The following is a 57671-nucleotide window of genomic DNA, read 5'->3' on the forward strand; positions in this document are numbered from 1 at the left end:
AATCAACATTCAACCCGAAGTTAAGCACTGGCACGGTGCTTCTCCAAAAAGTGAATTCACACATATTGCCATAAGTACGAATACAAAAACCGGAATTGTCGACTGGCTTGAGCCCGTAACCGACGAGCAGTACAATAGTTTTAAATAAACCAACTAAACCAATTTATATGTCAACAACTTACACTACCGTTATCGAAGAAGGGAAAGTTCCCAATACTTATATGACTGGCGAAGTTTCATATAAGAAACAAACCAGCGATATTCATCCCGAAAATACAGTTATTAAAGAAGTAACCTGCGAACCAGGCGCGAGATGCAATTGGCATATCAATCCGAGTTTGCAATTGCTAATTGCAACAAATGGAAGCGGCTATTTTCAGGAAAAAGGCAGCGCAATACGATTACTTCATAAAGACGAAGTTGTTACGATATTACCAGGCGTAGAACATTGGTACGGAGCAACACCTTTCAGCAAATTCTCCTATATAGCCATTATCACAGAAATTGATAAAGGTGCAGGAATGTGGCTGCAAAGCGTTACTGATGAGGAGTATTTTAATCTTTAAACTAAGGTTCTAAGTTGCTAAGATTCTGAGGTTCTAAGTTTTTCTATTGAAGTTTTTTATGTGTAGATTTTTAGTCTCGGATAGACACAAAGTTTATAAAACCTTAGAACCTTAGCAACTCAGTATCTCAGAACCTTTTAAAAAAAAATAAACCCCTTAAGCAATTCAACTCTTAAGGGGTTTCTCAAAAAAAAATACCAGTACCAATTTTACTTTTTATCTAAGTTTTGTTTCAACAACTTAGCATGTTCTAAATGTGCAGTCAGACCGGCAATATTGTTTGTTGCCCAAAGTTTTATGTCTTGATCTTTTGCATTTTCAGCAGCCTTTTTCAACTTGTCAATTGCTTTTTCGTGACCATCGATCATCATATCAGCAAATTTTTTGTCGAAATCAACACCCGATTTTTCATTTAGTTTATTGTATTCTTCTTGTCCTTCTTCTGTTAAAGAAGTAGGTAAAGTGAAGTTTTTAGCTTTCGCTAAAGCACTTACTTCTGAAGCTGATTTAGTATGCTCATCAACAAGCATTTTACCAAAACTTTTTACTTCTGAATTAGTACTTTTTGATTGTGCCAATTTTCCAATTTCGATTTCAGCTAAATTAATTTCAGCCTGATCTACTAAAAATTCAGAATCGTCTTCTTTACTATCAATAGAATCAAATTTTGCTTCATTAGCATCTTCAGCAACCTCTTTTGGATCTTCTTGTTTAGTTTCGTTTTTGCAAGAATTCAAAAATATAATGATAAGTCCGGCTCCTAAAATAACCTTTCCTGCTAATAGTAACTTTTTCATGATTTTATGGTTTAAATGTTATAGTGTAAAATTATATTAGAACAGAATGGTTTGTTTTACAGCATTTTTAAATAATGTTACAGGATTTGAATATTTTAATAATCGAGTATAAATACGCATTGTATTGGTTTTGATTTATTCATACACTTGTTCAAGGAATTTAATTTATCAGTGAAATATGGTTTTCCGTAAAGTAGCTGAGAATTAAATGATAATATTTGTTATTACTTAAATTCTTAGTGCAACTAAAAAATATATTTTATGAAGAAAATTTTATTCTCGTGTATAGTTATTACAATATTAATTTCTTGTAATAAAACACAAACTAAAAAGAGTTCTATAATAATTGAAAAAACTGAAAAGGATTCAATTGAAAAGAATGTTGAAGTTGATCTAAAAAAAATTGCTGGTAAAAGTAGAATTGAGGTTGACAAAATACTTGGAAAAGCAGAAACCGTTGAAACTTTTAAAGAAAGCAGTACACCTTGTAGAAATAAACCTTGTGAAAAGGCATATTATCAAAAGGATAAATTTGAGATAATATTTATAGATGGTAAAGCGGATTGGATAACCGTTAATAATTTATCGCAATATAATTTTGACCAAGATAAAATTGAAATTTTCGGTCTTCCTATTACAGAACCAGAATTCAATAATCCACAAGATGTTATTAGATGGAAAAACATTGAAAATATTAATGAAATAAGCATATTCAACAATGGTTCTAATAAAATTTCTTATGCCTATATTAAAGTTTCAACGGAGTAATTATTAAGCACTAAGTAGAAGAAAATATTATATGGAATCAACAATTAAAGAAATAAGTAAAAATGCAGTAACTCCTTTACTTAATGTTTCAAAAAATGGAGCTAAAAGAATTAAAGAATTTTATATTGATTGCTCTACACTAGAAGATTATAATTATAATGATATAAGAGAATCAGAAAAACATAAATTGTTATATAAGGAATTAAAAGAAATGGATGGACCATGTTTATACTTCTTTGAAATCATTTCCAATAATTTATCATCTGAAATAATTAACAAAATAAGAGAATATTCAATTAGTGAAAATGCGAAGTCAATTCCAGCAATAAAAAAAAATATTCCTGAAAGCAAAATATTATATGTTGGAAAAGTTAAGCGTCATTTTTGGGGAAGACTTGTGCAACATTTAGGTTTTTATAAAGTAAACAGAACTCAAGGGCTTCAACTTTTTTATTGGTCTAAAGAACTTCATTTAAATATAAAAGTAACAGTCTTTGAATTTGAACCTGAAATGATTAATTTAATGGAAGTTTTAGAAAATGAATTGGCAAAAAAATTAAAACCAATTTTAGGAAAACATAAGTGAGTTTTGTGAATGTTTATACTTAGAGATACATATTTAATTAACTGAAATTTAAATCATATTTATGTCTAATAGAAAAGAATTAATAGAGAAATTTGAGAGGAATTTAAACCTTATGAGAGAATTTAAAATTTTGTACAATTTTTTTTTGGATAAAACTAATACTTGGGATAAAGAAGCTTTCCCTGATTCTAATATTACAAATGGTCAATATTTAGAAATCCTCAATCAAGTTTCTGAAAAAGAATATTCTAATGAACAACATGAAGCAATAAAAAATGTTTTTATACATGAGGATGCAATTAATGATTACATTACTAATCTTGAAATTCAATATAAAAATTTAAAATCTCTTTTTGATGAGATAGCAATTAAGAATGAAAATTTTAATAAATAGAATTAGTGAGTAATAAAAGAATAGTAAATAAACAAAAATCTCGACTAAAATCGAGGTTTTTGTTTATTTGTAAATTATAAAGTCATTCTATTTCCAGATAAGGATTCAAAACTTCGGCTAATTCATTCAGCCAAAAAAAGCTATTTTCTACGTTCATTATTCCGTTTTGAAACGTGTCATGTTCCCTCATAATTCCTAAAGCAAGGAGATAATTTATTTGCCTTATTACTTTGGCCATCTCTTCCGGATCAATTTTATTGTTGAAAAAGTTAAGAAGCCGTATTTCAGTTTCTTTTGAAAATGTGTTTGTACTCATAATGTCGTAAAATTAGGAATATAAAAAACCCTTGTATATTAGTATTCCTAATGCTTACGACAGCATTTACGGTCGTTTCCGATACCGTACACATAATACAAGGGCAATTCTTTTTTAGCCTTAAAGTCGTAATAATAGGAAAAACAAATATAAGAAAAATCTTTCTTTTATATGTATTACCTTATAACTATCACAATTTATTTACTAATATAATGAAATTCATTTTACCTCAAATCCTTCTTAATGACCAAAAGCTTCAATTTGTGTCTTGTTTTAAAAAAAGTTTGCATATTTATACTTAATCCTAAAATAGATTTAATTCGTATTTTCGTTGTTACTAATTCTAACCCAAAAAAAACAAAATATGGCCTTCACCATCAATCAAAAAGCAGTTAAAATATTTTTACGTCTCGCACTTTCCATTGGTTTTCTTTCTGCAGTTGCAGATCGATTCGGTTTATGGAGCAAAGAAGTTTCGGCTTGGGGAAATTGGGAAAACTTCGTTGCGTATACAAAAGTTTTAAATCCGTTAATTCCGGAAAGTCTTATTAATCCCGTTGCAATAATTGCAACCGCTGCAGAAGTTATCTTCGCGATTTTTCTTCTGATAGGATTCAAAACCGAACTATTTGCCAGACTAAGCGGCTTTTTACTTTTGTTATTTGCCCTGTCAATGACATTTACTATAGGCATCAAAGGTCCGTTAGATTATTCTGTTTTTACATCGGCTGCGGCCGCTTTTGCCTTAAGTTTAATGAAAGAAAAATACATGGAAATTGGTTAATCGGTTATTTGTTTAATCGTGTAATTGTTTAATGGATGAATTACTAAACGGTTTATCCGCAAAGCAACGATTAACCGAATAAACGATTTACCAAATAAACAAAAACAGCGCATAAAAAAAGCCTGATTCTCAAAAGAATCAGGCTTTTTTTATGCGCTGTTTTTAAGCTAATTATATAAAATGTGCGAATGAATTATATAACGGCTTTGGCGCTATTATTTAGGAATTTTGTATGACTTACAACTACTATTATTAACCTAAATTTTATGATCATGCCAGACGAAAGAATCAAAAACGAAAAGCAATATCAAACGCTATTAGAGATAGGATATAGTAAAGAAAATGCGGCGCGAATTGCAAACATGCCTGATGTAGTCGAAAAAGGAGGAAATGCAAAACCTTATGAAGAATGGACTAAAGATGAATTGTATCAACAAGCCAGGAAAATAGGTGTTGAAGGCCGCTCTTATATGAACAAAAACAATCTTATCAAATCATTACGAAGTAATACTTAGAATTCATTTCTAAACGAAAAAATATGAATGCCAAACTCACCCAGGAAAAATTAATGAATCAATTGATAAAAGAACCTCAATTGGTTTTAGAAAAATTAGATTTAGTTTATGTACAAGATCATGTGCTCACCATTCAGCGATTAAGAGAAGGCGAGGGGTTTATCTATAAAAAAAACGGAAGGCACGTAAAACAAAAAAGTGAATTGAAACGCTTTAGCAGTCTGGTGCTTCCGCCAGCGTGGGAAAATGTCAGGATTGCAGATTTGTCAAACGGACATCTTCAGGCGGTTGGTACTGATGTAAAAAACAGAAAACAATACCGCTATCATCCAAAATGGAATTTGATCAGAAACCAGACTAAATTCTATAAAATAGCCGAATTCGGAAAATATCTGCCTAAAATAAGAGAACAAGTCGATCAGGATTTAGAGCAAAAAGAATGGAATAAGAACAAAGTAATTGCACTTGTGATTCGGTTAATGGAAGAAACGCATATTAGAATCGGAAATGAAAAGTATGCAAAAGACAATAAATCATACGGCCTTTCGACTTTAAGAAAGCGACACATCAACATCAATAAAAATACGCTTCGATTTGAATTTGTTGGTAAAAAAGGCGTAAAACATACTATAACAACCAGAAATAAACAATTGGTAAAATTGGTAAGCCGATGCGAGGAAATTCCGGGAATGGAAGTTTTTAAATATTATGATGAAAATGGTGAACGCAAAGTTCTCGATAGCCACATGGTCAACGAATATCTGCATGAAATTACAGGAAAGTATTTTAGTGCCAAAGATTTTAGAACTTGGGCGGCATCGCTAATATTTTTCGAAACCTTAGCCAGTATCGGAACCACAACTGACGAAAAAGAAATTAAAAAGAATATTCTCGACGCTTTTGAGATTACTGCCGAAGCTTTGGGAAATACTAAAAATGTTTGCAAAAACTATTACGTTCATCCGCTTATTGTAGCAAGTTATGAAGACGGTTCGATTCAGCAATATTTTGACAGAGCACGAAAATGCCGAAGCAATCAGCCGCATTTTTCGCATTCTGAAATTGCTTTTTCAGAACTAATCGGAAATTTTCAGCCTGAATTTTCATAATTAAATGGATTGAGATAAAAATTGAACGTTTTGAGTTAATGATTCACTGTTTAATGTCGGAACTTTGAGATATTAAAATGGGAATTCAAAATTGGGGAAACAAAACGACACATTATCTTAATTGATAAATGTGTCGTTTTATTTAAAGTAAAAATTAAAAATTATGGGAACTAAAAGTGGCGCTTATCAGGATGTATATATAAAAAGAGATGATGTAATGGTAAGTTTAAAAAACGATATTACGGATTTTTGCGAAAAATATATTAAGCCTGTCCATCCTGAAAATTGGGATTGGTCCGTTCGTGATTTTGAAAATCCAAAAAACGATCCAACAATAGACGAAGCAAGAGCTATTGCCGCTGTTGTTTATCGCGATTTAAATAAAGATAAAGATACTGATGTCGATCTTTCTACAATGAATAATGTTAATGCTATAAAGGCTTATTTGAATCCAAAAAGCAAACATGAACGATTTAATATGGAAGAATTTGCTTTTGCCTTGAAAGTAGAATTAGAACACGGAAGAATAAAAGACGTAAATGTGACCAATAATCATCCGTTTCTAACCGCAATGATTGCATTGGCACACATGACAGAAAGTTTGACTTATTATAAAAGACTGGCAGTTATGGAAGCGCAGGGAGAAATTTTCGAAATCATGCGTAAAATCGAAAGCTCAGAGACAGGAAAAGAAGAATGGTATAAAGAATTAGGCAAAGCCGAATTAGAGTTAAATGAAGCCAGAATGGGACTTGCAGAGCGTTTAGAAAAAATGGATGATATACCAACTCTGGATAAAATAGGAGATTAATTTATTGATTTCCTTATATATGCGTTAATTTTTAATTCATAGAAAAAGCCGTTAAAATTTTAACGGCTTTTTTAATTTTTAGAATCTTCTCGGATCGTTTTCAGGATAATCTTCCTCAGAATCTTCTTCTTCGATTTCTCCTTCTTCAAGATCATCTTCAAGATCATCTTCTAAATCGTCGTCATCAGGATCTAATGCCTGCAAATCATTATCAGATTCAGTTAAATCTTCATCATCAGATGGATTATCAAATTCATCATTTAGATTATCTGCATTTTCATCGTAAAGAATATCTCCTGTTGTATGCGTATGATCATCAAGATAGTTTTCGTCATCTTCATCAAGATCATCTAAATTGTCTGATGGATTGTCGAATTCATCGTCATCTTCAAGATCTCCCGGAGCATTAAAATCATAATCTACATCATCCAAATCATCTTCTTTGTGAGTAATTCTTTCCTGATCCGGAATTGCTTTATTAGGATCATACCCGTTTCTAATGGTATAACCTTGATTTTTGATTTCTTCCTTATGCTGTGCTCTTCGCATTTCGGAGTTATTATGCAGCTTGTCATTTAGAACAGTGTTTTGTCTGTTTAAATTTTGATTTCGTGGATCTCTTGTTCCTATATTATTGTTATCTGAAGTATTCATAACATGAAATTTTATTGGTTCGTAATTATACAAAGCTAACTACGAAGTTACTATTTTTTTTACAGAATTTTATTTGCTAATTCTATAATTTACAGATGTTTATGTTGTAATTGTAAGAAAAAATACTATAACAAATTTACTGTGCTTCAAAACTAATTTTACCATTATTAATTATAACAAATCATTTATTATGGAAACCAAGAATAAAAAACAGACCGCACCAAGCAAAGATGCTAAAGGTGCTGCAAAAGGAGTAACAAAAGCCAAGTCGAATGCTGCATCAGGGCTAACAGAACTTTTTGAAGATGGATTGAAAGATATTTACTGGGCAGAAAAAGCTTTGACAAAAGCATTGCCATTAATGTCTAAAAACGCAACTTCTGCTGAGCTTATTGATGCTATTAACAGCCATTTGACTGAAACCGAAGAACATGTTTCAAGATTAGAGCAAGTATTTAAAAGCATTGGTAAAAAAGCTACCGCTAAAAAATGTGACGCTATGGAAGGTTTAATTGAAGAAGGCAAAGGCATTCTTGAAGAAACTGAACTTGGCGTTGTTCGTGATGCAGGAATTATTGCCGCAAGTCAAAAAATAGAACATTATGAAATTGCAACTTACGGAACATTAAGACAATTTGCTGAAACACTTGGTTTTACTGAAGCCGCTTCTTTATTAGAACTGACTCTGGATGAAGAAAAAGGAGCAGATAAAAAACTAACAGAAGTTGCTGTAAACGCCATTAACGTTGAAGCTGCCGAAGAAGACGAAAATTAAGCTTCAGGAAAAATAACTAAAAAGTGCAGTGTAAAAGCTGCACTTTTTTCAGTTTAAATCAATACGAAATGTTGAACTCAAAATAAAAATAGTATGCCCGAAGGACCATCAATACTAATACTTAAAGAAGAAGTAGAACAATTTTCAGGACACAAAATAATCGCTGTTTCCGGCAACGCTGCTATCGACATACAAAGATTGCAGGATAAAAAAATCGAATCTTTTAAAACCTGGGGAAAACATTTCCTGATTTGTTTTGATGGTTTTACGGTTAAAATTCATTTGCTGATGTTTGGAACTTATTTAATAAATGAAAGAAAAGAAACACCACCAAGACTCAGCTTGCTTTTTTCTAATGGAGAACTTAATTTTTATACCTGTTCAGTTAAAATTCTCGAAGGCGATATCGACCTTTATTATGAATGGGATGAAGATATTATGAATGAAAATTGGAATCCTGAAAAAGCAAAACGAAGTCTCGGGAAAGTTCCGAATGAAATGATTTGTGACGCCTTACTCAATCAGAATATATTTTCCGGACTTGGTAATATTATTAAAAATGAAGTTTTATACCGATGTTACATTCACCCCGAATCTTTAGTTGGAAAAATTCCAAAAGCTAAAATCGATGAAATAGTGGATGAAAGTTCAATTTATAGTTTCGAATTCCTGAAATGGAAAAAGAAATTCGAACTAAAAAAACATTGGCAGGCACATAGCCAAAATAGATGTGTGAGATGTGATCTTCCACTGTTGAAAAAATATACGGGAAAGAAGAAACGAAGAAGCTTTTTTTGTACTAACTGCCAAAATTTATACGAATGAAAAATGATTTTTTAATAGGATGTTCCAGTTATAACAACCGTTTTTGGAAAGGTATTTTTTATCCTGAAAATGTACCCACTTCTAAATGGTTCGATTATTATTGCCAGCATTTTGATACATACGAAATGAACGGTACTTTTTATAAAGCACCAACAATTAGAGTAATGGAAAATTGGTATAATAAAGTTCCAAATCATTTTGTGTTTTCAGTTAAAGCGCCAAAAGAAATCACACACATAAAAAAGTTCATTGATTGCGAAAACCAACTTTCAGAGTTTTATGGAGTTTCTAAAATGGGATTAAAAGAAAAACTTGGCCCAATTTTATTTCAGTTTCCACCGAGTTATGATTTTACTACTGAGAGACTTCATAATATTATAAATAATCTGGATAAAAGTTTTCAGAATGTTATCGAATTTCGACACAAAAGCTGGTGGAATCAGGATGTTTGGAATGCATTTTTACAAAATAATATCACATTTTGCAGCGTGAGTTATCCTGGATTACCGGAAGATATTCTCACTGAATTTCCAATCGTTTATATTCGTTTGCACGGAAACAGGAAATTGTTTTATTCGAGTTATTCATCAGAAGAATTAGAAAGTATAAAAAAGAAAATAGCTAATAAATCCGGTTTTATTTATTTTAATAATACAGCCAGCGAAGCAGGAATCTTGAATGCTTTGGAGTTTAACGCGAAGGAGTAGGAAAGTGATTTTTCGCATTTTGTGTCATTTCGACGGAGGAGAAATGACACAACAGAACATACATAACATTACAAAAGAAATCTAAACAAAAAAAAAGCAGTTCACAATTTATTGTGAACTGCTTTTTTTATAAAAACAACCTTTTTTTATGAAAGTTTCAATTCACCTTCAATACCGTCATCCATTGTTTTTCCGGTTACGAGAGCTGTAGCCATTTTTGCAATGGCAACCATTTTACCGTGTTTATTGTTCCAGTAATAACCTTCATCCGGAGTTACTTTGATGACGCTCAGGCGAGGATCATCTACACCGCCTGGCATCCAGACTTTTACAATTGGGTCGTATAATTCTTTAATTATTTCCTGATCGTACAAAACGCGGGCAGTTCCGTGTAATGTCAGGAATTTATCCTGCGGAGCAGAAAAAAAGAGTTCAACCGTTGGGTTTAAAATAATTTCTGCATTTTGGTTGCTGTTTGTGTCTGACAAAAACCAAAGTTGACCAAGTTCATCAATTTTTTGAACAGACATTGGTCGCGATTGCAATTTGTTATCTTTATAAGTACATAACATACATGTTTTAATGTCTTCTGCCAGATCTTTAATTTTATCAACAGCAAATTCGTTCGTAAGGTCTTTATGATCTCCCATGACTATATTTTTTAAGATTTTAATAGAAATAATTGTTATTCAGAAATTGAATTCATGGTTGTAAAATTGCTATTTTTTTAAAGGGTTTTACTTACATAATTTAAGCAATATATTATGAGATTTCAAGTATTAAAAATATATGGCAGAGAGTTAAAAAGCAGGATGATTAATTTGTAAAATTGATTATCTTTGATCCATAATAATCACGAATTATTAACAAAAACCATGACAGACGTAACGATTTTTTATACTGATGATGACGAAGACGATTTGAGCATTTTTACCGATGCCGTTGAATCATTACCAAAAAAAATAGAATTAAAAACATATAACGGAGGCGAAAAATTATTGAACGCCATTTACAATCCGCCGCCTACACCATCTGTGGTATTTTTAGATTTGAATATGCCTGGAAAAAACGGCTTTGATGTTTTGAAAGAACTTCAGGATTCAGGTGAAAAAAAACATATTCCGATTGTAATTTTTTCTACGTCAAGCGAACCAAGTATTATAGAAAAATGCAGAAACCTTGGCGCTAATTATTTTATTACAAAGCCGGTTTTAATGAAAGATATTGTAAAATCTATCGAACATGCACTGACAATTAATTGGAAAGAATTTATTCCGGGACCTAAAAACTTCGTTTATAAATCATAAAGAGAATAACAAAAAACACCAAACTCATTTTAATAAGTTTGGTGTTTTTTTATTTTTACAATTCAGGCAAATAAATATCAAAAGTCGCGCCTTTGCCTTTTTCACCGTTTGCAGTGATAATGCCTTTGTGGTTTTCTACAATTTTTTTCACAATTGCCAAACCAATTCCGGTTCCTGAAAATTCACTTTCGGTATTTAAACGCTGAAAAACCTCAAAAATTCGCTCATTATATTCAGCATCAAACCCAATTCCGTTATCTGATATCCTGAGATGATAATATATTTTCTCTGGAAAATCTACAGGATGTTTTATCTGATCGCCCTTAATTCTTTCAGCCGTGATTTCTATATATGGCGTTTCATCTTTTCTTAAAAACTTCAACGCGTTTCCGATTAAATTATGCAGTAATTGCCTGAATTGAAACGGAATAATAGTAGCTTCTCCCAACGGATGAAAATTTACAACAGCATTTGTTTCTTCAATACGTTCAGAGAAATCGCTGGTAACTTCTTCGGCAATTTCATCTAAGTTTGATTTTACAAAAACCCGATCTGCAGAATTCGTTCTGGAGTAGGCGAGAAGATCTTGTATTAAAGTCTGCATTCTTTTGGCAGAAACTTCAATACGGCTTAAATAAGTTTTGGCTTTCGCTGAAATATTTTCATCGTCCAAATCGGCTAATCGACTGGCAAAAGTCTGAATTTTTCGGAGAGGTTCCTGTAAGTCATGACTTGATATATAAGCAAAAGACTGAAGCTCAATATTCATATTAATCAAATCCTTATTTTTTTGTTCCAGTTCTGCAGTTCGTTCATAAACTTCTTTCTCCAGTTTATCGGTAAAGTTTTTCTGGTCGTGAATATCGGTGCTTGTACCAACCCACATTTGTATATTTCCTTCAGCATCTTTTTGAGGAATAGCACGGCTTATTTGCCATCTGTATTCACCATCATAACGACGAAAACGATGTTCAAACAAAAAGTCATTTCCGGTAATTATCGATTTTATCCAGGTATTAATATTCTCTTCGCGATCATCAGGATGAACAATTTGTAACCAGCCATTTTCCTCAATCTCCTTAGCAGACATTCCGGAATAGGTAAATACAGATTGATTATAATAATTAATGTTTCCCAATGCATCACTTGTCCAGATATGTTGCGGCATCGAATTGGCGAGCAATCTAAATTTGGCTTCACTTTTCATCAAAACCTCCTGATTGTTTTTCTCGTCGGTAATATCAATGATAGTTCCAACCATTTTTACCGGATCACCATTTTCATCAAAAAATATTTTTCCGTGCGCTTTTATCCAGCTAATTACATTGTGAGGCTTTAAAAGACGTGCTTCATATTTATAAATAGTAGTTTGCAAAGCTTCATTGAAAGCAGCTACAAGAATATGTTCATCATCAGGATGAACTCTGCTGCGAATTTCCTGATGTGTAGCTTTATAATTATGATCAAAACCAAAAATGGCTAATATATTCTCAGAATATACAATATCCTTATTTTTAAGATTTAGATCCCATGTTGCGATTTCGGCAATTTCGGCAGCCAAACGAGCTCTTTCTTCCGCATCTTCTACTTTTTTTCGGGCTTCTACTTTTGCGGTAACATCATAAACGGTTGCCATTACACCCGATATTTCGCCTTCTTTCTCGAATAAAGGCGTGTATTGATAATCAAGATAAAATTTTTCAAGTTTTCCCTTAACATCAACATAAGCCAAAGACTCATTTTCGGTTATAATTTTTCCGTTTAGAAAAACTTCATTCAGTAATTCAGGATATTTTTGTTCTATTAATTCAGGAAAAAGTTCAACTATAGGTTTACCAAATGTTTCCTCAGGATTTTTTTGCCAAATCCCTTCCATCATCGTTTTATTCGCCATCTCAACAATATGATTTTTTCCTCTAAAAATAGTCATCGCAATAGGAGAGTCCATTACTAAATTTCTAAAAGCTTCTTCATTTTGTGCCAAAAGATAACGTGCTTTTACAGCTTCTGTAACTTCATAAGCAACAATTATAATACCTGAAATAGTATCGTTTTCTTCTTTTAAAGGATGAAAAACAAGATTGAAATAACAAATTTCCTCTTTTCCATTACGGTTCAATGTCACCGTATATTCATCAATATTATGAGCATTTCCGGTTTCAAGCACTTGCGTAAGCAACCGAAACATAATTTCTTTCGTACGCGGAACGGAATCAAATATGGGCTTATTAAGAATCTCAGATTCTTGTTTATCTATAATTTGCAAGTAAATTGGGTTCGCCATTTCAACCACTAAATCGCTTCCTTTTAAAATTAAAATTCCAAGCGGAACTTGTTTTACCGTATTTCTAAATCTCTTCTCACTATCTTCAACAGCATATCTGGCAACTACCTGAGCCGTCACGTCATTGGCAACCGCTACAATACCAGAAATAGTTCCGTCCGGTTCTTTTAGGGCTTCATATACAAAATTGATAAATATATCTTCTATTTTGCCATTACGGGATAATTTTACAAGACGTTCATGTGCTTCAAATTTTTCACCGGTTTCAAATACATTTCCAAGCATCATTTCTAAACCTTGTCCTTTAGCTTCAGGTAATGCTTCAAAAACGGGTTTATTAAGAACTTCATCACTTTTTCGTCCCCACAATTCCAACATAGGATTATTGGCAATTTCAACAACAAATTCCGGTCCCCTAAAAATGCACATCGCACTTGGAGTTTGCAATATATTATTGATGTATCGTGTATTACTGTCTTCTAATTTCTTGTTGATCTTAACTTTTTCAGTTGTTTCATTACAAATAACCAAAACTCCCGCAGGTTTTCCGGATTCGTTATTTACAGGACTGTAGCTAAATGTCCAGTAAACATCTTCCATTTTTCCATTACGATATATGGGCAATAACTGGTCTTCATGCCATGTTGCTTCGCCTTCTGTAAGTACCTGATCGATTAAAGGTTTTATAAAATGCCAGATTTCCGGCCAGCTTTCTTCACCTTTTTGTCCTAATATAGACGGATGTTTTCCATCATTACCAAGACTTGGCCGATAAGCATCATTATAAAAACAAATAAGTTCCGGTCCCCAAAATAAAAACATGGGAAACTTTGAGTTTAATAAGAGTCCTAATGTAGTGCGTAAACTTTGCGGCCAGGTATCTGGTGAACCAATAGGGGTTTTGCTCCAGTCCTTAGCGCGGGTTAATGCGCCCATTTCGCCTCCTTTAGCAAGAAAGTCATGATTCATTTCTGTCATGAATGTTTATTTTCGGTTTTGGTTAAAGTTAAAATGGCTCAATTATAAATATAATCAATCCGAAGAATTGTTAAAAATACTAAAATAAAAATTGATATAAATTTGATTTTTCAAATGAGCTAAAATTTAAATCTATTGAGTTAATTTTATTTGTTTTCAATGATGAAATTTGAGGTAAGTACAGATTACAAAACCTCTTAAAATTAAATATCATGAAAAAAGAATATTCAAAACATGAAACCGACTATATCAAAAAGTATGAAAATGAAGGGTATAAAAGTAACTTTTTGTTCAGCAATAATAGTTTGATCGATTCTGAAACCAAACACGAGTACAAACCCGAAGATATTATTATTGTAGCCCATCACCGTTATGAAGGAATGAGCGATCCGGATGATATGTCTATCCTATATATTATAGAAACAAAAGATAATGTAAAAGGAACTCATTTAATTGGATACGGACCAACGGCAGATTTGGAAGAAGCCGAATTTTTTAAAGATATTCCAGAAGACAACTATTCTAACAATGCTGATATCAGTGAATTGACATAATAAACGTAACTATTTTATTTTGCAGAAAGCAGCTATTTCAGATTTCTATCTGAAGTAGCTGTTTTTTTTTGATCAAAATTCCCTTATAAATCAGGTGTTTAATACGTAAGATAATAATTATGAAATATCTCTCTGAAATTGTATAAGAAATTGATTAGCAATATGTACGAAATTTGAATAATATAAAAAAGGAATAAAAACCTAAATTGATTTTTGTACGTAAATAAGTACTAACCGATTTACTAAACCATACTGAAATGAAAAAACTATACTTAAATACAGGAGGATTTGATACTATCTTTAATGATCTTAAAGATAGCTTTGATGGTGAGTTAACTGTTAATAATAATGAATACAATTTAACTATAAAAACAAAATGGGCAAAAGGTACTATTAGCGGAAAACGTTTTGAAAAAGAAATGTCGTACGTGCACTTTGACCTTGTTTTTTATAACGATACAAGTTTTAGCATTGAATCGTTCCAGACATCTCCAATATTTTTTGCTTATTGCGAAGATGGAATGTTGACGCACAGTTTTGGTCAAAATGGAAATAGAAAAAATCTTAAAAAACAACAATCAGGTATTTTAAGCAATACATCGGCAATAAATAGTGTTTTGCATTTTGAAGGTTTTAAACATACTGAGTTTTCTTTAATTAGTATGCCAACAACTGTAGATGAACAAGATGAGAATTATGATTTGGCTTCTCAATTAAAAGAAATGTTTACAGATGAATCCGGAAACTTTATATATGTTGGTTCAGGAAATTCTAAAATTTTCGAAAAACTAAAAGAATTCAGAACGACATCTCAAGTTGGAATCGTTAAAAATTTACTTCAAAAAAGTATTTTAAATACCATAGTTGCCATAGAGGTAGCCCAACATAGTTATAATTACATTACGATGATTTCGCCAATTTTAGATTTGGCCAATAAACAAATTGATGAGTTGAAAAGAATTTCAAATATCAATTTTGGAGAAGTTTTATATTCTATTGGACATGTTGGTAAAAACTATTTCCCAAGATTATTTAAAGAGAGATATCCTCAAAATTCGCTAGCTAAAACAGCCTAATATACACCTTAACTTGTATGATCTAAAACAGCTTTTACGGGCTGTTTTTTTATGCCTTTATTTTTCTTTTTCGTAATAAATAATAAAGTACACCATTACTAAATTTAGAAATAACGAAACGCTGTTGGTAACAATTATAGGCAAATCATTTTTAAGGATTCCGTAAACAATCCACACGGCAACCCCGAAAGTTAAAACACTAAAAGTGAGCAATGAAATCTCTTTTACTTTCTTGGTTTTCCATATTTTATAGATTTGTGGAATAACAGATATTGTTACGCAAATCCCCGCAAAAAGCCCAACGATATCAATTAAATTCATAAGTTTTGTTTTAAGTAATAAAATAGTTTTGGGTTCTTTTCGATTAATTTATGTTCTGTTGAAGCATTATAAAAGCTAAAGTTCTACAATAAATTTAAGATATTTTTTATTTGTATGAAAAGAGTTACGTTAAAAATATTTCAATTGAATTGAAAGAAAAACCTATTAACTTAACAATCATTGCCAACAAAAAATAATAAAGGGCAAACATGGGAATTATGAAACTATTTCTGATTACGATAAAAAAGTCCTGTGTATTTTTTTTATAAATTTGGAAGTTTTGAACTATGTTTTTATGCGAACTTTTTAAAAAACTAATCAATTTTAAAAGATAAAAACAAATTGAAAAACAAACTGATCTGAACCGAATTAATTTAAAACTTAATTCATAACGTTTTACCCCAATAAAATGATATTAATTGTAGATGATATTCGGGCTAATATAATTGCCTTAAAGAAAACACTTGAACTGCACAATATTGAGGTTGACACCGCAGAATCCGGAGAAGAAGCTTTAAAGAAAATCTTAAAAACAAACTATTTTCTAATCATCATGGATGTTCAGATGCCTGGGCTGGATGGTTTTGAAGTAGTTAAAATACTTTCCGGAAACAAAAGAACAAAAGACATTCCCGTTATATTTTTATCGGCAATTAATATCGAGAAAAAATACATTTTTAAAGGTTACGAAACCGGCGCTGTGGATTATATCACAAAGCCCGTAGATACAGACTTGTTAATTCTAAAAGTCAAAACATTCCTAAAAATTTACGAGCAAAAAAACGAATTACGCCTAATGAAAGATTTACTTTCAAAAGAAATAAAAATTCGTAAAGAAGCTCAGGATAATCTCGAAATCAAAATCGCTGAACGAACCAAAGAACTGGTTTTGAAAAACGAAGAATTAGAGATGAGAAATCACGAACTGCAGCAATTTTCCTGGGTAGTTTCGCATGATTTAAATGAACCTATCAGAAAAATTCAGATTTTCATTAAAATAATAAAAGAACTTTATTTAAAAGCAGATGAAAAAGGTGTTGATTATGTCGATCGAACCATAAAATCGGCAGAGAGAATGCAAACCTTAATTACAGATTTGCTTGCTTATTCGAGATTGTCATCGAAAGTTGTTCCTGAACAAACAGACCTGAATATCGTTTTGCAGGAAGTACTTTCTGACTTTGATTATCTTATTGAACGCAAAAGTGCCATTATCAAAACAAGCGAACTCCCAACAATAGACAGTATTCCGAGTCAATTGCGACAAGTATTTCAAAATTTGATAGGAAACGCACTTAAATTCTCCGGAAATGTAGAAACGCCTGTTATCGAAATTAAATCAGAAATCATAAATACCAAAGAGTTTGACGGTGAAGTTGATCCCGACGGAAAATTTTGCCGAATTACGGTATCTGATAACGGTATTGGTTTTGACGAAATTTACCTGGATCGTATTTTTATCATTTTCCAGAGTTTAAACGATCGTCAAACTTATGAAGGAACCGGAATTGGTCTTGCCATTGCCAAAAAGATAATGGAAAAACACAACGGAATAATTACAGCAAAAAGTCAACCAGGTAAAGGCGCCAGTTTTATCATGGTGTTGCCCATAAAACACGAAAACTAAAAATAATTGGATTTAACCTATGAAAAACAATTTTAAAAGGAATTTATTAGTCAGTTCGCTGGCATCGATATTAGTATTGATGATTAGTTCAACAGCTTCATTTCTTAGTATAAAGAATTTGCTGCAAAGTAATTTTTGGGTAAATCATACTCAGGATGTTATTTATAACTTAAATCAGGGATCATCGACACTTACAGATGCTCAAACGAGTATGCGGGGCTATTTGATCACCGGAGATGAACAGTTTGTGTCAAGATATAATGCTTATGAAGCAGAATCAAATACATACTTTGAAAAACTGGATGAGCTTACTATTGATAATCCTTTCCAACAAAAAGCTTTAACTGAATTAAAAGGACTTCGATCTAATTTCTTTAAATATTTAAACAATCAAATCGTAAAAAAACGATTAGGAAAAACATCCGTAGTATTCGACCTTAACGAAGGAAGAAGAATGATGGATGAATTGAGAAGTTATTTTAAGCAAATTGAAAACCGGGAGCAATTACTTTTAAAAGAACGAAGCCAAAACTCTGATAATTACGGTAATTACAGTATTATTTTAATTGTTATTGCTTTTATTATTGCCTTTGTCATTTCGATTGTTTTTTTAATTCGAATTTTAAAAGATTATAACGAACGTACTGCGCTTCAACAAGAGTTAGTCAAAAAAGATAAAGAAACCGCAGACAGAATTGAAGCCATTAGCGGAATTGCCGTTAATATTTCGAATGGAAATTATGACATTCGTGTCGATGATAATCAGGCAGATGCGCTGGGCAGCGTGGGAGAATCACTGAACAACATGAGCGGTGCCTTAAAAAAATCTTTTGGTTTATTATCTGAAAAAGAATGGGTTCAAACCGGTATTGCGAGCCTTAATAATGTCATGTTGGGCGATAAAGTAATGAATCAGCTGGCAAAAGATATTATCGAATTTTTATGCCATTACACCAATAGCAGCGCAGGGATTTTGTACGTTCTTGACGGCGATGAATTGTACGCGACTGCGGGTTATAGTTATATACCAACCAAAAACCGTGAACGTATACAAAAAGGAGAAGGTTTATTAGGACAAGCGATTGTTTCGGGTGAATTATTAGAATTGAAAACAATATCGGAGGATTCCATTCAGATTAATTATGCTTTGGGCGAAATAAAACCAACACATATTGTAGCACTTCCGTTGCTTGATACAAGAGTAGAAGGTGCGCTGGAATTGGCAAGTATTTACGGTTTTTCAGAACTTCATTTAGAGTTTTTGAGAATTGTGTCTAATAATATCGGAATTGCGATAAAATCGACCCAAAATCGTAAACGTGTTATGGAGTTATTGGAAGAAACCCAATCACAATCTGAAGAGTTACGTATGCAACATAGTGAACTGGAAGGTATTAATGCTGAACTAGAAGCGCAAACAGAGAAATTACAGGCTTCTGAAGAAGAATTAAGAGTACAACAGGAAGAACTGGAACAAACGAATGAAGAACTTTCTGAAAGAAGTGTTTTATTAGAAGAAAAAAATAACGAGATTCAAAAGAAATCTGAAGCATTAGAACTTACAACGCGTTATAAATCTGAGTTTCTTGCCAATATGTCGCATGAATTAAGAACGCCTTTAAACTCTATTTTGCTTTTAAGCCGTTTATTGTCTGAGAATAATAACCAAAGCATGAATAACGAGGAAATCGAATTTGCCAAAGTTATTCAGAGTTCAGGAAATAGTTTATTGGGACTTATTGATGAAATTTTGGATTTATCTAAAATTGAAGCCGGTAAAATGGAACTTGAATTTTTAGATGTTTCTACTAAAGAAATCACAGATAGTATATCAAGTTTATTTACACAAGTAGCGAAAGAGAAAAATATTAACTTCGAAATTATCTCGAAAGAAGCTCCAATTGTCATTAAAACAGACAAAATGAGATTAGAGCAAATTCTTAAAAACTTAATTTCGAATGCCATTAAGTTTACAGAAAAAGGGTCCGTAAGTTTAGAAATTAAAATAAATGATGACGATGAAAAAGTTATTTGCTTCATCGTAAAAGATACCGGAATCGGAATTCCGTTAGAAAAACAACCACTTATTTTTGAAGCTTTCCAACAAGCAGACGGTTCTACAAAACGTAAATATGGCGGTACAGGTTTAGGATTATCGATTAGCCGTGAACTGGCAAAATTGCTTCGCGGAGAAATTATCCTGCATAGTACAGTAGGCAAGGGAAGTAGTTTTACATTATGTTTACCGGTTTACGGATCAATTAACAAAAAAGTAATTGTTGATAAATCGCCTCCGGTACAAATTACAGATGCAGAAGTTGAAGAATTAAAAGAGGTCAAAAACAAATATCTCTCTACGATAATTCCGGATGAAATAGAAGATGACAGAGATGATATTGTTGAAGGTGATAAAGTAATCCTGATTGTTGAAGATGATATTAATTTTGCAAAATCACTTTTAACATTTAGCCGAAAAAATGGTTACAAAGCCATTGTTTCTGTTCGTGGAGATTATGCCTTAAATTTTGCTATTCTTTACAGACCAGTCGGAATTTTACTCGATATCGAATTACCAATAAAAAGCGGTTGGGAAGTGTTGGAAGAATTAAAAAATAACATTCAGACCAAACATATTCCGGTTCATATTATGTCTTCGCACAAATTAAAACAGGAAAGTTTATTAAAAGGTGCGATCGATTTCTTGCATAAACCAGTCACTTTCGAGAAAATTCCCGAAGTGTTTATGCGTATAGAACACATCATTAACAAAGAATCTCAAAAGGTTTTAATTATTGAAGATAACCCGAAACATGCTCAGGCACTTGCTTATTTCTTAGAAACATATAATATTAATTCTGAGATTAAAAGTGAAGTTGCAGATGGTTTAGTGGCTTTAAACAAAACAGAAGTAGATTGCGTTATTCTCGATATGGGAATTCCGGATAAGCATGCTTATGAAATTCTGGACAGTGTTAAAAAAACGCCTGGATTAGAAAATCTTCCGGTAATTGTATTTACAGGAAAAAGTTTATCATTGAAAGAAGAAGTTAAAATTAAAAAATACGCCGATTCTATTATCGTAAAAACAGCTCATTCATACCAAAGAATGCTCGATGAGGTTTCGCTATTTTTACATTTGGTAGAAGAAAATAAAGGAGGAGATAGTAAAAAAGAAAGTTATAAAAAACTAAATTTACTAAATAATATTCTACATGATAAAAAGGTTTTAATTGTAGATGATGATGTTCGAAATATATATTCGCTGACAAAAGCCCTTGAGGTTTTTAAAATGAACGTAATTTCAGCATTTGACGGTAACGAAGCCATAAAAATATTAGAGGAACATCCTGATACAGACATTGTTTTGTTAGACATGATGATGCCTAATATGGATGGCTACGAAACTGCCGAAAAAATACGAACGATCCCTAAATTTATTAGCTTGCCATTAATAGCGGTAACAGCAAAAGCAATGACCGGAGACAGAGAAAAATGTATCAAAGCCGGAGCTTCAGATTACATTACAAAACCTGTAGATATCGATCAGTTATTGTCATTATTGCGTGTGTGGTTGTATGATAAAAATTAATGTAAAGAAAATATGAGCAAAAAACGACTCTTAATTATTGATGACGATTCTCGAAATATTTTTGCTTTGGTAAATACACTGCGGGCTAAATCATTTGATTGTTTGTCTTGTTTAAGTGCAGAAGAAGCGATAAGATTACTGGAAACAGATGAAGTTATCGATGCTGTTTTAATCGATATGATGATGCCTGAAATGGATGGTTATGAAGCAATTCCGATAATAAAAAAAATACCATCCAGAAAAGATGTATTAGTAATTGCTGTAACGGCGCAGGCCATGACAGGAGATAAAGAAAAATGCCTTGAGGCCGGAGCAGATGATTATGTATCTAAACCAATTGATGTAGACAGATTACTTCGGGCATTAAGTAATATATAAGTTATTATGATAGAAGACATTGAGTTAGAAACCCTTATAAACGATATTTACGAATATTACGGTTTTGACTTTGGAAGTTATTCCAGAGCTTCTTTAAAAAGACGCGTTAACAGAATTTACCATTTAGACGGATTTAAAAGCTTTTATGAATTTTTGTCTAAAGTTAGATACGACGCTGAATATTATAAAAATCTGATCGACGAAATTACCGTAAATGTAACGGAGATGTTTCGTGATCCACAATTTTATAAAGTAGTCAGAACCGAGATTTTGCCCTTATTGGCCACAAAACCTTTTATACGTTTATGGCATGCAGGCTGCTCAACGGGCGAAGAAGTGTATTCGATGGCTATTTTATTAAAAGAAGCCGGACTTCTTCATAAATCGTTGATATATGCAACAGATATAAATTCTAAAGTACTGGAAACAGCCAAAAAGGGAATTTTTCCGTTGCGTGCCATGAAAGAATATTCAGAAAATTATCGTGAATCTGGTGGTCAGGAAGACTTTTCGAATTATTATATTGCCAATTACGGAATTGCAAAATTCAATGAAGATTTAGCCGAAAAAATGGTTTTCTCACAACATAATTTAGTTTCAGATAATTCATTTAATGAGTTCGATTTTATTTTATGTCGTAACGTGATGATTTATTTCGACAACAATTTGCAAAAAAGAGTTATTAATTTATTCGACGACAGTCTGTCTATGTTAGGTTTTCTGGCTTTAGGAACAAAAGAAACGATCAAATATTCGATATCTACAACTAAATACAAACAGTTAGAGAAAGAGAAAATATGGAGGAAGATCAAATAATACCAAAATGTAAAGTAGTTATTGTAGGCGGATCAGCGGGAAGTTTAAATGCATTATTGCAGATTTTGCCTTATGTTTCCGCCCTAAATGCGTTTGCCTTGGTAATTGTACTTCACCGAAGAAGCACAGATGATTTAACCCTGGAAGAATTACTAAAACTAAAAACAGATATAACCGTAAAACCCGTAGAAGACAAAACGCCATTATTACCGGGTTTTATTTATATAGCACCATCAAACTATCATTTATTATTCGAAAAAAATGATTTTCTTGCTCTCGATACTTCTGAAAAAATAAACTACAGCAGACCAAGTATCGACGTTTCTTTTGAGTCGGCAGCAGAAATTTATGGCGATAGTTTAGTCGGAATTTTATTATCAGGATCCAATTCTGACGGAACAGAAGGATTAAAAGCAATTCAAAATGCCGGCGGATTGGTTATTGTGCAGGATCCTGATTCTGCAGATATGCCTTTTATGCCCAACAACGCCATCTTAAATACAACACCCGATTATGTATTAGACATTGAGGGAATATTGAAATTTATAATTTCAGTAAATAAATAATTTTTTTTAACACATAGAAACATAGATTTTCTATTTTAAAAAGAATACAAAAAGAAACAAATTTCCTTCACATAGTTATGTGTGTTCAAACAAGTGAAATGCCTATTTTTAGCGCACAGAATCTATGTTTCTATTTGTTGAAATTTATTACGCTATAGATTAAATAATTTCAGTAAATAAATAAGATTATCATTCGGTAACAATAGTTTAAACCCGTTCTGGGTTTAAATCGATAAAATTGCAAATTGTTTTTTGAGAACCACTTTAAAAACATTCCAAAAATTTCATTTGCAAAAAAGAATACCAATGACTTCAAAAATTACATTTCCACATAAAAATTACGTTTCAACTTTTCTTATTCTTTTCCTTTTCAATTTTACGATTTCAGCACAACAAAAAAATCTCGACGGCGTTCAGGTTGCTTTTTTGTCTGATGTGCATTTGCAGGATTTATTCGGAAAATTTTCAGATAATGAATATCGAGGCATTTTAAATCCAAAAACCGGAAAATATACCTTAATGAGAACGATGGCTTCTCAATTGCATTCTACCAGAATATTCAATGAAAATTACTTTGCCTTTATTGCCGCTTTAGAAGATATCGCAAAGCGAAAAATAAAATACGTCGCACTTCCGGGCGATTATACAGATGACGGACAGCCTATTCACGTTCGTGGTTTAGAAGAAATCTTAAATCAATACAGCAAAAAATACAACATAGAATTTTTTATTACAACAGGAAATCACGATCCCGTTGGACCTTTTGCGCAAGAATCCGGTAAAGAAGATTTTTTAGGAAAAGAAGGTAAAAGCCAGCCCATTTATAGCAAAATCGACATGTATAAGCCAAATTTAACTAGCGAACTGCCTGTAGTTGTAACCGCCGATATTGCTAAAATGGGTTATTTAGGAATTACAGACGGATTAAAAAATTTCGGTTTTTATCCAGACAAAAAATACAAATTCTGGTCAACGCCTTTTGCAACTTACAACAGTCAAAATTATAGTTTTGAAAAAGCTTCTCAAGCTGCTTTATTATCAAACAGAGTTTATAATGTTGCGCCCGGATATGAAGTTCCTGACGTAAGTTATGTCGTAGAACCTGTTGAAGGACTGTGGTTAATGGCAATTGACGGAAATGTTTATATTCCTAAAAAAGAAGCAACAACAGATCCTAAAGATCCTAAAAATTACTCTGAAGCCAGTACAGGATACAATAATGTACTTTCGAATAAAAAACATCTTATAAAATGGGTCGAAGAAATTTCGGCGCAAGCCAAACAGCAAGGCAAAACATTAATCGCTTTTAGTCATTTCCCAATGATTGATTTTAATGATGACGCTTCTGCGGAAATAAAAGAATTGCTTGGCCCAAACAAATGGCAATTAAACCGAGTTCCTGTTGAAGAAGTAGCACAGGTTTTTGCAGATGCAGGACTTAAAATTCACTTTGGCGGACACATGCACATAAACGATACGGGAACACGCACAACGCAAAAAGGCAATACTTTGGTAAATATTCAAACGCCATCATTGGCAGCATATATTCCGGCTTATAAATTATTGACGATTAAAAAAGATAATCTTGTTGATATTCAAACCATAACTATTGATAAAGTTGCAAGATTTGATGAACTTTTTGATTTGTATAAAATGGAATATCAATTTTTACAAAATCAAAAAACAAAAGATATCTGGAATATCGATATTTTAAAAACCAAAAATTACCACGATTTCACCGATTTCCATTTGAAAGAATTAGTTAGGTTGAGGTTTTTGGCAGATGATTGGCCTGCAGCATTCAAAGAATTTATTTTGAATGTTTCAGGAGAAGATTTATTGGTATTGGCGAATATTCAAGCTGATAAAGATTTTGATGTTATTCTCAAAAACAAAGAAACCTTTCAAAAACAATGGCAGGAAGCTCAACTTAAAACAAACAAAATTCTAGCCGAAAACAAACTCAAAAAACAAGACCTTAATTGGACTGGTTATGATTTCCTGGTCGATTTTTATCGTTTTAGAAGTGCCGATGAATTGGCTTTAACTGATGTTGGAGAAAAAAGAGCGAAAGTATACAAATTGCTTTCAAACTTATTTTTTGAAAACCATAAAGATGATAATTCAAAAGAAAAACCATTGCAAAACCAAATGCGATTATTTCTTATAATCTTTAATAAATTCATGCACGAAGTTCCGGCAGATCATTTTACGGTTGATTTGAAAACAGGAGAGATTAAGAGTTTGAAGTAATATTTAATCGCAAAGTTTTTTTTCTCATTTTGTGTCATTTCGACCGAAGGGAGAAATCACATGTGCTGAATCCGTTTGCTGAATCTTTATTATTGTTTCTGACTTTTATTGCGGAGTTACGTTCGTTGCTCTCTGGATGTGATTTCTCCCTTCGATCGAAATGACACAGCTTCGTGGTTAATTATTAAATGAGAATAAAAAATCTGCTCATTTTGTGTCATTTCGATCGAAGGGAGAAATCACATGTGCTGTATCCGTTTGCTGTATCCGTCTGCAGAATCTTTATTATTGTTTCTGACTTTGATTGCGGAGTTACGTTCGTTGCTCTCTGAATGTGATTTCTCTTCCGAAGCCTCGGGATCGAAATGACACAACTTTATCACTATCAACAGAATGAAAAAAATCTGCTCAATCTGCCAAATCTGCGTAAAAAAAAACGCAAAAAAAATCAGGTTTCAAGTTTCACACAACGTAAAACCTGAAACCTGAAACTAAAAAAACCTGAAACTTATTTAGCTCCATTAACCGGATCAACTCTCACATAAGTTCCGTCATCATATTTAATTTGATATGGAGAATTAAAAAACGTACTTGGCAAATAATAATCTGTAGTAATTACTTGAGCACCAGATTTTTTTGCAGCTTCAAAATGGCTGTAATCATTCGCTCTGGCTTCTTTGGTATCAGAATCAGCTCTGGTTCTGATGATATATCCTTTTTTCACTAAATCAGCAATTTCAGGATCTTCAGAATTGTTTCTGAATAAAGTTGCCGCTTCGGGTTTTCCAGGTTCTGCATTAATAAAAACCGCGCGCCCTTTTAATGACGGATGATTTAAAGCATATAAATCTCTTTTGGCTCCGTTATTATCCAAAATAAACAAAAATTTTCCTCTGGCTTTTTTCAATGTTGGCCAATTGTTGTTTAAAACAGCTTCCTCAAGCGTTTTATATTTTCCTCGCACCATATCCGGTGTAATGAGTTTATTTCCTAAACCTTTACGAAGTTCTTTATCCAAAGCATCAAAAAGTTCAGATGTAAATTTCTCTGCTTTTGTGCCTAAAAAACTATCATCATCTTTTGGTTCTAAAGTAATAAAAACCGGAACGTGATCAGGATTTGCATCAGACCATTTTTTTAGTTCTGCAAGACAGTTTTGAAGCGTGTAGCATGAAGTTCTAAAATCGATATCAATCATGTGAAAGACTTTAAAACCCGGTTTTTTCATTTCTCCATTTGGGTCGTAAGCTTCTTGCGATTTTACAAGATCTAAACCTTTTGGATGCGTAAATTTTCCACCTTTAACATCGCCCTGAACATCAATTTCAAGATTTCGCAAACCTTTGTTCAATTGGTCTGTAAGAGGAATATGCGTGTATTGCAAACCTTTTAAAGAACGCGTAGTATCTTTTGCCTGAATAAAATTGAATAAATCGGTTTCAATATTGTGTCGGTAACTATTATGAGATCCGATAACTTGTAATTGATTTATTTTTAGATCATCACTTTGCGCGGAAGTATTATAAGTTACGGCAATAGTAATTAATAATGTAAACAGAATTTGTTTCATAGATTGAAGTAAATAGAAATTAATAAATAGAGTGGGGACAAGACAAGTGAACTTTGTCATTTTTTGAGATTACTAAATTAGAATCAAGATCTGATTTTTGTGTTACTTAAAAAAAAACAAATCACAAACTGAGTGTCATTTTCGACTTAAAAAAGTAGTATTAATAAAACAAATGCAGGCATTTCTTAATTTAAAGATAACGTTCAGGAAAAAAGCATTGGTATAACATTTTATTATTTTACATCAACAAATCCTACCAAAATAAACTATGAACACTCCCGAAATCTTTGAGAAAACGTATACCGAATACTGGAAAAAGCTGAATGCTTTTTCGTATACGATGACTCAGGATAAAGACTTGGCACAGAACATTGTTCAGGATGTATTTATCGATTTATGGGAACGAAAAGAGGAACTTAATATTAATGCTATCGAACCTTATTTATTTCGTGCGGTAAAAAATCAGGTTTTCAAACATTACCAAAATAATAAGTTTGACAAGACGGTTCTCGAAGATAAATTTGAAGATTATGTAATTGATCATTTTGCGACAATTGATCCTGAAATTTTAGATATGCTTTATACCTTATTAGATAAACTTCCCGAAAAGAGAAAAGAGGTTTTACTAATGTATAAAATGCAGGATATGACGATCGATCAAATTGCTGATGAACTTGGAATTTCTAAGCAAACTGTTAAAAATCAAATTTCTTCTGGTTTAAAACAATTGCGCGAAGGCTTGAAAGATATGACGTGGCTGGCTCCAATCGTTATTTTTAATCATAATTTTTTAAGATAACTTTCTGTTAATGGTTTCATAATATTTGCGGATAGTACGATTTGATGATTCTTGTACTTACTAGTAATAATAAATATTATGGTAAAAAGAATCAAGCATAGTCTGGAACGTTTAATCGATAAAAGTTCTCGAAATAAAACGTCAAGATTAGAAGAAGATTTGTTGCACAATTTTGCATTAAATGAATATCAGAATTCAAAATGGGACGATGCTTCCATGGGAAATCCAGATGAAGTTTCTAAAAATATATACGAAGGAATTCAACTTCGAATGGAAAAGAAAAAATCTTTTCCTTATTTAAAATACATGGCCGCTGCCAGTATTCTTTTTCTTGTTGGTTTAGGAATTTTCTATAAACCGAGTATTGCTAACGAAAAGCAATTAACATTTAAAACATCAGATGTCCCCAAATCTATCAATTTAAGTGATGGCTCGAAAATTTATCTGGCAGCAAATTCATTATTTCAATATCCTGAAAAATTCACTGGTTCAGAAAGAAAAGTTTCCCTTTTAAAAGGAAATGCTTTTTTTGAAGTAGCCAAAGACAAAAAACATCCTTTTATTATTCATTCAGGAGAAATTCAAACGCGGGTTGTGGGAACTTCTTTCCACATTCAGCTATCAAAAACAAAATGCGAAGTAATTGTTGTTACCGGAAAAGTAAATGTTTCTTCAAAAGGGCAAAGTGTCGATTTAGTACCGTATGAAGAAGCATTATTTTCTGGTGAAAAACTAAGCAAACTTCCTATTGATAAAACATTGGGTATTAATTGGTATAACACTGATATTACCTTAAATGAAGCTACGCTGCAACAAGTAACTACCATTTTGCAATATAAATACGGAGTAACATTTGAATTCGAAAATAAATCGGTTCTAACAGTTCCTGTAACGGTGTTTATAGAAAAAAATGCCTCTTTAGAAAGTATCTTAAAACAAATAAATTATATCACAAACCTAAAATTTAATGTGTATGACAAGATAGTAAAAGTGAACTAAAAACAAAAAAAGCAGTTGCTGAGAACAACTGCAATTAATAATTAAGTATCGAAAAACCAATAACTTAAATCATGTATTTTAAACGAATCAATTTAAATCTTCTAAAAGGAATTTTCTTTTTAGCCCTGGCGTTACTGACCGTTCAAAGTGGTTACAGTACAACCAATTACAAAAAATCAAATGTAGATAATAAAATAGAAAAAGCAACACTGGTTTCTATTTTTTCGAAATTAAGTAAACAAACGGATTATAAATTCAGCTACGGACAAGCTATTATCTCTGATAATACAGTTTATACTGTAAATTATACGAACGAACCTGTAGCTGTAATTTTAAGCGATCTTTCTAAAAAAGCGAATTTCAATTACAACATCAACGGAAAACTAGTTTTAATCCAAAAAACTGCTCCTGCAAAAATTGCAGCATCAGCAGAAAAAATTAAAGTAAAAGGAAAAGTCGTTGACGAAAACGGTGTACCAATGCCTGGAGTTTCAATTTTAGAAACAGAAACTAAAAATGCTACAACTAGTAATTTTGACGGTGAATTTGAGCTTTCTGTAACAGAAGGAAAAACAATCGAAGTTTCTTATTTAGGTTATAAAACGAAAACGGTTGGAGTTCAAAGAAACTTCATGACGATTCAGTTAGAGCCTAATACATCAGAATTAAGCGAAGTATTAGTGGTTGGTTACGGTAAACAATCTAAAAAAGATGTAACCGGAGCTGTAACACAATTAGAAGCAGCAAATTTTAAACAAGGTGTTAACGTTTCTGTAGATAATTTAATTCAGGGAAAAGTCGCCGGTGTACGTGTGGTTAATACAAGCGGGGAGCCTGGAGCTGGTGTAAACGTTACCATTCGTGGAGTTGGATCTATCAGAAGCGGTAGTACACCTTTATTTGTTGTTGATGGTTTGCCATTGTCTAATGATGATGTAAGCCCAACAGGAACTAATGTTGGTTTTGGAGCTTCATCAGCAAAAAATCCATTAAACTTTTTAAATACAAGTGATATTGAGTCGATTACGGTTCTTAAAGATGCTTCTGCAGCTGCTATTTACGGAGCAAGAGGTTCTAACGGAGTTGTTTTGGTTACCACTAAAAAAGGATCTAAAGGCGAAGGAACATTAACTTATGATACTTATATGGGAGTTTCGAATGTAGCTCATAAATTAGATGTTTTAAGCGCAGATGAATACAGAAAAGCGATTAAAGATCCAGCTTTTGATCACGGAGGAAACACAGACTGGCAAGATGTAATTTACAGAAGTGCAGTTACTAAAAACAACTCTTTGTCTTTTGCTAAACAAACAGAATCAGGAAATTATTATGCATCTGTTTCACAAATGGATCAGGAAGGTATTATTCGTAATAGTAATTTTAAACGTCTTTCTGGTAGAATTAATGCTGCTGAATCATTTTTAGATAACAAACGTTTAAAACTAAAAGTGAATCTTACGGCGAGTCAAACTACAGATGATGGTGTTCCTACAAGTGATGACGGTGGTTCTAACGGACAATTGATCGTACATACTTTGATGGCAAACCCAACAAGATCTGTTTTTGATGCTAACGGAAAGTATACAAACTTCAACATGAATGCGCATTATAATCCTGCTTATTTATTAAGTATTTATGAGGATCAGACTCGTACGTTACGAGTTTTAGGGAATTTAGAGACTTCTTTTAGAATTATCGACGGATTAGAGTATAAATTAAACGTTGGTATAGATCGTTCAACATCTGAAAGAAATACAACTATTTATCCAAACGTAACAGATTTAAATCCAAAAGGAAAATATGTTCAAAATAATTTAGATTCTAAAAACTCTTTGATCGAGCATTATTTAACTTATAATTTATTGTTAGATAAACATAAATTTGAAGTTTTAGGTGGTTTCTCTTATCAAAAATTTGAAACATCAGGAACTACTTTCAGTATTGACGGAATTGCTGCTCAGGGAGCTGGTATAAAACCATCAATTAACCCTGGTTTTGCAGGAACGCAATCAGGAACAATAGGGTTTGCTCAGGAAAACGAATTGCAATCTTATTTTGGAAGATTAAACTATACTTTTAACGATAAATATTTACTAACAGCTTCGATGAGAGCTGACGGGTCTACTCGTTTTGGTGATAATAACAAATATGGATACTTTCCTTCATTTGCTTTAGGATGGAATATTTCTAAAGAAAGTTTCTTAGAAAATGTAACGGCTATAAACAATTTAAAATTGAGAACAAGTTGGGGACAAACTGGAAATCAGGAAGTTCAAAACAAACTTACAAAAGCAAGTTATTCCTTATCTGGTCCTGACGGATATTATTTGTATGATGATTTGACTTTAGTAAATGGAGTTTCTGTAACGAGAACTGCAAATCCTGATTTAAAATGGGAGGTTGTTACACAATACAACGTAGGTTTGGATTTCAGTTTATGGAGTGATAAATTGTACGGAACTCTTGATTATTTCAACAAAACAACTACAGATGCAATCTTAAATGTTCCTTCAAGCCCTTTAAAACCAACAACAACAGTTTGGACTAATATTGACGGTAAAATCGTTAATAAAGGTTTTGAGTTTATGTTGGGTACAAAATTAATTGACACTAAAAACTTTAGCTGGAATGTTGATGTAAACGGAGCTACATTAAACAATAAAATTGAAGATTTACCGGTTTCAGAAATCTTAACAGGAACAATTTCAGGTCCTGGACAATCTGGGGTAAATGCCAACATTTACAAAAGTGGTTATGCAGCAGGTTCATTTTATTTGTTAGAGCATACTGGTTTTGATAGTAAAGGTGGAAATATTTTTAAGGATCAAAACGGAGATGGTAAAATTGATAACAGCGACAGAGTTATTATCGAAGGCGCTTTACCAACTTTTTACTACGGTCTTAATAGTGATATGAAATATAAAAACTTTAGTTTTTCATTCTCAATCATTGGTCAAACAGGAGGTTATTTATTGAATAATACAGGATTAAATGCCTTAAACATCAACAACCTTGCTTCTGACAGAAACGTTGCTACAGGTTATTATGAGTCTGGTGCAAACGCAACAAATTCACCAATTTTATCAACGCTTTTCTTAGAGAAATCTGACTTTATCAGATTAAATACGGCTCGTATAGGTTACAATTTTGATTTAAAAAACCTAAGCTGGTTAAACGGATTAACACTCTATATAACAGGTCAAAATCTTGTTACAATCACACATTATTCAGGATATGACCCATTAATTAACAGTCCAAAATCTAACGGAGGAAACCAATCTATTGGTATTGATTACGCTGCTTACCCAACTTCTAGAACGTTCAGTTTCGGAGCAACTTTAAAATTATAAATCATGAAGACAAAGACATTTTTTAGCATAAAAATTATAACTATATTCTCTTTTATTTTTCTTTTAAACAGCTGTACAGATCTTGATGAAGCTGTATTAGATGAAAAATTGGGAACTGACGCTACAGATCCTGCAGGGGCGCTTGCTGCAGCTTATGACAGACTTGGAGACGGAACTTTTACAGATCACGGAGCTGTTTTTTCTATGCAGGAATATACTACAGATGAAGCTATTTTACCAACTCGCGGAAGTGACTGGGGAGATGGTGGAAAATGGAGAGACATGCACGAATTTACATGGAGTTCAAGTAATGCCATTGTAGTAGGTAACTGGGATTTATTGACAAACGGAATTACACGTTCTTTGACTGCTATTAAGTCAGCACAAGAAAATACATTTCCTGAAAAGACATTATTTTTGGCAGAGGCAAAAGCGCTTTTAGCTTATTATACCTACACGACGTTAGATCTTTACGGACAAGCTCCATATAGAGATCCATTGAATGTGGAGGCACCTATACAAATTTTAAAAGCAGAAACTCAAATCGATAAATTGATCACTGATGTTGAAGCTTTACTACCTGATTTGGCTGATATTGGTACACAAAGAACATACCACGGGCGTTTTACTAAACAAGCCGGTTATGCTTTTTTAGCTACAATGTACTTAAATCGTGCTGTATTTAAAGATCGTTTCAATGCAGGATCAGGCTTTAATTTTAATGAACCAGCTGTAACCGGAAGTACAGGAACAGATATGGACCGTGTTATTTATTATACTTCTTTGCTAATCGACTCAGGGAAATTTAGTTTGGAGAGCGATTATTTTAAAAACTTTGCAAGAGATAACGATAATGGTAAAGAGCTTATTTTTGCTATTTCTCAAAAAATAGATTACATCAGAAACGGTTCAAACAGTTTTGCTTATGTATGTATGGAGCGTAACCAGAGAACATCTGCTGTTAATAGAGGAACAAATGCTGCTTGTACAACTCCTGAATTCTATGCATCATGGGCTGGTAATCATGATGATCCAAGATTTGAACAACATTACCAATATGCTGATGGTACATGGTTTATGAATGATGGTACAGATGTAAGTGTTCCTGCAACAGACATCGTAATTAAAAGTAGCCCTGCTACGCCTTGGTTTCATTTTAACAGAGGTATTCAGGCCGGACCACAATATGGTCCAGTATTATTGACTTCGGCAGCGTTCGAAATGATTGGTAACCGTATTAAAGTTTCTCCATTAGTTATGGAAAAAAGTACGACTACCAGAATGGATTTTACGCCAACATTAACGTTTGCAGATCCTACTAAATCTGTTTTTGCCCAAAACGAAATCAATCAGGGAGCGCGTGTTTTTAAATATGAATTTGATCCGGAAGGAGGAAACGGTAACAGTAATGTTGATATTCCGTTATTCCGTTTAGGAGGAATATATGCAATCAGAGCTGAAGCTTATTTTAGAAAAGGAGCTACAGGTTCAGCAATGGACGATTTGAATAAATTGCGTACAAGCAGAAAAAGAGAATCTTTGTATGGAAATGCTCCGGGGAAAGCACTTACTGCTTTAGATTCAGAGCAATTGTATAAAGAATTAGGTTTCGAATTGTATTGGGAATTACAAAGAAGACCGGAAAGCATCCGTTTTGGGAAATTTGATTTAGCCGGAACTGCAAAAGCTGCTTCTCAACCTTTTAGAAGAATATTTCCAATTCCACAAACCGTTATAGATCAAAAATTATTTAAACAAAATCAAGGATACAATTAGTTTTGTGTTAGTTTATTTTTAAGTCAAAAGCCTGCTCATTAATTTGAGCAGGCTTTTATATTATTTTTCATCCTGAGGAAGAATAATTTTATTCATTTCGGCTTCTTTTTCGGCTCTTTTTTGGGCAGCTTTTCCTTTTCCAATTGGTATTCCTGCCGTTACATATAAAGATCTGTTATATTGATCAGGATATAAATCGCCTTTCATAACAGGAACCAATCCTAAATAATACTGAACCGTGATATTAAGTCCGTTTCCAACATTCATGTGATAACCCGCGCCAAATGCAATTCCGGCATCTATTACATGAATCTGATCCCTGATATTGTGTTTGTAAACTACATCATCGCCATCATATTCTTTATGAAACTTATCAAAAGCTTTGGCCAGCAATCCTAATTGAGGACCGGCTTTAAGATAAATATTATTTTTAAATTGATATTTAATTAGAATCGGAACATTAAAATAACGAATTTCCCTGTCGACACTTCCGCCGGCAAAAGTGTTATCTAAATTAGCATCGTTTAGAGAATACACCGGTAAACCGTGCGCGCCCATTGGCGATTTTACAATTACTCCTGTATTAATCATCCATGCCGGATTTTTTTTAGATCGAATATCGAAATAGAAACCAAGATTAAATCCCGGTTCTGTTCCCGAAGTATCTAAATTAGAAATAGTCGAAAAATTAAGACCACCATCCAAACCAAATTCCAAAAAAGGAGAATTAAGTTTATCTCCAAAAATTAAGGAAATTAAAACTTGAGATTGCGCATTGGCGATAAAAAAAAAAGTGCTAAGTAATAATATACCTTTTTTCATATTGATGAAGTTAAAGTCCAAAACGATATTGCAGCCCACCTAAAAACTGTGTACGACTTCCCAGAAATCCTGCTTCAACTCTAAACATAAAGTGTTTGTTGTATTGAAATTGAGATCCAACAATAAAATTCCACATATCTTTTGGCGCTTTCTGAAGCGAATATTGTATAGTCGATGAACCGGCAGTACTTAAAGCACCGTCTAAAGTTGTTAGAATATTTCCCGCACTTTCAAGCGCTCTGTTTGCTGTATTATGTTTCGCATTGTTTACAGGATTTGCTTGTTGTGCAGGCGTTAATGAATTCCACCAGTTATCAACTTTTGTTTGGTTTTCAGCTACTTTTTCAATGCCATTGTCTACTTTTTGCTGAGCGCCGTCTAATTGCAAAATATCGGATAAATTGATGTTTCCATCAGTGTCGCCTCCAATATGAACTCTAAAACCACCAACCCAAACAGCAATATTTTGTTCCGGCTTATTAAGTTTAAAAGTCTTACCTAATCTTGGGCCAAAAATATACGAGAAAGCAGGTTTTTCCAGACCACTAACATCACTCCATGACATATTCATATCAAGCGCAAACCAACCGCCGGCAATACCAATAGTAGGAGTTAGCCCAAGACCAAATGTTGTAACATCAAAATTTGCTCTTGTACTGAAATTAGCAATTTCCGACCAATTATTATCAGCATCAGGAACCCAGATTCCAGCATTGATTTTTGTTGTAGATTTACCTTTACCAAAAATTCCGTATACATTTAAAAAAGGCAGCAACCACACATCCGGGCGAATGGTAACTGCTGCAGCCTCGACAGAAGATTTGTCAAATCGTACAATTTCGTCAAGATTATATTTTGGGCCATTATTAAAGCCAATTTCCAAATCGCTTATTACAATTTCAGAATCCTGCCAAAAGTAATTTATTGACAATCCTGCAGAATAAGGTAATTTGTATCCCTTTTGGGCTACTTTTTCTCCCCAAATTGGCAATGCATAAGGATATTTTTCGACTTTAAGACTGTCTTTAAGTTCCTTGTTTTTTTCTCCAACTATTTTTTCAGTATAAACCTGACCGGAAATTTGCAAGCTAAAAATTAAAAAAATGGCAGATATTAGTGTATTATATTTCATTTGTATAGAGTTTTTAATATGATTAATAAAACTGCTTAAAATAAATAGGACTACTAATGTAATTTTGAGAGAAATGGCGATGATTATTGGCTTGGAGTAAAAGTTAGCCTTAAATGGCTTTTATTTTTATGTGGTAATTATTGTTAAAGTTAACTAAATTTTTCTTTCGTTTATAATATTATTTTTAATAATACTCATTTTTAAATTTATTATAGTGTTTATAATGAGGTAAATAGAAATTAATAGATACGAAAAAGGCAAAAGATAAAGATTACCTTTTGCCCTTAAAAATGATATTTGTAATACGTTTTAAATCTTATTTTTATTCGACTTCAATTCAAAAATTAATCTTCCCAACCGCAAAGAGTTAGCCCGTAGTTTTGAGCCTGAGAAACCGTTACTTTGGTTAACACATGTCTACAGGCGGTTAATCCGCGGCAATTTTCTTTATAATGATATTTTTTCGCTCCTGTTGGCCCGCAGATATAAACACTGGTTTCAACAGGACAAAAAGAAGTCAAAAAAATAAATAGTAGGAGAGTAGTATATTTCATTGAAGCAGGTTTGAGGTTTTGTGAATTAATTCACGATTAAGTAATATTCATTCCCATATTTGTCTGCGGCTTTAAGTTTTCCATGATTAATCCATTCGGCTTTAATTTCAAGATCTTCAATCGTATCAAAAATTAATATTCCGGCACCATATTTTCCTTCAATATTAATATTTCCCCGAACAGAATCTCCTTTTGTATTCACACCTTTTACATCGTAATTATACTCATAATGACCTGATTTTCCTGTTCGGTATTCGTATTGATATTCTTTGTTAACATGATACGTTTTGGCTTCTTCGGGCGTAATAATTTTTCTGTCATCCGATGTAATTACCTCTTTGTAAAAGGTGTTCATTTTATACGACGGAGGGATTTCTTTTTTGCATCCCCACATAATGAAGAATGCAAAAAATGATAAAGTTCTACATTTAGCTAGCATTGTTTTTTTTATAAATATAGTTAGAACAATTATGCTGTAATTGCGTATTTATACGTGATTATTGGTTTGATTTTTTAAGAATAAAATCCTGAATTATCTTTTCCATATTAGACGGTAAATCAGCGTTTTTAATTTCAAAATGTTTTACTTTCATCTCTGTAAACCACTTAGTCCAATACGCTTTTATCACCTTTTCCTCATAAGGATTATTTTTGTTGGGATTAATTCCTAAAACTAAAACTTCGAGATTTGAGAAATCGTCACTGGCTTTTATAAATCCAAAATCCTGATCTTTTATTTTTTTCTCCCAATCCTGAGTATTTAATCCATTCTTTCTAATTAATTCGGGAGTAATATAAGTTGTTCGTTTGCCTTCTGTTACAACCGTATTTTCATGAAACATATAACCGTCCGTCAATAAAATAAGAATATTTCGATAGCCATCTTCCGTACATTGATCTTTTACTTTACTGTCAAAAAAGTTCCAGATATCAGAACCAATAAAATTATTATCTTTTATCGCCGAATCATATATTTTTGATGTTTTTGAAGCGTAACTTGCATTAATAGAATTCAATAAATTTTTGGATGCATTATTTTTATCAATCGAAATTCTTAGGTTTTTTGATATCGAATTGATTTCAGGATCTAAAGGTTCCGGATTAAAAAATACCTGCATTTTATCATCAATTTGTCGTATTCTTTTTGATTTTAAATGTTGCGTAAATGCCTCCGAAACAGATTTTATATACCCTAAATCTCTCTCATAATATTCCATTGTAGGATTTGGATTTTTTTGAAGGCTTATTCGGTCTGATAAATCCAGGAGAATACTAATATTATAGTTTTCGCTTGCGGGACTTTTAGTTACAGCTTCTTTTTGTTCATTCTTAGGTTCTTCTTTGCATGAAAAAAATAAAATCAATAATAAAGACATTCCCATTTTTAGTAAAATATTTTTCATAATACTAGTTTTTAAAATATACTAAATGTTGAAAATCAGGGTCAACTAAATTTAATCTGCCAAGATGTTCTTCAGATAAATTTTCACATCCTTCAAGTAATTCTACTTTTTCTTTATGAGGTAAAGCAATTTCGGTATTAATGGCCTGAAACCAACCTTCTTTATATTGATGGTGATAATGCAGATATTCTTTTACAGGAAAAACAAAACCATCGACTTTCAATTGAAGTTCTGATATTTTACCGTTTATAGTTACAATTTGCTCTTTAAAACCATTAGTTTTATTGATGTAATCTGCCTTTAATTTTTCTAAATCAAGAAGATTTTCTTTTTTGCCTCTTATAAAAGCCCTGATTTTATCGATGTTTTCAAATTCTTTCATCACAAAATCAAATACAAGTCCCCAGATAATATACACGACAAATCCGGCAAAAATGATCATCCAAAACTCTGCTTCGCCCAATGCTATATTTAAATTATAAGGCGCTGAATCAGTGGTTTTATTGAACTCATATATTTTCTTTTCAATTTGATACGCCAACAATGCATCAAACAAAAATGTGGTAACAAAAAGCGCAATCATTCTAAAAACGTTTTTTATGCCTTTTCCTTTCTGAACCATATGAATTACATAACCTAATCCCATAAACACAAACGGAATGGTAACAACCAAAACACCTTCTAGCCAACTTGCTTTAAAAGAATTGTTTAGAGCATCTGCATCAAAAATTGCGGCTGTTAAACTATCATTTGCAAATTCTTTAAAAAAAGCAGAATACGACGCAGAAATATAGAAAACCAAAACATACAATGTAATAGGCAACAACAGAAATAATCCGATGTAAAATTGCGCTTTTAACCCTTTTCCGTCTTCAATTCCGTATTTGTCAGGATTGCGTTTTACTTCAATAATTTCGTTTTTGATATGGTCGATATTATCATTAAGATCTTGTTCCTTTTTTTCGTAAATACCAATTGCGGCTTCAGATTTTTTAAGTTCAGTTCTGTTTTTTTCCTGCTCTTCGCGATAAGGTTGTTTCAGTCTGTCTTGTTCCAGTTTTTGTTTTCGGCATTGATCTTCAAAACTCATATAAAGATTTTGCAGACACGCTTTTAAAACAATCGGTTTTCCGGTAGCTTTTACAGAAGCGGCAAAACCACTCTGATAATACGTAATTCTTATTTGTTCTCTGTCTTCTTCATTTTCTTCAAAATTCTTAAGAGGAGACTCTTCTTTTTTTAAACTGAATAATTGTGTAAGTGACTTCATAACTTAAGAGTTTAGTTGACTAATAATTTCTTCTTTCTGAATATTCTTCTGAACACAATCAATAAGATAGCCTGATAATTCATTGATGTTTTCATCCAGAAAATTAAATTTCCTGCAATACTTTTTAAGCATATTAAGCTCATCTTCAGTAATTTTTCCGTCGGCCCAAATGATTCTTGTAAAATCATATAGATATTCTATTCGCGTGTTAAGCTCTTCAGGAATAATTAATTCATTGCTAACCGGATTCAGAAAAAGTTTATCAAGTTCTTCTCTCGGAATCCCTCTTTCATCAGCAAAATGATACATCATTTGCAGTTCTAAAACATCAAATTGATCGTCGGATAATGCCATTTGATACAATCTCAAAAAATGGCTTTTTAATTCTAGTGTTATCATTGTTTAAGATTTTTATTTTAAACTTTCGCAAGCAATTCCGTTACCGTCACCATCCAAGTTTTTATAACAGGTTTTGTTACTGTTATAAGCTGCCTGTGCCTGAGCCTGACTTGAAAAATCGCCACAGGTTTTAGTCGGACAATTTGAGCCTGATGAATTTTCTGTAGAACTCGAAATATCTTTACTTGATGCATCTGATGATTCTGAGCAGGAAAAAATTAATCCCAATAATAGTAAGGCTAAAAAAATTGCAGTGTATTTTATTCTGCTGTTCATGATTAGTAATGTTTTCATATGATATAAATTAAAAATGTTATGATTCCTGTAAATGCAAATAGCATCATGCATCCGCTATTTTGGTATCGTACTCCTGAAATGCCTGTTTTTAGGGAATAACCATTTTTGCTAAATGTTCCCATTTTCGTTTTTAAACTTGGAGAAATTCCGGATTTACTAATATTGAATCCCAGTCCGCCTCCAAGTCTAATTCTTTTTTGAAATCGAAAGCCCATGATTGTATTATTTACATTCAGGTAATTCCAGTAAATTATTTTTTTCAGTCGTATCTGCTTCGGTTTTTAAATATTTATTTCCAGCCACAGTTTTTGCAATAATTACATTTACTTTTTGGCCATAAACATTATTGACATAAAATGTCCATTTATCATTTTCTATAGCTTCTATTGCTTCATCTAATGATAATCTCCAAATTGTGCCATTATTGTTTATTCCTCCAATGCGTAAAATGCGTTCATGTATATTATATCTATCAGATTTATTAATACATTTAATTTCATGTGATGTTGCCATTTTTTTTGATTTATTTGGTTAATAATTTAATTTAATACAGTTCCAATTTCAACTTCATAATTTTCACAGTTTTGGATATCAAGTCCCATGACATCTACAGTTTTTTCTGCACCGGCAGCAAAATTTGCGGCATTACCCATTCCTGTTCCTACTATATTTCCTTCCTTATCATAAAAAGTAGCCTTTAGATCAAGATAAGTGATCAATTCATTGGTATTGTTTCTAAGACGGCAATGAATTGTATACGAATTCAGCGTAGGCTCAAATTTTGCAGACTGCTTAATTATTTCAACATCGGGTTTTGAGCTTTCGGTATCTGATATTTCTGTAGAACTACTTTTATAATTGTTTTTATAATTACTTTTTTCATCATCACCACTTCCAAATGCGATGAATATAAATCCTGCAAGAGCTAGTGCAGAGAATAAATGTTGTACTTTTCTTTTCATGATTGTTTTAAATTTATAGTTATTGATTTTTGGTAAATTAAAAAGGGTAAAAAAGTTCCTAGCAAATACATTGCTAAATCTGTGATATCGAATGTGCCTGGTACAATTTTTATTATTTGTCCTAATTCGGACATAATTGAGATTATTGGAATGCTAAAAATCCAAAGTAGATTTTCATATTTCACTTCATTTTTCCAGAGATACAACATTAAGCTTATGTATGAAAATAACCATAAACCATCTGGTAGTGAGAATAAAATTAAATCTGATAAATCGTTTGTGTAAATAGTGGTACGGTTTCTAATCGCTTTTATAAAGCTTAAAAGGTTCAATGATTCAAACCAAGAAAACATTCTCAAACTTGAAGTTCTAAATAGAATATAAATTAAACTTCCGCAGCATAATGTACAAACATGACCGATATATAATTGTTTGATTTTCATGGATTACTTTTTATTAAAATCAAAAGTAAGTCCATTAAAAACCAGTATTTTACGGAAAACCATAATTCAAAAAACTTTTATATTCCACCAATAAAAAAAGCTCCCGAAGGAGCTTTTAGAAATTAATAATAAGATTATGATGAACTTAAATAATGCCCATATCTTTTGTAATCGAAACCAAATGGATCGTATTATTAGCCTTAAAAAAATCTTTAAGTTTTGCGATTCTCTTTTCTATGGTACTTTTACTGTTGGGTTTTATATTCAATTCCTTAAAAGTTTCTGTTATATCATCTTGCGGAGTTCCTAGCGATAAATGTTTTAAGATTTGAATATCTAAATCATCTATTTCGTAGTTGTTCTTTTCCTGTAAAGCAGAAGCAACTTCAGGCGAAATATATTTCTGATCTGAAGTATAAATTAAGTTAATCGCCTTTTTTAATTCTTCAATACTGTTAAGGCCTTTTAATACAAAACCATCAATTTCTGCATTATCAAAAAGCGATTTTATGCGGTAACTTTTATCTTCTACAGAATAAGCTATAATTTTTATGTTCGGTTGTAATTCACGAACTTTTTGAACCAGTTCGTCACCATTGGCAATTTTTACTTCACGATGATCAGTTTTAAACGAAAGATCACTAATTAATAAATCATAAGGTTCATTATCCTGAATAGCTTTTCGTACTTTTAGTAAAGCTTCATCGCAATATTTTGAATGTTGAAAATTTACAATATTTAAATCTTTTAAGACCTGCTGAATTCCTAAATTCATTGCATCAAGATCTTCAGCTATTATTACTTTTTTAAACATATGGCTTTTATTTAGGCAGTTTTATTTTTACTTTAAAACCTTTATCAGGTTCAGTGTCAAAAATAATAGATCCTTTTATGGCCTGAATACGGTTTTCCATATTTTGCAAACCATTTTTTGAAATTTTTTCTTTTTCAAAACCTTTTCCATTATCCGCGTAGTCAATAAATACCGATTTTGAATTGCTGTCAAACTTTAAAACTACTAATTGTGCATCACTATGTTTTTTCATATTCACCATCAATTCCTGTAATATTCTATGAACAGCGACTTTTTTTATTTCATCAATATCATCCCAATTTACTTTTTCGATACCGTTGATGATAACATTGGTAGTTTTGCTATTATAGGTCGAAAGCATTTCTTTCATATTTTCGGCATAATTTACGCCTGTATCAATATTATTGTTTTCTCTTGAAATTCCGCGGACGCGGGTATAAATATGATCCAGTTTTTGAATCAGGGTTTCTTTTATATTGTCGCTCGTTAAAGATTGCGTTTGCGTAAAAGTAATGGCATAAAAAACATCATTGGCTAGTTCGTCGTGAATATCTTTGGCAATTCTGGTTTCAGTATCATAAGCCGTTTTTATTTTTACGATCCTGTTTTTATGTCTATAATATCGTATCAGAATTACAATTACAATTCCCAGAAAAAAGAACACAATCAGACCAACTATTTTTTGATATTTAGCTTCCTGAAGCGATAATAAATGTTCAGCTTTCTCTAAACGAAGTTTTTGGTTTTCCTCTTTTTCTTTTTTAGAATCGTATTTAATCTTCGCAAACTTATTTTTGGCTTTTTGTCTTGCCTTAACAATGCTGTCATTTATTTTTAGATAAAGAATCGTAGTTTTTTTTAATTCATCGCCATTTGAGTTTTTGATAGAAAGTCCCAAAGACAACAAACGATCATCAACATTGTTTACTTCCGTTGCTTTTTTATAAGCATCGTCGGCATAGTGTTTGGCAAGCTTTTGATTTGTTTCGGCATAAATTTCTGAAAAATGCATTAAACTCGAAGTAATTCCAAAACTATCCTTTATATCCCTTCTTATTTGTAGCGATCGGTTTAAGTAATTTATTGCTTTAGGATTTTTCAGTTTAAAATAACAAAACCCTATATTATCCAACACACGGGCATTATTTTCAGGATTATCGGCAAGTTGTTTGTTTTCTAAAGGAAGAAGAATTTGTAACGCACGCTCATAAGAGCCTCTGTCGATGTATACAACAGCAATATTATTTTTTATAATAGACTTTTGTAAATCATCTTCTGAAAATTTATAAGCAAGATTATAATAGAGGATAGCATTATTAAAATCAAAAATGTTTTTGTAGTTAATTCCCAAAATATTATAAATGGCTACTACATAATAAGAGTTGGTTTTTTTAGTAAAAAAAGGAATTGCTTCTGTTGCATTGGTTTCACTGCCCGAATAATCGCCTTGTATTTGCTGCGTAGCAGACATTTTTATCAAGGTATATATTATCCTTTCATTTTCATCTGATTTGCATTCTAATCTTGCTTTGTTGTAATAATAAAAAGCACTGTCGTAAACCTGATTTTCAGAATGTTTATCTGCCAATGATAAATAATGAGCGTAGTCTGTTTTTTTTGTTTTTTCCTTAATAGGAAGAGGATCTTTTTTTATACAAGAAGTTGTACTTAAGATTATAAGAAGTATTAAAATAAAATTCGGGAAATGTACTTTTAACAGTTTCATTTCCCGAAAGTATAAAATTAATCTGAACTGATTGAGATTAATACATTAATTGTTATTTTGGTGGAGGAACAGGAGTTTGTCCACTTTGTCCTCCGCCTGTATCCGGATCATCTGCAGACACAGGAAGACTGCTTTTTGTGGTTGTTGTTCCATCTTCTTCATCATTTGTGCAAGATACGAATGTACCACTGGCTAATATAAAAACTGATAATATAAATAACTTTTTCATAATACTTCTTTGTTAAAAATTGGACATAGATCAGCCTGTTCGATATTTGAAATCGAAATTTTTTCTGCTGATTTTCAGACCGCACCTTGCGGACTGGTTCTTAGTTTTTGTTGGGAAGTGAAGCGAGTAGAACAGTAAGATTTTCATCTATACTTCCCGGGATAAAATCCGTCTTACGGTTTTCCTCACTTTTTAATAGAACTAGTTTTGTACATTTGTTTTAACCTGCAGATCAAAACGTTTAACTAATTTGATATGGCAAAGATGCGACGCTTACAAGCCAGTGTTTATAGATGTTTCCAGTATTTCCAGTATTTCCGATATTTCCAATAATTCCATATAGCTTATGAATAACTTTACTATTGAAGATTATAAAACAGCAATTAGAACTAGACATAAAATAGCTATTAAAGAAGATGTGTCTGGTATTTTATCTGATCCGACGCCAGCACAATTAAGAGATTTTTACCTTAGACTTTTGGAAAGGGGTTTAAGCAAGAGTGATGAAGAAATAATGAAAATGTTTCTGGAAGCGAATGAAAGTTCTTCGTTAAAAAAAACAATTGAAAATTGCAATATTGCTAAATTTAGACCCATAATTTCTTTTTTAAAGGGAAAGAATACAGATAATAAACCCAGAATTGAAATGGCAGCTATTTTGGTTAATTTTCAACCACGGCCTTCTAGAAAATTTCTAGATGAGGAACCTAAAAACGAAGAGAATAAATCAACTGAAAGTCCTAATAAATTAGAATCGATTATTATTGAAAATGAAATTGGAGAAAAAATAGAGGAGATTGAAGACGAAAATGAAAATGAAGGTATAACAGAAGATTTGAATATAGATAATGAATCAACAGATACTAAATCTCCTAATGAACCTCCTATAGTTAAGTCTTCAGGTCTATCTCCTAAAAAACTAAAATTGACAATACTAGGAATTGCGATTGTTTTTTGTCTAGGATTTGTAATAAGTTATTTCTTTTATCCAAAAAAACAATGTATGCAATGGTCTGGAGATCATTATGAGAAAGTAGATTGTAAGCCGGAAATAAGTGGCATAGGAACTTTCAATTTAATAGATCCTTTTGATGAAAATCAATTTGAGGTTAAGAAAATTTCAGTCTGTGATACTACAAAATGCTTTAAAAATGGTCAGGCGATTATTTGGTATGGAAAATTTAATAATCAAGTTACTTTTTTTAATATCGACGGTAAACATCCAGAAAATGGTAAATCTTTAAGACCAGTAACGCCTCACATTTTTAATAAATACAAAAAGAAAGATTGCGCATCAAAATAAAAAAAGCGGATATACCAATTAAAGTATATCCGCTTTTTTTTAAGATTGATTTAAAAATAAATTCGTGAAAATTCGTGTAATTAGTGGCAAACTCTATTAAGCTTTTTCAAGCCACAATTTCACCGCCATTAATATGAATAAATTGTCCGGTAATATAACTGCTGTCTTCACAGGCCAGGAAAACATAAGCAGGCGCGACTTCTGAAGGTTGTCCGGCTCTTTCCATCGGATTGTTTTTTCCGAAATCAGAGAGTTTGTCGAAACTTGCTACAATTAGAGGCGTCCATATTGGTCCTGGCGCAACGCCGTTTACACGGATTTTCTTTTTGGCCAACATTGTCGATAACGATCTTGTAAAACTTACAATCGCGCCTTTTGTACTCGCATAATCGGCTAAATGTTCGCTTCCGCGATATGCAGTAACAGAACTTGTATTGATAATTGTATCGCCTTCTGATAAAAAAGGCAACGCTGCTTTTGAAATATAGAAATAAGGATAAATATTGGTTTCGAATGTTTTTTGAAGCTGTGCCGGCGTAATTTTTTCCAATTCCGTTTGAGGAAATTGTACTGCGGCATTATTCACAACAACATTGAGTTTTTTAAAATGAGAATGGCATTTTTTGATCGCTGATTTGCAGAATTTATCGTCTTTTAAATCACCACTTATAATCAAACATTCCTGACCTTCTTTCTCAACAAGTTCTTTGGTTTTAAGGGCGTCTTTATCTTCTTTTAAATAAACTATGGCAATATTGGCGCCTTCTCTGGCAAAATGTACGGCCACACTTCGGCCAATACCGCTGTCGCCGCCCGTTATAAAAGCAACTTTACCAAAAAGTTTTCCGCTTCCTGTGTAGTTCTCCCGAATAATCTCCGGTTGTGGATTCATTTGAAATTCGTTACCGGGAAGATTTTGTTTTTGTTCGGGAAATTTTTTTGGTTTTTCTGTTTCCATAATCCTCAATTTTAAGTCATTAATAAGGAACTAAAATAATTGGATTTTCAAAAAAAACTTAACTGGAAAAAATCAAAAATTAGCGCTATAGATGATATTAAATCGTTGAAAAATAGAGATTTTGTAAATTTAAAAATAGATCATATAAAATAAAGAAACAAGATGTGAATTACTTTTAGTATGATTTTAAAACTGCCCTTTTTTAATTAAAAAAAGAGCATTCAAAAACACTGCAAAAGAATAAAAAAATAAACTATTTAATTAAAGAAAAAAATGATACATCAAATCGATACAGCAGATAATATTGTTGCTTTTAGAGCATTAGCAGAAGTTACCAAAGAAGATTTTCAAAGCGTTGTAGTTCCCGCAGTAGAAAAGTTAGTAAAACAATTAAACGAAATCAATTTTTTATTGGTTTTAGATACTGACTTAGAGAATTTTACTGCCGGTGCATGGCTTCAGGATGCGATGTTAGGACTTAAACATTTAGGAAAATGGAACAGAGCTGCCATCATTTCAGATTCTGAAGAAATTATTTCGTTTACAAACGGATTTAGTTATGTAGTTCCGGGAGAATTTAAAGGTTTTAAAAAACTAGATTTCAATAAAGCCTTAAACTGGGTTGAAGGGAATATATAATTTTAAATTTTAGTCCCGATCCCGAAATTTCGGGACGGGATAGATTTTAGATTTACTGCTGAGGCTTCTCGATTTTCTACGATTTTCAAGCTAACAATAAAACGAACGTATTATGAGGGCAATATGGACAGGTTCTATAAGTTTTGGGTTAATCAATATTCCCATAAAAATGTTTTCTGCCGTGCAGGAAAGTACGCTTGATATGGATATGCTGGATGAAAAAGATCATGCCAACATAAAATTTAAGCGTGTAAACGAAAAAACAGGAAAAGAAGTTACGTTTGCCAACATTGTAAAAGGCTATAAAATCGATGATAAATATGTTATTGTTGAAGATGAAGATTTTGAAGCCGCAGATGCCATCAAAACCAAAACAATAGACATTCAGAGTTTTGCTTTCGAAAAAGAAATCGAAAGCATTTATTATGAACAACCTTATTATCTCGAACCGGATAAAGGTGCGATGAATGCCTACGGTTTATTGCGAGATGCACTTGAAGCAACAGGAAAAGTAGGAGTGACGAGTTTTGTTTTAAGAAACAAAGAAAGCCTTGCGATTTTAAAACCGTATAAAAATGTTATTCTCTTAAACAGAATTCGGTTCGAGCAGGAAATTAGAGATACAACAGAACTCAAGCTTCCGCCAATTTCTAAAACCAAAACCAAAGAAATGGATATGGCCAATAAACTAATTGAGCAACTGACTGAAAAGTTTGATATAAGCAATTATAAAGACGAATATACAGATAAGCTCTTAAAAATAATTAAGACCAAAGCCAAAGGCAAAAAACAAACAAAAACACCAAAACTAGAAGTTGTACACAAACAAAGGGACGATTTATTAAGCATGCTGAAAGCAAGTCTTTCTTCTTAATTGTTAATTGTTTAATTATGAATTATGAGTTATAAATTATGAGTTAAGAGTTTAGTATAACCATTAACCATTAACAATTCATAATTTCCCCATTATTTTCTTCAAATTCGCGCCTTTGCCTAAAACGGGAGTCCATAAATCGCCTTTTTTCTCAAAACGCTGTAGTGCATTTTTAATGGTGAATTGCGACGGATGCAGTTTCGAATTTACTTCGCTCCATTCTAATGGCGTAGAAACCTGCGCTCCGGCAACTGGCCTTACAGAATAAGGTGCAGCAAGCGTTTGTCCACGTCTGTTTTGTAAGTAATCAACGTAGATTTTATTTTTTCTCTTTTTGATGCTTCTTTCCAGAGACGTTATTTTTGGTAAACGTTCGTGAATTTTTCTGGCAATTAATTCGGCAAAAATCTTGATCGAATCATAATCATATTGCGCTCCAAGCGGAATATAAACATGCAAACCGGAAGCGCCGGACGTTTTACAATAACATTCAGTTTCAAGTTCATCCATAATTTCTTTTACGGTCAAGGCCGTTTGTATTACCTCTTCAAATTTATCGTTGGAAGGATCAATATCGATAACCAGCCAATCCGGATTTTCGATGTGATTAATCGTAGAATTCCACGGATTTATTTCAATACAACCCAAATTTGCCATATAAAGTAAAGTCGCTTTATCATTGCAAATCAGGTAATTTAAATTTTCATTATTAGATTCAGAAAACACCTTTTTTGTTTTTAGCCAGGAAGGTATTTTATCTACATCAACATCTTTTTGATAAAAATTAGGCTCTGTAATTCCGTTAGGAAAACGGTTCATCGATTGCGGACGATCTTTAAGATAGGGAAGAATCAAATCGGCAACTTCATTATAATATTGCACAATTTCGCCTTTTGTTATTTTATCATCAGGAAAATATATTTTATTTTGATTCGTAAGATGAACGGTATTTTTACCCACTTTCAAATCAAAATTATCCTCTGTTTTATTTGTTTTTGGATCTTCAGCTGCAGTCATAACATCTTTATTTGGTTTGGTTTTGTTTTTTGACGGAAGAAAAACTTCAGTTGCTTTTTTATCGACTCTTAAACCCAAATATACCGGATGACGGAGCCGCAAATCATCTGTCCATTCTGTAAATTTAACCTGCGCCACAAATTTTGGTTTAATCCATTGAATAGAATCTCTTAACGGAACTTTTTCAGCAACCGGCGATTCATTTATAAAATAAGGTTTAAACTTTGTATAAAGTTGTTTCAGCGTATCTTCAGTAAATCCCGTTCCGCATTTTCCAATAAATTTCAGATCTTTTCCATAATATTGTCCCAGTAAAATGGCACCAAAATACTGACGTGAATTCTTTGGTTTTGTAATACCAATAATAACCGCTTCTTCTTGTTGGGCAATTTTTATTTTAAGCCAGTCGCTGTTTCTTTTTCCAACGAAATAAAGACTTGAAGCCTTTTTGGCGATAATACCTTCTCTTTTATTTTTAGCAGCTAATTCTAATTGTTTTATACCGTTTTCAATTGTATGTTCTGAATAGAAAACATTCGAAAATGAATATTTTTCCAATAACATTTTCAAAAGTTCCTTTCTTTCCAGCAAAGGCAAATTGGTAGTTGAAAAACCATCGAGATTTAAAATATCAAAAACATAATATTTTATAATTCCCTTTCCGGTTTTAAGATAATTTTGAAGCAACTGAAAATTAGCTTCACCAGAAGCATTTTCTACCACAACTTCGCCGTCTAAAATAGCCTGATGCTTTATTTTTTGTAATTCCTTTTGTATGGATTCAAAATTTTTATCGAACGAAAGTTTGTTTCGGCTAAATAATGCAACATCATCAGAATTAATTACAGCAACCGTTCTGTAACCATCATATTTGTTTTCGAAAATCCATTCAGGATCATTAAATGGCTCTTCTGAAAGTGTTGCCAACATTGGCTTTACAAAAGAAATAGTGGCTGTTTTTTTGGTTTTTTTAGCAGCAGGAACTGCCTTTTTTTCTGAAGTTTCAGTTTTCTTTTCCAGCGATTCCAGAGTTCGGTTAGAAAGTACTGATTTATCTTTTTTCAGAATATCTTCGGTAGAAGCAAATTCATCTTTTTTCTTAATCAGCAACCAGGCATTTTCCTGTTTGCCATTTAGTTTCACCAATGAAAATTCTCCTTTAAGTTTTTTTCCTTTTAAGATAAAACTTAAATGTCCTTTATTTAAATCTGATTTCAGTGTTTTTTTTGCAGAAGAAGAGGTATCATCTGCAGAAGAATACGTTCCGTTATCCCAAACAATAACATTTCCGGCGCCGTAATTTCCTTCGGGGATAGAACCTTCAAAATCTTTATAATCATAAGGATGATCCTCGACCATCATCGCCAGTCGTTTTACGTCAGGATCCATCGACGGGCCTTTTGGTACGGCCCAACTTTTTAAAACGCCATCCAACTCCAATCTAAAATCATAATGCAAATGAGAGGCCGCATGTTTTTGAACAACAAAAATCAGGTCTTTTTCAGATTTTCCAATTTTGCCTTTCGGTTCTTCTGTTTGCTTAAAATTACGTTTTTGATTGTATTTGGAAAGTGACATGATTAGCGTATTTATCGGTTCATAGTCTGCTTTTTAAAGTGAAATTAAAGTAAAAAAAAATGTACTTCCTAGTTGTCATTTTGCTCTTTAATTGAAAAAATTAAAAACAAAAGTGAAACCGGGAAGTACAAGATCTTTATGCGTGTTCAGTAATAGTATCTGAGTTATCTGCATTTGCTTTCGCTTCAGATGCTTTTCTCTGAATTTTTTTATAAATAGCTGAAGCCAGAATTGGTAAAGCAAGTCCTGCAACAACAGCTCCGGCTTTTTTATGCCCTGTTTTCTTTAAAACGGCACCGGCAATTAATGTTCCGACTCCGGCAACAACCAATTGTTTTGCAGAAATATTTAACGTTTTATTTTCTAGTTCTTCAGGTACGATTCCGTGTAACAATGGATTAATGAAATTTAAGTTTTCCATGAGTTTTTTAATATTAATTAAACATTTGTAAGGATCTGATCTATTTTTAAATTTTAAAGCATCAGATTAATTCTTTTTGTCTTCTAAATCTTTTGTTTTGTCTTTTGAAATACGATTTGGACTGTCGTCTATAAATTCTTCAACAGTCTGAGTGTTTTTATTTTTATCAGAATCTAATTTTGATTCATGAAGATTTTCTACTGTTTCTTTTTCCGGACAATTATCATTATCAGGATCATAATTCTTCTCGACCATAACCTTTAATTTAAAAAATTACTTTTCATTATTTTGATACTATCAAAGTTACGCAAAATGGTTCCATCTTGCTTATACAATTAACATTTTGGATTATATAATTATCAGGATTTGCAGTATGTTAAAGCAAAAATGAATGCTGAAAAAATTAACATTTAAAAAAAATGAATCTAAAAATTATATAAAATCGCATAATTATTTTGTAATACATTCTTATTAAAAAGTTCCAATATTTGTTTAATAATTTAAAGATTGATTTAAAAACGTTAAAGGATTTGTGTTTAATATCAATCAATTTATTAATGTTAAAATGAATTACCATGAATAAAAAAGGACCAATCGTACTTATAGAAAATAACCAGGGAGATCGTAAATTATTTACGCAAATATTTTCTGAATTAGGTTTTTCTAATAATATCCTCTATTTTCATTCAGGAAATGACGCTTATAATTATTTGAAACCTAATCATGTAAAACCATTTTTGATATTTTCAGATATTGTACTTCTCCACATGGATGACGAACAGGAAATTAATATTAGTTTTAAAAATTTAAGTATTGAACTAAATTGCCCTTGTTTGTTTTTTACAACTGTTTTTAACCAATGTTTTGTAATGGATTTGTATTCTGTACCAACACAAAATTACATGGTTAAGCCTTACAGCTATGAAAAGTTTAAAGAAATTATCAAGACAATTCTTGAATATTGGCACAAAAATGAATTTATAGAGCAAAGCAGCACAAAAAAGAAAAAAGATAAACTTTAATTGTGTAACTTTCTCTATCTCAAATGATAATGATATAATTCTGGAAGGGTAACATATAACTTAGTAATTTGATTTATTTATAATCTTTGTAAAAGGAGAATATGTAAATATTAACCTCATATCAAAATCAAATTATTAATTCAAAAAATAGCATTATGAAAAATTTATTTATAACAATCGCCATGGTTATGTTTTTTGGAAGTGCGATTGCACAAGAAACTCCAAAACAAACCAAAAGTACTCAGGATACAGTAAAGGAGCATTTAGCAAAAAAAAGAAGTGCTGCTGAAGCTAAAAAGGCAAATAAAGAACAAAAAGCAAATGAGGCCAAAATGACTTCAGATCTAACTCATCCAGCCACAAAAGATACTATTAGTACTCTGAATACTAAAAGAAAGACAAAAAAATAGTTGGATAAAAACAAAAAAGCGGTAACATAATGTTACCGCTTTTTTTAGTCAATTTCGAGTGAGTCTGTGTGTTTTGTTACAATTGTTAAGTTTTTGTCTCTGTGGTTTACATCTTCGTCATCGCAGTGATCGCAATTTATACTTACCAATGCAATGAAGATAATTAACACCAAGACATAAATGTTCAAGTGCTTCATAATGTTCGTTTTATGGAGTTATACAATCAGTATTTCCGCAAAAATAAATAAGCGAAAAAGGTGTTATTTATATAATTTTTAAAAATTGTTATATAATTCCCATGTCTTGTATTTTAAATTTGATCATCCCCATTTTCATTTTCGATCTTTTTAATCTCGACTTTTTCTTTTTTAATGGCTTGTCGTAATAACCCAAATAAGCTCATATAAATATTGGCTACAAAAACCAAAGCAAACCCTCCAATTAGATATCCGCGCCAATCATCAATTAATAATTTGTAATCACAAAGAATAATAAAAAATATAGTGACATAATGGCTAAAACAATATTCACACGTGAAAAGATAAAAAAGCTTTCGGGTTAGCAAAAGCTTACTGTTTTTAGAACATTCAATACAATATTCCCGTGGTTCCTTAAATATTTCTTCGTGCGTTACAGTCCAGCTAACGCACGAAATAGGAATAGCCAGAACGAAAAGCCAAACAATTTGAGTTGATATATCCATATTTTTAATTATGAATTGTTAATTATAAGTTATGAATTATAAGTTATTAGTTGAAATCTAAAATCTTCAATCTAAAATCTGCAATCATCTCTTATTCTCTGGGATGGTTTTCGTGAAAATGTTCGTCATCTTCTTCCAGTTTTTCATTTTCGTCATTATCAAGATCGCCATCTTTTTCTATCGTTTCGTCGAGATCGTTTTGATTAAAATCGTCGTTGTCTTCATCGTTGGTAATTAAATCATCTTCATTAACGATTCTTTCCTCGTTCGGAATATTTTCATTTCGGTTATAATCGTTTGTTTCGTGATTGATATCATGAAGTTCTTCGTCTTTATACTGAAGATCATCTTCTTTGTATTGATATTTATCATTATCAAATAGTTCTGCAACAGATGAATCTCTTTTAGAATCTATAATCGTGTCTTCGTCATGGTGAAAGTTACGTTCAAACTGACCGCTATTTCTATTATTTTCAGTTTTCATACTATATAAGTTTAAAGAGTAAAATTTTAAGTTTTTCAATACTTACAAATCTAATTCAGAACACAATAAAAAGCCTTACAGAAATTTTAATTCTAATTGTATAATTAACAGTTGCTTGTGTTTTTTTGATTTAAAAAAAAACATAATTCAAAACGTTATAAATCAGTTTTTTTTTACTTAAAGATGTACAAGCCTCATATATAGCAATGATAATCAAATATTTAAATATTGTAATCTTTGATTAGAATGATGTAAGCTCTTGGTTTTCAATGTAAGTTAAATTTGTTTGACTATCTATATTGCTGAATTTGTCGATAACCTAAAATTCTTACATAGAATACAGATTTAGTATAGTATTTATAAACCTTTAAAATTAATAACATGAAAAATTCGAAAAGCCCCAATCACGATCATTCCAGTGACAAGCAAAAAGACCTGGATACAAACAGATCGAATGCCGACAATCAATTTCTCACTACAAACCAGGGAGTTAAAATCAATGATAATAACAACTCATTAAAGGCAGGAGAAAGAGGTCCGTCGCTATTAGAAGATTTTATTCTGAGAGAAAAAATTACCCATTTTGATCATGAAAGAATTCCGGAAAGAATAGTGCATGCAAGAGGTTCTGCGGCACATGGTTATTTTGAGCTTTATAAACCTTTGGAGAAATATACGAAGGCGGGTTTTTTAAACGATACGAGTATTAAAACACCGGTTTTTGTTCGCTTTTCTACCGTTGCAGGTTCAAGAGGTTCTACAGATTTAGCACGTGATGTACGCGGATTCTCCGTAAAATTTTATACGCAGGAAGGAAATTATGATTTGGTAGGAAATAATATGCCCGTATTTTTTATTCAGGATGCCATGAAATTTCCGGATCTTATTCACGCTGTAAAACCGGAACCTCATAATGAAATACCTCAGGCAGCATCTGCACATGATACTTTTTGGGATTTTATTTCGCTAATGCCAGAGTCTATGCACATGATTATGTGGGTTATGAGCGATCGCGCCATACCAAGAAGCCTTAGAATGATGGAAGGTTTTGGTGTTCATACTTTTCGCTTTATAAATAATAAAAACGAATCTCATTTTGTAAAATTTCACTGGAAACCAAAACAAGGAATTCATAGTGTTTTATGGGACGAAGCACAGAAAATTTCAGGTAAAAACTCAGATTTTCATAAACAGGATTTATGGGAAGCTATCGAATCAGGAAATTTTCCGGAATGGGAATTAGGCGTACAGATTATTCCTGAAAGCGACGAGCATAAATACGATTTCGATTTACTGGATCCGACAAAACTTATTCCTGAAGAATTGGTTCCCGTAACAATCATTGGTAAAATGACTTTGAATAAAAATCCTGATAATTTCTTTGCAGAAACTGAGCAGGTTGCGTTTCATCCCGGACATGTTGTTCCCGGAATAGATTTTACAAATGATCCTTTATTGCAAGGACGTTTATTCTCTTATACAGACACACAATTATCCCGATTAGGAAGTCCTAATTTTCATGAAATTCCAATAAACCGTACGATTGCACCCATGCATAATAATCAGCGTGACGGACACATGCGTCAGGAAATTCCGGTTGGCCGCGTAAGTTATCATCCTAATTCACTGGGCGGCGGATGTCCGTTTCAGGCAAAAATAGAAGAAGGCGGTTTTGCCAGTTTTAACGAACGCATCGATGCACATAAAGTAAGAGAAAGAAGTGCCAGTTTCTCTGATCATTTTAGTCAGGCAACACTTTTTTACCAAAGTCAGACTGATACGGAACAGGAACACATTATAAAAGCATTGACTTTTGAATTGGGAAAAGTAGAAACCGTAGCTATTCGCGAAAGAATGTTAGGATTATTATCTCGTGTAGATCCCATTTTGGTGAGTAAAGTTGCCAAGTGTTTAGGCTTGAAAACACCAAAAGATTTAGAAAAACCAATAAATCATGTAGTAGGTGCAGATGCTGACCCAAATAAACATGAACCAACGGTTGTAAAAAGCAAAATTGATACTTCAGACGCTTTAAGTATTTTAAAAAATGCCGATGTTTCTAAGACAATTGCAACGAGACAAATTGCCTTTTTATGTGCCGATGGCGTAAATGCAGCTTCGGTAAAAAACATGAAATTAGCCTTAAAAGATGCCGGAGCAGTCGTTAAAATAATTGCACCGCATTTAGGTACAATAGTTTCAGAAGAAGGACTAGAAGTAGTTGTAGATCAAAGTTATCTAACTGCCGCATCTGTACTTTTTGATGCCGTTTTTGTTCCGTCAGGAAAAGGAATTTTAGACTTAAAAAAGAATATAGATGTAAAAGAATTTTTGAACGACTCATATAAACATTGCAAATTTATTGCTGCAGAAGGGCAGGGAATCAAAATACTTCCGTTTATGAATAACGGTAAAGAAAAAACCAGCACTGATGCCGGAGTTTTGGTAAGCGATAAAATAGGCGATAAAAATCTCGCAGCTTCTTTTGTTACGGCAATTGCCAAACATCGTTTTTGGGAAAGAGAAGCCAATTTATAAATTTTGCAGGCAAGCAATTAAAAAATAAAAACCGTTAGTATTGAACTAACGGTTTTTTTATAAATATCGTAATTGAAATTTAAAATTGTCTCGGATGATTTACAGGATCAATTTCTTCTAAATCCTGGTCAATATCATTTTGTCCTGATAAATCGGCATCGCGAAATAAACCGTCATCTTCATCATCAGGATCATCATAAAGATCGAGCTTTTGATCAGCTTCGTCCTGATCTTCATCATTTGTGATAGCATTGTCTTCATTTATAATTTGCTCTTCATCAGGATTATTAAGATATCTTGGATGATGACTGTCTGTTTGTTGGTAAATGCTAATATCATTTTCTGAATCCAGTTCTCCAAAATTATTATCAGAATAATATTTTGTGCCTGTAACTACATCCTGCTCAAAATGAGAAAAATTAGGATCATGACTTGAAGTATTCATAATATATAGTTTTAATGATTAATATATTACAAATTTAACCGGTCTGATACAGAATCATTTATAGAAAGATATTCTGTAATTGTATAATTTACTGATATTTAGCGTATAAATTCTAAAACTTACTTTTTAGTCTGTTAAGCTGATTTCTGATATTGATGCCTTTTACTTTCATACTTCCCGTTTCAGTGATTTCTGCTAATAAAGGAATTTCGACAGTAACAACTCTTCCATTTTCAGGTTTAGAATCAATTAAAAGAGAAGCATTCAATTTTTTAATTCGGCTTTCAAAATCAACATAACCAGATTCTTCCATATAATTTTTAGAATCAAAAACAACACCATTGTCTTGTACAAAAACATTCAGATTATTGTCAATAAAATTCAACTGAATTTCGATCTGTGAAGCTTTCGAATATTTAATTGTGCTTGTTACCAATTCCTGAATTATTTTGAAAACATCGCATTGTACGGATTCATCAATTTCATTAATTTCTTTTTTAGGATAAGTCAAAAATGAAATTTTTAATTCGCAGGCCGAACTGATATTATTAAGATAAGATTCTAAAATTTCGCAAAATTTATTTTTGTTGAATTTTCTGGGAATAAGATTGGTTGATAAATTTTTGAATTGCTGATACGTTTCTTCTAATCGCAAATTGATGGTATTGATGTTTTTTAAATTGCTATTATTCAAATGATTGATTTGCAATTTTATAGAAGCTAGTTTACTGCCAATAGTTTGATACATTTCTAGCGAAATACGTTCACGCTCTTTTTCTTCGTCGATAATAAAAGCTTTTAATAACTTTAATTCCTGTTCGAGTAAAATAGTATTGATTTCTTGCGAATTGATTTCAAATTGCTGTGCATGTAATAAATTCTTGGTTTTTAAATACCTGAAATGTTGAAGCAAAAATCCGATGGTGAGAACAAAAATGGTGAGAAAAGCAATTAGAATGAGCGGTTTATTGACTGCATTTGGAAAAGATAAAATAGCGTTTTTATAAACAATCAATTTTTTATTATTTTCAATCTTTGCCTGTGCACTAAAAGATAAAAACAAGAGCAACAATAAATGAAGCCTTTTAAAACAAAGTACCATACGCTTTAGTTTTTTAATAAATAGATTAAATTAGGTTAATGTCTTGTAAATTTGGGATTTATAAGAATAAAGCAAAAGAGCTTTCAATGCTAAAAATAATAAAAAGGATTAAAACAGACTCTTTTTAATTACTTTTTTAAGCTGAATTTGTTAAAAAAATGATTTTCGTAGGATTTTTATTCAATTGATTTTAAGTAGATTACTATTTTTTGCGTACTAAAAGTTTTAGTAAATCCCTATATTCAGACGAAAAAAGCCGGTTTTAAGAAAAATGAG

At 32.1% G+C, this 57671-nt stretch carries 62 protein-coding genes (1 of these 62 only partly in view); 31 read left to right on the plus strand and 31 right to left on the minus strand.

Annotation, left to right across the window (positions count from 1 at the left end; genetic code table 11):
* Both GKZ86_RS04190 and GKZ86_RS04195 read left to right on the plus strand, forming a co-directional pair.
* Window positions 1-148, plus strand: the end of a protein-coding gene (locus tag GKZ86_RS04190; RefSeq protein ID WP_154781857.1) for a cupin domain-containing protein. It extends 269 nt beyond the left edge of the window; 148 of the gene's 417 nt are visible here — the last part of the coding sequence; its start codon lies beyond the left edge, outside the window; the stop codon is at window positions 146-148.
* 19 nt (window positions 149-167) lie between these two features.
* Window positions 168-566, plus strand: a complete 399-nt coding sequence (locus GKZ86_RS04195; protein ID WP_154781858.1) for a cupin domain-containing protein — start codon at window positions 168-170, stop codon at window positions 564-566.
* A 209-nt stretch (window positions 567-775) separates the two neighbouring features.
* Here the strand turns inward: GKZ86_RS04195 and GKZ86_RS04200 are convergent, their stop codons facing one another.
* Window positions 776-1363, minus strand: a complete 588-nt coding sequence (locus GKZ86_RS04200; protein WP_154781859.1) for a DUF4142 domain-containing protein — start codon at window positions 1361-1363, stop codon at window positions 776-778.
* 261 nt (window positions 1364-1624) lie between these two features.
* Here GKZ86_RS04200 and GKZ86_RS04205 point away from each other — a divergent pair, with 261 nt between their 5' ends.
* The 3 genes from GKZ86_RS04205 (at window position 1625) to GKZ86_RS04215 (ending at window position 3111) form a co-directional block, all read left to right on the plus strand.
* Window positions 1625-2131, plus strand: coding sequence for a hypothetical protein (locus GKZ86_RS04205; protein WP_154781860.1), 507 nt, complete (start codon window positions 1625-1627; stop codon window positions 2129-2131).
* Window positions 2132-2162: 31 nt separating this feature from the next.
* On the plus strand, window positions 2163-2717 hold the full coding sequence (locus GKZ86_RS04210; RefSeq protein WP_154781861.1) for a hypothetical protein: 555 nt from the start codon (window positions 2163-2165) through the stop codon (window positions 2715-2717).
* A 61-nt stretch (window positions 2718-2778) separates the two neighbouring features.
* Window positions 2779-3111, plus strand: a complete 333-nt coding sequence (locus GKZ86_RS04215; protein WP_154781862.1) for a hypothetical protein — start codon at window positions 2779-2781, stop codon at window positions 3109-3111.
* 82 nt (window positions 3112-3193) lie between these two features.
* Here GKZ86_RS04215 and GKZ86_RS04220 read toward each other — a convergent pair whose 3' ends face one another.
* A complete protein-coding gene (locus GKZ86_RS04220; RefSeq protein WP_154781863.1) occupies window positions 3194-3427 on the minus strand; it encodes a hypothetical protein in 234 nt (77 codons plus the stop codon).
* 364 nt (window positions 3428-3791) lie between these two features.
* Here GKZ86_RS04220 and GKZ86_RS04225 point away from each other — a divergent pair, with 364 nt between their 5' ends.
* From GKZ86_RS04225 to GKZ86_RS04240, 4 genes are all read left to right on the plus strand, one after another.
* Window positions 3792-4211, plus strand: a complete 420-nt coding sequence (locus tag GKZ86_RS04225) for a DoxX family protein (RefSeq protein ID WP_154781864.1) — start codon at window positions 3792-3794, stop codon at window positions 4209-4211.
* Between the two features lie 272 nt (window positions 4212-4483).
* Complete coding sequence (locus GKZ86_RS04230) at window positions 4484-4726, plus strand: Rho termination factor (RefSeq protein ID WP_154781865.1); 243 nt, start codon at window positions 4484-4486, stop codon at window positions 4724-4726.
* A 23-nt stretch (window positions 4727-4749) separates the two neighbouring features.
* Complete coding sequence (locus GKZ86_RS04235) at window positions 4750-5835, plus strand: DNA topoisomerase IB (RefSeq protein WP_154781866.1); 1086 nt, start codon at window positions 4750-4752, stop codon at window positions 5833-5835.
* Window positions 5836-5998: 163 nt separating this feature from the next.
* Window positions 5999-6646, plus strand: coding sequence for a DUF5661 family protein (locus tag GKZ86_RS04240; RefSeq protein WP_154781867.1), 648 nt, complete (start codon window positions 5999-6001; stop codon window positions 6644-6646).
* A 78-nt stretch (window positions 6647-6724) separates the two neighbouring features.
* On the opposite strand, the gene GKZ86_RS04245 is transcribed toward GKZ86_RS04240, so the two are convergent.
* Complete coding sequence (locus tag GKZ86_RS04245; RefSeq protein ID WP_154781868.1) at window positions 6725-7300, minus strand: hypothetical protein; 576 nt, start codon at window positions 7298-7300, stop codon at window positions 6725-6727.
* A gap of 190 nt (window positions 7301-7490) precedes the next feature.
* Here GKZ86_RS04245 and GKZ86_RS04250 point away from each other — a divergent pair, with 190 nt between their 5' ends.
* The 3 genes from GKZ86_RS04250 (at window position 7491) to GKZ86_RS04260 (ending at window position 9607) form a co-directional block, all read left to right on the plus strand.
* Window positions 7491-8075, plus strand: a complete 585-nt coding sequence (locus GKZ86_RS04250; protein WP_154781869.1) for a ferritin-like domain-containing protein — start codon at window positions 7491-7493, stop codon at window positions 8073-8075.
* Window positions 8076-8168: 93 nt separating this feature from the next.
* On the plus strand, window positions 8169-8900 hold the full coding sequence (locus tag GKZ86_RS04255) for a DNA-formamidopyrimidine glycosylase family protein (RefSeq protein WP_154781870.1): 732 nt from the start codon (window positions 8169-8171) through the stop codon (window positions 8898-8900).
* Window positions 8897-9607, plus strand: coding sequence for a DUF72 domain-containing protein (locus GKZ86_RS04260; protein ID WP_154781871.1), 711 nt, complete (start codon window positions 8897-8899; stop codon window positions 9605-9607). Before GKZ86_RS04255 ends, GKZ86_RS04260 begins: the two co-directional genes overlap by 4 nt.
* A 146-nt stretch (window positions 9608-9753) precedes the next feature.
* Here the strand turns inward: GKZ86_RS04260 and GKZ86_RS04265 are convergent, their stop codons facing one another.
* Window positions 9754-10257 (minus strand): pyridoxamine 5'-phosphate oxidase family protein, encoded by a 504-nt coding sequence (locus GKZ86_RS04265; protein ID WP_154781872.1) that lies wholly within the window; start codon window positions 10255-10257, stop codon window positions 9754-9756.
* A gap of 189 nt (window positions 10258-10446) precedes the next feature.
* Between GKZ86_RS04265 and GKZ86_RS04270 the strand changes: the two genes are divergently transcribed.
* Window positions 10447-10914 carry a response regulator gene (locus GKZ86_RS04270; protein ID WP_230328237.1) on the plus strand — a complete coding sequence of 156 codons (468 nt, stop codon included), beginning with the start codon at window positions 10447-10449 and terminating at the stop codon, window positions 10912-10914.
* 55 nt (window positions 10915-10969) lie between these two features.
* Here the strand turns inward: GKZ86_RS04270 and GKZ86_RS04275 are convergent, their stop codons facing one another.
* Entirely contained in the window at window positions 10970-14176 is a 3207-nt protein-coding gene (locus GKZ86_RS04275) for a PAS domain-containing protein (RefSeq protein WP_154781874.1), read from the minus strand.
* 212 nt (window positions 14177-14388) lie between these two features.
* Here GKZ86_RS04275 and GKZ86_RS04280 point away from each other — a divergent pair, with 212 nt between their 5' ends.
* Together GKZ86_RS04280 and GKZ86_RS04285 are read left to right on the plus strand one after the other, a co-directional pair.
* Window positions 14389-14730 carry a hypothetical protein gene (locus GKZ86_RS04280; protein ID WP_154781875.1) on the plus strand — a complete coding sequence of 114 codons (342 nt, stop codon included), beginning with the start codon at window positions 14389-14391 and terminating at the stop codon, window positions 14728-14730.
* 257 nt (window positions 14731-14987) lie between these two features.
* On the plus strand, window positions 14988-15806 hold the full coding sequence (locus GKZ86_RS04285) for a hypothetical protein (RefSeq protein ID WP_154781876.1): 819 nt from the start codon (window positions 14988-14990) through the stop codon (window positions 15804-15806).
* Between the two features lie 57 nt (window positions 15807-15863).
* Here the strand turns inward: GKZ86_RS04285 and GKZ86_RS04290 are convergent, their stop codons facing one another.
* Complete coding sequence (locus tag GKZ86_RS04290; RefSeq protein WP_154781877.1) at window positions 15864-16127, minus strand: SemiSWEET family sugar transporter; 264 nt, start codon at window positions 16125-16127, stop codon at window positions 15864-15866.
* A 409-nt stretch (window positions 16128-16536) separates the two neighbouring features.
* Here GKZ86_RS04290 and GKZ86_RS04295 point away from each other — a divergent pair, with 409 nt between their 5' ends.
* The 6 genes from GKZ86_RS04295 to GKZ86_RS04320 all read left to right on the plus strand — a co-directional run bounded on the left by GKZ86_RS04295 (window position 16537) and on the right by GKZ86_RS04320 (window position 25356).
* Window positions 16537-17754: a response regulator gene (locus tag GKZ86_RS04295; protein WP_154781878.1), complete on the plus strand. Its 1218-nt coding sequence runs from the start codon at window positions 16537-16539 to the stop codon at window positions 17752-17754.
* A gap of 19 nt (window positions 17755-17773) precedes the next feature.
* The gene (locus GKZ86_RS04300; RefSeq protein ID WP_154781879.1) at window positions 17774-21343 is read left to right on the plus strand and encodes a response regulator; all 3570 of its coding nucleotides are present in this window, start codon (window positions 17774-17776) and stop codon (window positions 21341-21343) included.
* A gap of 12 nt (window positions 21344-21355) precedes the next feature.
* Complete coding sequence (locus tag GKZ86_RS04305; RefSeq protein WP_154781880.1) at window positions 21356-21721, plus strand: response regulator; 366 nt, start codon at window positions 21356-21358, stop codon at window positions 21719-21721.
* 6 nt (window positions 21722-21727) lie between these two features.
* On the plus strand, window positions 21728-22537 hold the full coding sequence (locus GKZ86_RS04310) for a protein-glutamate O-methyltransferase CheR (RefSeq protein WP_154781881.1): 810 nt from the start codon (window positions 21728-21730) through the stop codon (window positions 22535-22537).
* Window positions 22519-23103 carry a chemotaxis protein CheB gene (locus tag GKZ86_RS04315; RefSeq protein WP_154781882.1) on the plus strand — a complete coding sequence of 195 codons (585 nt, stop codon included), beginning with the start codon at window positions 22519-22521 and terminating at the stop codon, window positions 23101-23103. The genes GKZ86_RS04310 and GKZ86_RS04315 overlap by 19 nt, the downstream gene beginning before the upstream one ends.
* 306 nt (window positions 23104-23409) lie before the next feature.
* Complete coding sequence (locus tag GKZ86_RS04320; protein ID WP_154781883.1) at window positions 23410-25356, plus strand: metallophosphoesterase; 1947 nt, start codon at window positions 23410-23412, stop codon at window positions 25354-25356.
* 508 nt (window positions 25357-25864) lie between these two features.
* On the opposite strand, the gene GKZ86_RS04325 is transcribed toward GKZ86_RS04320, so the two are convergent.
* Window positions 25865-26926 (minus strand): phosphatidylinositol-specific phospholipase C1-like protein, encoded by a 1062-nt coding sequence (locus GKZ86_RS04325; RefSeq protein WP_154781884.1) that lies wholly within the window; start codon window positions 26924-26926, stop codon window positions 25865-25867.
* Window positions 26927-27194: 268 nt separating this feature from the next.
* Between GKZ86_RS04325 and GKZ86_RS04330 the strand changes: the two genes are divergently transcribed.
* From GKZ86_RS04330 to GKZ86_RS04345, 4 genes are all read left to right on the plus strand, one after another.
* Window positions 27195-27725, plus strand: a complete 531-nt coding sequence (locus GKZ86_RS04330) for an RNA polymerase sigma-70 factor (protein WP_154781885.1) — start codon at window positions 27195-27197, stop codon at window positions 27723-27725.
* A 78-nt stretch (window positions 27726-27803) separates the two neighbouring features.
* Window positions 27804-28724 carry a FecR family protein gene (locus GKZ86_RS04335; RefSeq protein ID WP_154781886.1) on the plus strand — a complete coding sequence of 307 codons (921 nt, stop codon included), beginning with the start codon at window positions 27804-27806 and terminating at the stop codon, window positions 28722-28724.
* A gap of 71 nt (window positions 28725-28795) precedes the next feature.
* Window positions 28796-32074, plus strand: coding sequence for a TonB-dependent receptor (locus tag GKZ86_RS04340; RefSeq protein ID WP_154781887.1), 3279 nt, complete (start codon window positions 28796-28798; stop codon window positions 32072-32074).
* A gap of 3 nt (window positions 32075-32077) precedes the next feature.
* Window positions 32078-33850 carry a RagB/SusD family nutrient uptake outer membrane protein gene (locus GKZ86_RS04345; RefSeq protein WP_154781888.1) on the plus strand — a complete coding sequence of 591 codons (1773 nt, stop codon included), beginning with the start codon at window positions 32078-32080 and terminating at the stop codon, window positions 33848-33850.
* A gap of 60 nt (window positions 33851-33910) precedes the next feature.
* Here GKZ86_RS04345 and GKZ86_RS04350 read toward each other — a convergent pair whose 3' ends face one another.
* The 15 genes from GKZ86_RS04350 to GKZ86_RS04420 form a co-directional block, all read right to left on the minus strand.
* Window positions 33911-34672: a porin family protein gene (locus tag GKZ86_RS04350; RefSeq protein WP_154781889.1), complete on the minus strand. Its 762-nt coding sequence runs from the start codon at window positions 34670-34672 to the stop codon at window positions 33911-33913.
* 10 nt (window positions 34673-34682) lie between these two features.
* Window positions 34683-35804 (minus strand): hypothetical protein, encoded by a 1122-nt coding sequence (locus GKZ86_RS04355; protein ID WP_154781890.1) that lies wholly within the window; start codon window positions 35802-35804, stop codon window positions 34683-34685.
* A gap of 344 nt (window positions 35805-36148) precedes the next feature.
* Window positions 36149-36358 carry a hypothetical protein gene (locus tag GKZ86_RS04360; protein ID WP_154781891.1) on the minus strand — a complete coding sequence of 70 codons (210 nt, stop codon included), beginning with the start codon at window positions 36356-36358 and terminating at the stop codon, window positions 36149-36151.
* A 25-nt stretch (window positions 36359-36383) separates the two neighbouring features.
* Window positions 36384-36797, minus strand: coding sequence for a hypothetical protein (locus GKZ86_RS04365; RefSeq protein WP_228526530.1), 414 nt, complete (start codon window positions 36795-36797; stop codon window positions 36384-36386).
* Window positions 36798-36855: 58 nt separating this feature from the next.
* Window positions 36856-37761, minus strand: coding sequence for a hypothetical protein (locus GKZ86_RS04370; RefSeq protein ID WP_154781892.1), 906 nt, complete (start codon window positions 37759-37761; stop codon window positions 36856-36858).
* Between the two features lie 4 nt (window positions 37762-37765).
* Window positions 37766-39031 carry an ABC transporter permease gene (locus GKZ86_RS04375; protein ID WP_154781893.1) on the minus strand — a complete coding sequence of 422 codons (1266 nt, stop codon included), beginning with the start codon at window positions 39029-39031 and terminating at the stop codon, window positions 37766-37768.
* Window positions 39032-39034: 3 nt separating this feature from the next.
* Window positions 39035-39430 (minus strand): hypothetical protein, encoded by a 396-nt coding sequence (locus GKZ86_RS04380; RefSeq protein WP_154781894.1) that lies wholly within the window; start codon window positions 39428-39430, stop codon window positions 39035-39037.
* A 12-nt stretch (window positions 39431-39442) separates the two neighbouring features.
* Window positions 39443-39724: an excalibur calcium-binding domain-containing protein gene (locus GKZ86_RS04385; protein WP_228526531.1), complete on the minus strand. Its 282-nt coding sequence runs from the start codon at window positions 39722-39724 to the stop codon at window positions 39443-39445.
* Window positions 39721-39942 carry a DUF4236 domain-containing protein gene (locus tag GKZ86_RS04390; protein WP_154781895.1) on the minus strand — a complete coding sequence of 74 codons (222 nt, stop codon included), beginning with the start codon at window positions 39940-39942 and terminating at the stop codon, window positions 39721-39723. The genes GKZ86_RS04385 and GKZ86_RS04390 overlap by 4 nt, the downstream gene beginning before the upstream one ends.
* 7 nt (window positions 39943-39949) lie before the next feature.
* Entirely contained in the window at window positions 39950-40240 is a 291-nt protein-coding gene (locus GKZ86_RS04395) for a DUF3892 domain-containing protein (protein ID WP_154781896.1), read from the minus strand.
* A gap of 26 nt (window positions 40241-40266) precedes the next feature.
* Entirely contained in the window at window positions 40267-40689 is a 423-nt protein-coding gene (locus tag GKZ86_RS04400) for an FxLYD domain-containing protein (RefSeq protein ID WP_154781897.1), read from the minus strand.
* Entirely contained in the window at window positions 40686-41132 is a 447-nt protein-coding gene (locus tag GKZ86_RS04405; RefSeq protein WP_154781898.1) for a hypothetical protein, read from the minus strand. Before GKZ86_RS04405 ends, GKZ86_RS04400 begins: the two co-directional genes overlap by 4 nt.
* Before the next feature lie 145 nt (window positions 41133-41277).
* Window positions 41278-41946, minus strand: a complete 669-nt coding sequence (locus GKZ86_RS04410; protein WP_154781899.1) for a response regulator — start codon at window positions 41944-41946, stop codon at window positions 41278-41280.
* Window positions 41947-41953: 7 nt separating this feature from the next.
* Window positions 41954-43672, minus strand: coding sequence for a tetratricopeptide repeat-containing sensor histidine kinase (locus GKZ86_RS04415; RefSeq protein ID WP_228526532.1), 1719 nt, complete (start codon window positions 43670-43672; stop codon window positions 41954-41956).
* 52 nt (window positions 43673-43724) lie between these two features.
* On the minus strand, window positions 43725-43901 hold the full coding sequence (locus GKZ86_RS04420; RefSeq protein ID WP_154781900.1) for a hypothetical protein: 177 nt from the start codon (window positions 43899-43901) through the stop codon (window positions 43725-43727).
* 346 nt (window positions 43902-44247) lie between these two features.
* Here GKZ86_RS04420 and GKZ86_RS04425 point away from each other — a divergent pair, with 346 nt between their 5' ends.
* Window positions 44248-45204 (plus strand): hypothetical protein, encoded by a 957-nt coding sequence (locus GKZ86_RS04425; RefSeq protein ID WP_154781901.1) that lies wholly within the window; start codon window positions 44248-44250, stop codon window positions 45202-45204.
* A 106-nt stretch (window positions 45205-45310) separates the two neighbouring features.
* Here the strand turns inward: GKZ86_RS04425 and GKZ86_RS04430 are convergent, their stop codons facing one another.
* Entirely contained in the window at window positions 45311-46162 is an 852-nt protein-coding gene (locus GKZ86_RS04430) for an SDR family oxidoreductase (RefSeq protein ID WP_154781902.1), read from the minus strand.
* A 273-nt stretch (window positions 46163-46435) separates the two neighbouring features.
* Between GKZ86_RS04430 and GKZ86_RS04435 the strand changes: the two genes are divergently transcribed.
* Together GKZ86_RS04435 and GKZ86_RS04440 are read left to right on the plus strand one after the other, a co-directional pair.
* Window positions 46436-46801 (plus strand): STAS/SEC14 domain-containing protein, encoded by a 366-nt coding sequence (locus GKZ86_RS04435; RefSeq protein WP_154781903.1) that lies wholly within the window; start codon window positions 46436-46438, stop codon window positions 46799-46801.
* 112 nt (window positions 46802-46913) lie between these two features.
* On the plus strand, window positions 46914-47675 hold the full coding sequence (locus GKZ86_RS04440) for a Ku protein (protein ID WP_154781904.1): 762 nt from the start codon (window positions 46914-46916) through the stop codon (window positions 47673-47675).
* Window positions 47676-47753: 78 nt separating this feature from the next.
* Here the strand turns inward: GKZ86_RS04440 and ligD are convergent, their stop codons facing one another.
* The 3 genes from ligD to GKZ86_RS04455 all read right to left on the minus strand — a co-directional run bounded on the left by ligD (window position 47754) and on the right by GKZ86_RS04455 (window position 50946).
* The gene (ligD, locus tag GKZ86_RS04445) at window positions 47754-50270 is read right to left on the minus strand and encodes a DNA ligase D (protein WP_154781905.1); all 2517 of its coding nucleotides are present in this window, start codon (window positions 50268-50270) and stop codon (window positions 47754-47756) included.
* A 136-nt stretch (window positions 50271-50406) separates the two neighbouring features.
* Entirely contained in the window at window positions 50407-50691 is a 285-nt protein-coding gene (locus tag GKZ86_RS04450) for a PrgI family protein (protein ID WP_154781906.1), read from the minus strand.
* 66 nt (window positions 50692-50757) lie between these two features.
* Window positions 50758-50946, minus strand: coding sequence for a hypothetical protein (locus GKZ86_RS04455; protein ID WP_154781907.1), 189 nt, complete (start codon window positions 50944-50946; stop codon window positions 50758-50760).
* A gap of 320 nt (window positions 50947-51266) precedes the next feature.
* Here GKZ86_RS04455 and GKZ86_RS04460 point away from each other — a divergent pair, with 320 nt between their 5' ends.
* Both GKZ86_RS04460 and GKZ86_RS04465 read left to right on the plus strand, forming a co-directional pair.
* Complete coding sequence (locus GKZ86_RS04460; RefSeq protein WP_154781908.1) at window positions 51267-51713, plus strand: response regulator; 447 nt, start codon at window positions 51267-51269, stop codon at window positions 51711-51713.
* 155 nt (window positions 51714-51868) lie between these two features.
* On the plus strand, window positions 51869-52123 hold the full coding sequence (locus tag GKZ86_RS04465; RefSeq protein ID WP_154781909.1) for a hypothetical protein: 255 nt from the start codon (window positions 51869-51871) through the stop codon (window positions 52121-52123).
* A 44-nt stretch (window positions 52124-52167) separates the two neighbouring features.
* Here the strand turns inward: GKZ86_RS04465 and GKZ86_RS04470 are convergent, their stop codons facing one another.
* From GKZ86_RS04470 to GKZ86_RS04480, 3 genes are all read right to left on the minus strand, one after another.
* Complete coding sequence (locus GKZ86_RS04470; protein WP_154781910.1) at window positions 52168-52320, minus strand: hypothetical protein; 153 nt, start codon at window positions 52318-52320, stop codon at window positions 52168-52170.
* Window positions 52321-52433: 113 nt separating this feature from the next.
* Window positions 52434-52826 (minus strand): hypothetical protein, encoded by a 393-nt coding sequence (locus GKZ86_RS04475; RefSeq protein WP_154781911.1) that lies wholly within the window; start codon window positions 52824-52826, stop codon window positions 52434-52436.
* A 91-nt stretch (window positions 52827-52917) separates the two neighbouring features.
* Window positions 52918-53310: a hypothetical protein gene (locus GKZ86_RS04480; RefSeq protein ID WP_154781912.1), complete on the minus strand. Its 393-nt coding sequence runs from the start codon at window positions 53308-53310 to the stop codon at window positions 52918-52920.
* A 381-nt stretch (window positions 53311-53691) separates the two neighbouring features.
* Here GKZ86_RS04480 and GKZ86_RS04485 point away from each other — a divergent pair, with 381 nt between their 5' ends.
* Window positions 53692-55848 (plus strand): catalase, encoded by a 2157-nt coding sequence (locus tag GKZ86_RS04485; protein ID WP_154781913.1) that lies wholly within the window; start codon window positions 53692-53694, stop codon window positions 55846-55848.
* A 79-nt stretch (window positions 55849-55927) separates the two neighbouring features.
* Here GKZ86_RS04485 and GKZ86_RS04490 read toward each other — a convergent pair whose 3' ends face one another.
* Entirely contained in the window at window positions 55928-56293 is a 366-nt protein-coding gene (locus tag GKZ86_RS04490; RefSeq protein ID WP_154781914.1) for a hypothetical protein, read from the minus strand.
* A 112-nt stretch (window positions 56294-56405) separates the two neighbouring features.
* Entirely contained in the window at window positions 56406-57395 is a 990-nt protein-coding gene (locus GKZ86_RS04495) for a sensor histidine kinase (protein ID WP_154781915.1), read from the minus strand.
* Between the last annotated feature and the right edge of the window lie 276 nt (window positions 57396-57671).

Origin of the sequence: Flavobacterium sp. LC2016-13 (assembly GCF_009707955.1) — a bacterium.
Classification (GTDB): domain Bacteria; phylum Bacteroidota; class Bacteroidia; order Flavobacteriales; family Flavobacteriaceae; genus Flavobacterium.

Coding starts and splice junctions, on each gene's coding strand:
- GKZ86_RS04260 (WP_154781871.1), top strand. CDS start 8,897: ATGAAAAATGATTTTTTAATAGGATGTTCCAGTTATAACAACCGTTTT.
- GKZ86_RS04340 (WP_154781887.1), top strand. CDS start 28,796: ATGTATTTTAAACGAATCAATTTAAATCTTCTAAAAGGAATTTTCTTT.
- GKZ86_RS04275 (WP_154781874.1), bottom strand. CDS start 14,176: ATGACAGAAATGAATCATGACTTTCTTGCTAAAGGAGGCGAAATGGGC.
- GKZ86_RS04310 (WP_154781881.1), top strand. CDS start 21,728: ATGATAGAAGACATTGAGTTAGAAACCCTTATAAACGATATTTACGAA.
- GKZ86_RS04450 (WP_154781906.1), bottom strand. CDS start 50,691: ATGGAAAACTTAAATTTCATTAATCCATTGTTACACGGAATCGTACCT.
- GKZ86_RS04385 (WP_228526531.1), bottom strand. CDS start 39,724: ATGAAAACATTACTAATCATGAACAGCAGAATAAAATACACTGCAATT.
- GKZ86_RS04400 (WP_154781897.1), bottom strand. CDS start 40,689: ATGAAAAGAAAAGTACAACATTTATTCTCTGCACTAGCTCTTGCAGGA.
- GKZ86_RS04415 (WP_228526532.1), bottom strand. CDS start 43,672: ATGAAACTGTTAAAAGTACATTTCCCGAATTTTATTTTAATACTTCTT.
- GKZ86_RS04475 (WP_154781911.1), bottom strand. CDS start 52,826: ATGGATATATCAACTCAAATTGTTTGGCTTTTCGTTCTGGCTATTCCT.
- ligD (WP_154781905.1), bottom strand. CDS start 50,270: ATGTCACTTTCCAAATACAATCAAAAACGTAATTTTAAGCAAACAGAA.
- GKZ86_RS04430 (WP_154781902.1), bottom strand. CDS start 46,162: ATGGAAACAGAAAAACCAAAAAAATTTCCCGAACAAAAACAAAATCTT.
- GKZ86_RS04350 (WP_154781889.1), bottom strand. CDS start 34,672: ATGAAAAAAGGTATATTATTACTTAGCACTTTTTTTTTTATCGCCAAT.
- GKZ86_RS04480 (WP_154781912.1), bottom strand. CDS start 53,310: ATGAAAACTGAAAATAATAGAAATAGCGGTCAGTTTGAACGTAACTTT.
- GKZ86_RS04380 (WP_154781894.1), bottom strand. CDS start 39,430: ATGATAACACTAGAATTAAAAAGCCATTTTTTGAGATTGTATCAAATG.
- GKZ86_RS04410 (WP_154781899.1), bottom strand. CDS start 41,946: ATGTTTAAAAAAGTAATAATAGCTGAAGATCTTGATGCAATGAATTTA.
- GKZ86_RS04200 (WP_154781859.1), bottom strand. CDS start 1,363: ATGAAAAAGTTACTATTAGCAGGAAAGGTTATTTTAGGAGCCGGACTT.
- GKZ86_RS04355 (WP_154781890.1), bottom strand. CDS start 35,804: ATGAAATATAATACACTAATATCTGCCATTTTTTTAATTTTTAGCTTG.
- GKZ86_RS04395 (WP_154781896.1), bottom strand. CDS start 40,240: ATGGCAACATCACATGAAATTAAATGTATTAATAAATCTGATAGATAT.
- GKZ86_RS04390 (WP_154781895.1), bottom strand. CDS start 39,942: ATGGGCTTTCGATTTCAAAAAAGAATTAGACTTGGAGGCGGACTGGGA.
- GKZ86_RS04305 (WP_154781880.1), top strand. CDS start 21,356: ATGAGCAAAAAACGACTCTTAATTATTGATGACGATTCTCGAAATATT.
- GKZ86_RS04375 (WP_154781893.1), bottom strand. CDS start 39,031: ATGAAGTCACTTACACAATTATTCAGTTTAAAAAAAGAAGAGTCTCCT.
- GKZ86_RS04470 (WP_154781910.1), bottom strand. CDS start 52,320: ATGAAGCACTTGAACATTTATGTCTTGGTGTTAATTATCTTCATTGCA.
- GKZ86_RS04215 (WP_154781862.1), top strand. CDS start 2,779: ATGTCTAATAGAAAAGAATTAATAGAGAAATTTGAGAGGAATTTAAAC.
- GKZ86_RS04365 (WP_228526530.1), bottom strand. CDS start 36,797: ATGCTAGCTAAATGTAGAACTTTATCATTTTTTGCATTCTTCATTATG.
- GKZ86_RS04455 (WP_154781907.1), bottom strand. CDS start 50,946: ATGGTCGAGAAGAATTATGATCCTGATAATGATAATTGTCCGGAAAAA.
- GKZ86_RS04345 (WP_154781888.1), top strand. CDS start 32,078: ATGAAGACAAAGACATTTTTTAGCATAAAAATTATAACTATATTCTCT.
- GKZ86_RS04195 (WP_154781858.1), top strand. CDS start 168: ATGTCAACAACTTACACTACCGTTATCGAAGAAGGGAAAGTTCCCAAT.
- GKZ86_RS04240 (WP_154781867.1), top strand. CDS start 5,999: ATGGGAACTAAAAGTGGCGCTTATCAGGATGTATATATAAAAAGAGAT.
- GKZ86_RS04315 (WP_154781882.1), top strand. CDS start 22,519: ATGGAGGAAGATCAAATAATACCAAAATGTAAAGTAGTTATTGTAGGC.
- GKZ86_RS04325 (WP_154781884.1), bottom strand. CDS start 26,926: ATGAAACAAATTCTGTTTACATTATTAATTACTATTGCCGTAACTTAT.
- GKZ86_RS04435 (WP_154781903.1), top strand. CDS start 46,436: ATGATACATCAAATCGATACAGCAGATAATATTGTTGCTTTTAGAGCA.
- GKZ86_RS04295 (WP_154781878.1), top strand. CDS start 16,537: ATGATATTAATTGTAGATGATATTCGGGCTAATATAATTGCCTTAAAG.
- GKZ86_RS04460 (WP_154781908.1), top strand. CDS start 51,267: ATGAATAAAAAAGGACCAATCGTACTTATAGAAAATAACCAGGGAGAT.
- GKZ86_RS04485 (WP_154781913.1), top strand. CDS start 53,692: ATGAAAAATTCGAAAAGCCCCAATCACGATCATTCCAGTGACAAGCAA.
- GKZ86_RS04210 (WP_154781861.1), top strand. CDS start 2,163: ATGGAATCAACAATTAAAGAAATAAGTAAAAATGCAGTAACTCCTTTA.
- GKZ86_RS04490 (WP_154781914.1), bottom strand. CDS start 56,293: ATGAATACTTCAAGTCATGATCCTAATTTTTCTCATTTTGAGCAGGAT.
- GKZ86_RS04495 (WP_154781915.1), bottom strand. CDS start 57,395: ATGGTACTTTGTTTTAAAAGGCTTCATTTATTGTTGCTCTTGTTTTTA.
- GKZ86_RS04220 (WP_154781863.1), bottom strand. CDS start 3,427: ATGAGTACAAACACATTTTCAAAAGAAACTGAAATACGGCTTCTTAAC.
- GKZ86_RS04320 (WP_154781883.1), top strand. CDS start 23,410: ATGACTTCAAAAATTACATTTCCACATAAAAATTACGTTTCAACTTTT.
- GKZ86_RS04370 (WP_154781892.1), bottom strand. CDS start 37,761: ATGAAAAATATTTTACTAAAAATGGGAATGTCTTTATTATTGATTTTA.
- GKZ86_RS04360 (WP_154781891.1), bottom strand. CDS start 36,358: ATGAAATATACTACTCTCCTACTATTTATTTTTTTGACTTCTTTTTGT.
- GKZ86_RS04230 (WP_154781865.1), top strand. CDS start 4,484: ATGCCAGACGAAAGAATCAAAAACGAAAAGCAATATCAAACGCTATTA.
- GKZ86_RS04420 (WP_154781900.1), bottom strand. CDS start 43,901: ATGAAAAAGTTATTTATATTATCAGTTTTTATATTAGCCAGTGGTACA.
- GKZ86_RS04405 (WP_154781898.1), bottom strand. CDS start 41,132: ATGAAAATCAAACAATTATATATCGGTCATGTTTGTACATTATGCTGC.
- GKZ86_RS04225 (WP_154781864.1), top strand. CDS start 3,792: ATGGCCTTCACCATCAATCAAAAAGCAGTTAAAATATTTTTACGTCTC.
- GKZ86_RS04335 (WP_154781886.1), top strand. CDS start 27,804: ATGGTAAAAAGAATCAAGCATAGTCTGGAACGTTTAATCGATAAAAGT.
- GKZ86_RS04425 (WP_154781901.1), top strand. CDS start 44,248: ATGAATAACTTTACTATTGAAGATTATAAAACAGCAATTAGAACTAGA.
- GKZ86_RS04245 (WP_154781868.1), bottom strand. CDS start 7,300: ATGAATACTTCAGATAACAATAATATAGGAACAAGAGATCCACGAAAT.
- GKZ86_RS04250 (WP_154781869.1), top strand. CDS start 7,491: ATGGAAACCAAGAATAAAAAACAGACCGCACCAAGCAAAGATGCTAAA.
- GKZ86_RS04330 (WP_154781885.1), top strand. CDS start 27,195: ATGAACACTCCCGAAATCTTTGAGAAAACGTATACCGAATACTGGAAA.
- GKZ86_RS04465 (WP_154781909.1), top strand. CDS start 51,869: ATGAAAAATTTATTTATAACAATCGCCATGGTTATGTTTTTTGGAAGT.
- GKZ86_RS04255 (WP_154781870.1), top strand. CDS start 8,169: ATGCCCGAAGGACCATCAATACTAATACTTAAAGAAGAAGTAGAACAA.
- GKZ86_RS04205 (WP_154781860.1), top strand. CDS start 1,625: ATGAAGAAAATTTTATTCTCGTGTATAGTTATTACAATATTAATTTCT.
- GKZ86_RS04300 (WP_154781879.1), top strand. CDS start 17,774: ATGAAAAACAATTTTAAAAGGAATTTATTAGTCAGTTCGCTGGCATCG.
- GKZ86_RS04235 (WP_154781866.1), top strand. CDS start 4,750: ATGAATGCCAAACTCACCCAGGAAAAATTAATGAATCAATTGATAAAA.
- GKZ86_RS04280 (WP_154781875.1), top strand. CDS start 14,389: ATGAAAAAAGAATATTCAAAACATGAAACCGACTATATCAAAAAGTAT.
- GKZ86_RS04290 (WP_154781877.1), bottom strand. CDS start 16,127: ATGAATTTAATTGATATCGTTGGGCTTTTTGCGGGGATTTGCGTAACA.
- GKZ86_RS04265 (WP_154781872.1), bottom strand. CDS start 10,257: ATGGGAGATCATAAAGACCTTACGAACGAATTTGCTGTTGATAAAATT.
- GKZ86_RS04285 (WP_154781876.1), top strand. CDS start 14,988: ATGAAAAAACTATACTTAAATACAGGAGGATTTGATACTATCTTTAAT.
- GKZ86_RS04440 (WP_154781904.1), top strand. CDS start 46,914: ATGAGGGCAATATGGACAGGTTCTATAAGTTTTGGGTTAATCAATATT.